General features: G+C 72.9%; 57 protein-coding genes and 1 pseudogene (2 of these 58 running past the window's edge). 41 read left to right on the top strand and 17 right to left on the bottom strand.

Annotated elements, in window-relative coordinates; all coding sequences use genetic code 11:
• The 5 genes from ACCP09_RS19095 to ACCP09_RS19075 all read left to right on the top strand — a co-directional run.
• Positions 1 to 352, top strand: the 3' portion of a protein-coding gene (locus ACCP09_RS19095) for a hypothetical protein (RefSeq protein WP_433748443.1). Its footprint begins 1,145 nt before the window's first position; the window shows 352 of its 1,497 coding nt (coding positions 1,146-1,497); its start codon lies off the left edge, out of view; it ends in the stop codon at positions 350 to 352.
• Positions 353 to 361: 9 nt separating this feature from the next.
• The gene (locus tag ACCP09_RS19090) at positions 362 to 1,672 is read left to right on the top strand and encodes a sensor histidine kinase (protein WP_433748440.1); all 1,311 of its coding nucleotides are present in this window, start codon (positions 362 to 364) and stop codon (positions 1,670 to 1,672) included.
• Complete coding sequence (locus ACCP09_RS19085) at positions 1,669 to 2,331, top strand: response regulator (RefSeq protein WP_027931188.1); 663 nt, start codon at positions 1,669 to 1,671, stop codon at positions 2,329 to 2,331. The genes ACCP09_RS19090 and ACCP09_RS19085 overlap by 4 nt, the downstream gene beginning before the upstream one ends.
• A gap of 83 nt (positions 2,332 to 2,414) precedes the next feature.
• Entirely contained in the window at positions 2,415 to 3,299 is an 885-nt protein-coding gene (locus ACCP09_RS19080) for an ABC transporter ATP-binding protein (protein WP_433748437.1), read from the top strand.
• Positions 3,299 to 4,390, top strand: a complete 1,092-nt coding sequence (locus tag ACCP09_RS19075; protein WP_431907774.1) for an ABC transporter permease — start codon at positions 3,299 to 3,301, stop codon at positions 4,388 to 4,390. The genes ACCP09_RS19080 and ACCP09_RS19075 overlap by 1 nt, the downstream gene beginning before the upstream one ends.
• A gap of 1 nt (position 4,391) precedes the next feature.
• Here ACCP09_RS19075 and ACCP09_RS19070 read toward each other — a convergent pair whose 3' ends face one another.
• Both ACCP09_RS19070 and ACCP09_RS19065 read right to left on the bottom strand, forming a co-directional pair.
• Positions 4,392 to 5,255 carry an exodeoxyribonuclease III gene (locus ACCP09_RS19070; RefSeq protein ID WP_431907777.1) on the bottom strand — a complete coding sequence of 288 codons (864 nt, stop codon included), beginning with the start codon at positions 5,253 to 5,255 and terminating at the stop codon, positions 4,392 to 4,394.
• A gap of 44 nt (positions 5,256 to 5,299) precedes the next feature.
• Entirely contained in the window at positions 5,300 to 6,757 is a 1,458-nt protein-coding gene (locus ACCP09_RS19065; protein WP_433748433.1) for a phospholipase D-like domain-containing protein, read from the bottom strand.
• Between the two features lie 49 nt (positions 6,758 to 6,806).
• Between ACCP09_RS19065 and ACCP09_RS19060 the strand changes: the two genes are divergently transcribed.
• Together ACCP09_RS19060 and ACCP09_RS19055 are read left to right on the top strand one after the other, a co-directional pair.
• The gene (locus tag ACCP09_RS19060; RefSeq protein ID WP_433748430.1) at positions 6,807 to 7,100 is read left to right on the top strand and encodes a hypothetical protein; all 294 of its coding nucleotides are present in this window, start codon (positions 6,807 to 6,809) and stop codon (positions 7,098 to 7,100) included.
• 136 nt (positions 7,101 to 7,236) lie between these two features.
• Positions 7,237 to 7,356 (top strand): annotated as a pseudogene (locus tag ACCP09_RS19055) (nitronate monooxygenase); the annotation flags it as partial.
• On the opposite strand, the gene ACCP09_RS19050 reads toward ACCP09_RS19055, so the two are convergent.
• Positions 7,322 to 8,260, bottom strand: a complete 939-nt coding sequence (locus ACCP09_RS19050) for a LysR family transcriptional regulator (protein WP_433748427.1) — start codon at positions 8,258 to 8,260, stop codon at positions 7,322 to 7,324. The pseudogene ACCP09_RS19055 and the gene ACCP09_RS19050 sit on opposite strands and share 35 nt — an antisense overlap.
• Positions 8,261 to 8,364: 104 nt before the next feature.
• Here ACCP09_RS19050 and ACCP09_RS19045 point away from each other — a divergent pair, with 104 nt between their 5' ends.
• The gene (locus ACCP09_RS19045; protein WP_400985251.1) at positions 8,365 to 9,468 is read left to right on the top strand and encodes an LLM class flavin-dependent oxidoreductase; all 1,104 of its coding nucleotides are present in this window, start codon (positions 8,365 to 8,367) and stop codon (positions 9,466 to 9,468) included.
• Complete coding sequence (locus ACCP09_RS19040; RefSeq protein ID WP_400985253.1) at positions 9,465 to 11,822, top strand: glycoside hydrolase family 3 protein; 2,358 nt, start codon at positions 9,465 to 9,467, stop codon at positions 11,820 to 11,822. The genes ACCP09_RS19045 and ACCP09_RS19040 overlap by 4 nt, the downstream gene beginning before the upstream one ends.
• A gap of 127 nt (positions 11,823 to 11,949) precedes the next feature.
• Here the strand turns inward: ACCP09_RS19040 and ACCP09_RS19035 are convergent, their stop codons facing one another.
• The 5 genes from ACCP09_RS19035 to ACCP09_RS19015 form a co-directional block, all read right to left on the bottom strand.
• Entirely contained in the window at positions 11,950 to 12,477 is a 528-nt protein-coding gene (locus ACCP09_RS19035; RefSeq protein ID WP_051362698.1) for a hypothetical protein, read from the bottom strand.
• Positions 12,478 to 12,655: 178 nt separating this feature from the next.
• Positions 12,656 to 13,432: a TIM barrel protein gene (locus ACCP09_RS19030; protein ID WP_400985256.1), complete on the bottom strand. Its 777-nt coding sequence runs from the start codon at positions 13,430 to 13,432 to the stop codon at positions 12,656 to 12,658.
• Positions 13,433 to 13,446: 14 nt separating this feature from the next.
• Positions 13,447 to 14,391, bottom strand: coding sequence for a sugar phosphate isomerase/epimerase family protein (locus ACCP09_RS19025; protein ID WP_037322563.1), 945 nt, complete (start codon positions 14,389 to 14,391; stop codon positions 13,447 to 13,449).
• A complete protein-coding gene (locus ACCP09_RS19020) occupies positions 14,388 to 15,326 on the bottom strand; it encodes a sugar phosphate isomerase/epimerase family protein (RefSeq protein WP_027931178.1) in 939 nt (312 codons plus the stop codon). The genes ACCP09_RS19025 and ACCP09_RS19020 overlap by 4 nt, the downstream gene beginning before the upstream one ends.
• Positions 15,327 to 15,369: 43 nt before the next feature.
• A complete protein-coding gene (locus ACCP09_RS19015; RefSeq protein WP_431907795.1) occupies positions 15,370 to 16,731 on the bottom strand; it encodes an MFS transporter in 1,362 nt (453 codons plus the stop codon).
• A 483-nt stretch (positions 16,732 to 17,214) separates the two neighbouring features.
• Here ACCP09_RS19015 and ACCP09_RS19010 point away from each other — a divergent pair, with 483 nt between their 5' ends.
• From ACCP09_RS19010 to ACCP09_RS18955, 12 genes are all read left to right on the top strand, one after another.
• Positions 17,215 to 18,603, top strand: coding sequence for an MFS transporter (locus ACCP09_RS19010; RefSeq protein ID WP_378335911.1), 1,389 nt, complete (start codon positions 17,215 to 17,217; stop codon positions 18,601 to 18,603).
• 1 nt (position 18,604) lies between these two features.
• On the top strand, positions 18,605 to 19,084 hold the full coding sequence (locus ACCP09_RS19005) for a flavin reductase family protein (RefSeq protein WP_378363686.1): 480 nt from the start codon (positions 18,605 to 18,607) through the stop codon (positions 19,082 to 19,084).
• A 44-nt stretch (positions 19,085 to 19,128) separates the two neighbouring features.
• Positions 19,129 to 19,794, top strand: a complete 666-nt coding sequence (locus ACCP09_RS19000) for a TetR/AcrR family transcriptional regulator (protein WP_231960589.1) — start codon at positions 19,129 to 19,131, stop codon at positions 19,792 to 19,794.
• Positions 19,795 to 19,873: 79 nt separating this feature from the next.
• Positions 19,874 to 20,863 carry a sugar phosphate isomerase/epimerase family protein gene (locus ACCP09_RS18995; protein WP_123683011.1) on the top strand — a complete coding sequence of 330 codons (990 nt, stop codon included), beginning with the start codon at positions 19,874 to 19,876 and terminating at the stop codon, positions 20,861 to 20,863.
• 11 nt (positions 20,864 to 20,874) lie between these two features.
• Positions 20,875 to 21,246: a C-glycoside deglycosidase beta subunit domain-containing protein gene (locus ACCP09_RS18990; protein WP_378363685.1), complete on the top strand. Its 372-nt coding sequence runs from the start codon at positions 20,875 to 20,877 to the stop codon at positions 21,244 to 21,246.
• Entirely contained in the window at positions 21,243 to 22,688 is a 1,446-nt protein-coding gene (locus ACCP09_RS18985; RefSeq protein ID WP_378363684.1) for a GMC oxidoreductase, read from the top strand. Before ACCP09_RS18990 ends, ACCP09_RS18985 begins: the two co-directional genes overlap by 4 nt.
• The gene (locus ACCP09_RS18980; RefSeq protein WP_378363683.1) at positions 22,688 to 23,029 is read left to right on the top strand and encodes a VOC family protein; all 342 of its coding nucleotides are present in this window, start codon (positions 22,688 to 22,690) and stop codon (positions 23,027 to 23,029) included. Before ACCP09_RS18985 ends, ACCP09_RS18980 begins: the two co-directional genes overlap by 1 nt.
• 58 nt (positions 23,030 to 23,087) lie before the next feature.
• Positions 23,088 to 23,327: an Atu4866 domain-containing protein gene (locus ACCP09_RS18975; protein WP_027931170.1), complete on the top strand. Its 240-nt coding sequence runs from the start codon at positions 23,088 to 23,090 to the stop codon at positions 23,325 to 23,327.
• Positions 23,328 to 23,354: 27 nt separating this feature from the next.
• Positions 23,355 to 23,855: a winged helix-turn-helix transcriptional regulator gene (locus tag ACCP09_RS18970; protein WP_378335915.1), complete on the top strand. Its 501-nt coding sequence runs from the start codon at positions 23,355 to 23,357 to the stop codon at positions 23,853 to 23,855.
• 57 nt (positions 23,856 to 23,912) lie between these two features.
• Positions 23,913 to 24,419 carry an SRPBCC family protein gene (locus ACCP09_RS18965; protein WP_017981612.1) on the top strand — a complete coding sequence of 169 codons (507 nt, stop codon included), beginning with the start codon at positions 23,913 to 23,915 and terminating at the stop codon, positions 24,417 to 24,419.
• Positions 24,419 to 25,495 carry an LLM class flavin-dependent oxidoreductase gene (locus ACCP09_RS18960; protein WP_378363682.1) on the top strand — a complete coding sequence of 359 codons (1,077 nt, stop codon included), beginning with the start codon at positions 24,419 to 24,421 and terminating at the stop codon, positions 25,493 to 25,495. Before ACCP09_RS18965 ends, ACCP09_RS18960 begins: the two co-directional genes overlap by 1 nt.
• A gap of 18 nt (positions 25,496 to 25,513) precedes the next feature.
• Positions 25,514 to 26,308 (top strand): alpha/beta fold hydrolase, encoded by a 795-nt coding sequence (locus tag ACCP09_RS18955; RefSeq protein WP_378363681.1) that lies wholly within the window; start codon positions 25,514 to 25,516, stop codon positions 26,306 to 26,308.
• Between the two features lie 99 nt (positions 26,309 to 26,407).
• Here ACCP09_RS18955 and ACCP09_RS18950 read toward each other — a convergent pair whose 3' ends face one another.
• Positions 26,408 to 27,610, bottom strand: coding sequence for a cytochrome P450 (locus ACCP09_RS18950; RefSeq protein ID WP_378363680.1), 1,203 nt, complete (start codon positions 27,608 to 27,610; stop codon positions 26,408 to 26,410).
• A gap of 89 nt (positions 27,611 to 27,699) precedes the next feature.
• Here ACCP09_RS18950 and ACCP09_RS18945 point away from each other — a divergent pair, with 89 nt between their 5' ends.
• Complete coding sequence (locus ACCP09_RS18945; protein WP_027931164.1) at positions 27,700 to 28,284, top strand: TetR/AcrR family transcriptional regulator; 585 nt, start codon at positions 27,700 to 27,702, stop codon at positions 28,282 to 28,284.
• 48 nt (positions 28,285 to 28,332) lie between these two features.
• Here ACCP09_RS18945 and ACCP09_RS18940 read toward each other — a convergent pair whose 3' ends face one another.
• From ACCP09_RS18940 to ACCP09_RS18925, 4 genes are all read right to left on the bottom strand, one after another.
• Entirely contained in the window at positions 28,333 to 28,656 is a 324-nt protein-coding gene (locus ACCP09_RS18940; RefSeq protein WP_123683002.1) for a hypothetical protein, read from the bottom strand.
• A gap of 175 nt (positions 28,657 to 28,831) precedes the next feature.
• Complete coding sequence (locus ACCP09_RS18935) at positions 28,832 to 29,836, bottom strand: hypothetical protein (RefSeq protein WP_378335920.1); 1,005 nt, start codon at positions 29,834 to 29,836, stop codon at positions 28,832 to 28,834.
• Positions 29,837 to 29,841: 5 nt separating this feature from the next.
• Entirely contained in the window at positions 29,842 to 30,168 is a 327-nt protein-coding gene (locus ACCP09_RS18930) for a hypothetical protein (protein ID WP_027931161.1), read from the bottom strand.
• 95 nt (positions 30,169 to 30,263) lie between these two features.
• Complete coding sequence (locus ACCP09_RS18925) at positions 30,264 to 31,235, bottom strand: helix-turn-helix transcriptional regulator (protein ID WP_400985452.1); 972 nt, start codon at positions 31,233 to 31,235, stop codon at positions 30,264 to 30,266.
• A 196-nt stretch (positions 31,236 to 31,431) separates the two neighbouring features.
• Here ACCP09_RS18925 and ACCP09_RS18920 point away from each other — a divergent pair, with 196 nt between their 5' ends.
• From ACCP09_RS18920 to ACCP09_RS18835, 18 genes are all read left to right on the top strand, one after another.
• Entirely contained in the window at positions 31,432 to 32,424 is a 993-nt protein-coding gene (locus ACCP09_RS18920; RefSeq protein WP_400985273.1) for a substrate-binding domain-containing protein, read from the top strand.
• 35 nt (positions 32,425 to 32,459) lie between these two features.
• Complete coding sequence (locus ACCP09_RS18915) at positions 32,460 to 33,962, top strand: sugar ABC transporter ATP-binding protein (protein WP_400985275.1); 1,503 nt, start codon at positions 32,460 to 32,462, stop codon at positions 33,960 to 33,962.
• A 16-nt stretch (positions 33,963 to 33,978) separates the two neighbouring features.
• Positions 33,979 to 34,983, top strand: coding sequence for an ABC transporter permease (locus ACCP09_RS18910; protein ID WP_378335923.1), 1,005 nt, complete (start codon positions 33,979 to 33,981; stop codon positions 34,981 to 34,983).
• Positions 34,983 to 36,011 carry a zinc-dependent alcohol dehydrogenase family protein gene (locus ACCP09_RS18905; protein WP_378335924.1) on the top strand — a complete coding sequence of 343 codons (1,029 nt, stop codon included), beginning with the start codon at positions 34,983 to 34,985 and terminating at the stop codon, positions 36,009 to 36,011. Before ACCP09_RS18910 ends, ACCP09_RS18905 begins: the two co-directional genes overlap by 1 nt.
• On the top strand, positions 36,008 to 36,901 hold the full coding sequence (locus ACCP09_RS18900) for a DUF4380 domain-containing protein (RefSeq protein WP_433748404.1): 894 nt from the start codon (positions 36,008 to 36,010) through the stop codon (positions 36,899 to 36,901). Before ACCP09_RS18905 ends, ACCP09_RS18900 begins: the two co-directional genes overlap by 4 nt.
• The gene (locus ACCP09_RS18895) at positions 36,901 to 37,641 is read left to right on the top strand and encodes an SDR family NAD(P)-dependent oxidoreductase (protein ID WP_378335926.1); all 741 of its coding nucleotides are present in this window, start codon (positions 36,901 to 36,903) and stop codon (positions 37,639 to 37,641) included. Before ACCP09_RS18900 ends, ACCP09_RS18895 begins: the two co-directional genes overlap by 1 nt.
• Positions 37,642 to 37,654: 13 nt before the next feature.
• On the top strand, positions 37,655 to 38,356 hold the full coding sequence (locus ACCP09_RS18890) for a FadR/GntR family transcriptional regulator (protein WP_027931153.1): 702 nt from the start codon (positions 37,655 to 37,657) through the stop codon (positions 38,354 to 38,356).
• Positions 38,353 to 39,498, top strand: a complete 1,146-nt coding sequence (gene dgoD / locus ACCP09_RS18885; RefSeq protein WP_027931152.1) for a galactonate dehydratase — start codon at positions 38,353 to 38,355, stop codon at positions 39,496 to 39,498. The genes ACCP09_RS18890 and dgoD overlap by 4 nt, the downstream gene beginning before the upstream one ends.
• Positions 39,498 to 40,361, top strand: a complete 864-nt coding sequence (locus ACCP09_RS18880) for an SMP-30/gluconolactonase/LRE family protein (RefSeq protein ID WP_433748399.1) — start codon at positions 39,498 to 39,500, stop codon at positions 40,359 to 40,361. The genes dgoD and ACCP09_RS18880 overlap by 1 nt, the downstream gene beginning before the upstream one ends.
• A 219-nt stretch (positions 40,362 to 40,580) precedes the next feature.
• The gene (locus ACCP09_RS18875; RefSeq protein ID WP_400985287.1) at positions 40,581 to 41,216 is read left to right on the top strand and encodes a TetR/AcrR family transcriptional regulator; all 636 of its coding nucleotides are present in this window, start codon (positions 40,581 to 40,583) and stop codon (positions 41,214 to 41,216) included.
• Positions 41,217 to 41,629: 413 nt separating this feature from the next.
• Positions 41,630 to 43,084 carry a flavin-containing monooxygenase gene (locus ACCP09_RS18870; protein ID WP_400985289.1) on the top strand — a complete coding sequence of 485 codons (1,455 nt, stop codon included), beginning with the start codon at positions 41,630 to 41,632 and terminating at the stop codon, positions 43,082 to 43,084.
• Positions 43,084 to 43,986 (top strand): metal-dependent hydrolase, encoded by a 903-nt coding sequence (locus ACCP09_RS18865; RefSeq protein WP_433748394.1) that lies wholly within the window; start codon positions 43,084 to 43,086, stop codon positions 43,984 to 43,986. Before ACCP09_RS18870 ends, ACCP09_RS18865 begins: the two co-directional genes overlap by 1 nt.
• The gene (locus ACCP09_RS18860; RefSeq protein WP_433748391.1) at positions 43,983 to 44,972 is read left to right on the top strand and encodes a PDR/VanB family oxidoreductase; all 990 of its coding nucleotides are present in this window, start codon (positions 43,983 to 43,985) and stop codon (positions 44,970 to 44,972) included. Before ACCP09_RS18865 ends, ACCP09_RS18860 begins: the two co-directional genes overlap by 4 nt.
• 8 nt (positions 44,973 to 44,980) lie before the next feature.
• Entirely contained in the window at positions 44,981 to 45,415 is a 435-nt protein-coding gene (locus ACCP09_RS18855) for a hypothetical protein (protein WP_433748389.1), read from the top strand.
• Positions 45,416 to 45,420: 5 nt separating this feature from the next.
• On the top strand, positions 45,421 to 46,308 hold the full coding sequence (locus tag ACCP09_RS18850) for a short-chain dehydrogenase/reductase (protein ID WP_433748386.1): 888 nt from the start codon (positions 45,421 to 45,423) through the stop codon (positions 46,306 to 46,308).
• Positions 46,309 to 47,170: 862 nt separating this feature from the next.
• Entirely contained in the window at positions 47,171 to 48,808 is a 1,638-nt protein-coding gene (locus tag ACCP09_RS18845) for an ABC-F family ATP-binding cassette domain-containing protein (RefSeq protein WP_433748383.1), read from the top strand.
• A 138-nt stretch (positions 48,809 to 48,946) separates the two neighbouring features.
• Positions 48,947 to 50,503 carry a penicillin-binding transpeptidase domain-containing protein gene (locus tag ACCP09_RS18840; protein WP_433748381.1) on the top strand — a complete coding sequence of 519 codons (1,557 nt, stop codon included), beginning with the start codon at positions 48,947 to 48,949 and terminating at the stop codon, positions 50,501 to 50,503.
• Between the two features lie 106 nt (positions 50,504 to 50,609).
• Positions 50,610 to 51,452 (top strand): phosphatidylinositol-specific phospholipase C/glycerophosphodiester phosphodiesterase family protein, encoded by an 843-nt coding sequence (locus ACCP09_RS18835; RefSeq protein ID WP_433748378.1) that lies wholly within the window; start codon positions 50,610 to 50,612, stop codon positions 51,450 to 51,452.
• Between the two features lie 244 nt (positions 51,453 to 51,696).
• Here ACCP09_RS18835 and ACCP09_RS18830 read toward each other — a convergent pair whose 3' ends face one another.
• On the bottom strand, positions 51,697 to 52,449 hold the full coding sequence (locus ACCP09_RS18830) for an NPP1 family protein (RefSeq protein WP_123682986.1): 753 nt from the start codon (positions 52,447 to 52,449) through the stop codon (positions 51,697 to 51,699).
• Between the two features lie 144 nt (positions 52,450 to 52,593).
• Here ACCP09_RS18830 and ACCP09_RS18825 point away from each other — a divergent pair, with 144 nt between their 5' ends.
• Positions 52,594 to 53,802 (top strand): YncE family protein, encoded by a 1,209-nt coding sequence (locus tag ACCP09_RS18825; protein WP_433748375.1) that lies wholly within the window; start codon positions 52,594 to 52,596, stop codon positions 53,800 to 53,802.
• A 4-nt stretch (positions 53,803 to 53,806) separates the two neighbouring features.
• Here ACCP09_RS18825 and ACCP09_RS18820 read toward each other — a convergent pair whose 3' ends face one another.
• From ACCP09_RS18820 to ACCP09_RS18810, 3 genes are all read right to left on the bottom strand, one after another.
• Positions 53,807 to 54,298 (bottom strand): MarR family winged helix-turn-helix transcriptional regulator, encoded by a 492-nt coding sequence (locus tag ACCP09_RS18820; protein ID WP_433748372.1) that lies wholly within the window; start codon positions 54,296 to 54,298, stop codon positions 53,807 to 53,809.
• Positions 54,299 to 54,425: 127 nt separating this feature from the next.
• Positions 54,426 to 55,388 (bottom strand): WxL protein peptidoglycan domain-containing protein, encoded by a 963-nt coding sequence (locus ACCP09_RS18815; protein ID WP_433748369.1) that lies wholly within the window; start codon positions 55,386 to 55,388, stop codon positions 54,426 to 54,428.
• A gap of 57 nt (positions 55,389 to 55,445) precedes the next feature.
• Positions 55,446 to 55,924 carry the 3' end of a fibronectin type III domain-containing protein gene (locus tag ACCP09_RS18810; RefSeq protein ID WP_433748366.1) on the bottom strand. Its footprint extends 1,075 nt past the window's final position, so 479 of the gene's 1,554 nt are visible here — the last part of the coding sequence; its start codon lies beyond the right edge, outside the window; the stop codon is at positions 55,446 to 55,448.

The raw sequence follows: 55,924 nt of genomic DNA, 5'->3' as shown, positions 1-55,924 counted from the left end.
CGGCACCTGGTACGTCAGCGACGAGGCCGCCGGCGCGGTGCTGCGGCTGCCGGAGGCGCTGCCCGTGGCCGCGGGACTCCAGGCGCCGCAGGGGATCGCCGTGCGGGGGAACGAGTTGTTCGTGGTCGAGGCCGGCGTGGGCCGTCTGACGGCGGTCGGCCTGGGCACGGGCGAGACCCGGGTCGAGGTCGAGGACCTGGCTGTCCTGCCGCCGGCAGGGGAACCGTTGTTCGCACACGGGATGCCGGGGTTGCCGGGCCGCTTCGCCGGCGTCGCGGCCGCACCGGACGGGACGCTGTACGTGGCCGCCAACGGCGAGGGCACCGTCGTGCGGGTGCCGTCCGGTAGGTAGTTTGGCCGGGTGGGGACAGCGGAGGAGGAGCCGGACTGGAGCCGGTGGCAGCGGCCCGGTCCGACCGCCCGGCAGCGGCGTCAGGACGTCCTGCTGGCGTTGCTGGTCCTGCTGACCTCGGCCGGGATGCTCGTGCTGATCAACAGCATGGGCGCCTACGCGTTCGGCAGTGCGCCGTCGCTCACCGAGCAGCTGGTGTGGACCGCGGCGCTCACCCTGCCGCTGGCGCTGCGCCGCCGGTTCCCGCTGGTCGTGCTCGCCGTGGTGGGCGTGGTGTTCATCGCCGCGCAGGTACGCCGCATCGGTGACGGGTTCATGCCGTCCGTCGCGTTGTTCCTGGCCATCTACAGCGCGGGCGCGTGGGCGCGCGACCGCCGGTGGGCGCGGTGGACGCGCATCGCCGTGATCGTCGCGATGTTCACCTGGCTCGCCGTGGGGCTCGTCTGGTTCCTCGTCGAGCCCAGCCCGTTCCCCGGCGCGCGCGGGCCCTTGGATCCGGTGCTGGCGACCGTGCTCTACCAGGTCGTGTTCAACCTGATGTTCTTCCTGGCGGCCTACTTCTTCGGCGACCTCGCGTGGCGTTCCGCGCGCGGCCGCGCGGAGCTGACCCGGCGCGCGGAACAGCTGCGGGCCTCGCAGGAGGAGAACGCCCGCGGCGCCATCGTCGCCGAGCGCATCCGCATCGCCCGTGACTTGCACGACGTCGTGGCCCACCACGTGTCCGTCATGGGCATCCAGGCGTCCGCGGCGCGCCGGGTGCTCGGCACCGACCGGGACCTGGCCGCCTCCGCGCTGCACACGGTCGAGGAGACCGCGCGCACCGCGATCAGCGAGCTGCGCGGGCTGCTCGGCGTGCTGCGCGCGGATCCGCGGGGCGAACCGGATCCTGCCGCCGGCCACCAGGCCTCGCCGGGGCTGGCGGAGCTGCCGCGGCTGGCCGCCGCGACCAGGGCGGCCGGGGTCGAGGTGCGGTACGGCGAGTACGGGCAGCCGCGCCCGGTCCCGGACAGCGTCGCGCTGACGGCGTACCGGGTCGCGCAGGAGGCGCTGACCAATGTGGTCAAGCACGCCGGCGCGCGCACCGCGGAGGTGCGGGTGCGGTTTCTCGACACCAGCCTGGAGGTCGAGGTCACCGACGACGGGCGGGGACGCGCCGCCATGACCGCGGGCGGCGGGTTCGGGCTGCGGGGCATGCGGGAGAGGGTCGCCGTGCACGGCGGCGAGTTCGAGGCCGGGCCGCGCCGCGACGGCGGTTTCCTGGTCCGCGCCAGCCTGCCCACCCGCGCCGCCGCTGACCGTGAGGAGCTGACGCGACCGTGACACTGCGGGTGGTGCTCGCCGACGACCAGGACCTGGTGCGTGCGGGCTTCCGGGTCATCCTCGGGACGGAGCCCGGCATCGAGGTCGTCGGCGAAGCCCGTGACGGGGCCGAGGCCGTCGCGGTCGTCGAGCGCACCGCCGCCGACGTGGTTCTGATGGACGTGCAGATGCCGGGGCTCGACGGCCTGGAGGCCACCCGCCGCATCCTCGGCGACCGGCCCGCCGAGGCCGGGGTCAAGGTGGTCATCCTGACCACGTTCGACCGGGAGGACTACCTGTTCGAGGCGTTGCGCGCGGGCGCGAGCGGGTTCCTGCTCAAGAACGCCTCGCCGGAGGACCTCATCGAGTCGGTCCGCGTGGTCGCCCGGGGCGACGCCCTGCTCTCCCCGGAGGTGACCCGGCGGGTGATCAGCCGGTTCGCCGCGCCCGCCCCGGTGACCGGGAACCGCCCGCCGGAGCTGACCGACCGCGAGTTCGAGGTCCTGGTGCTGATGGCGCGCGGCGCGAGCAACGGCGAGATCGCCGCCGAGCTGGTCCTCGGCGAGACCACCGTCAAGACGCACGTGTCGCGGATCCTGCGCAAGCTCGGCCTGCGGGACCGCACCTCCGCCGTGGTGTACGCCTACGAGCGCGGGATCGTCGCCCCCGGCGGCGGCTGAGCGGGGTCCTCCGCCAGGAGGACCCGCGGATTCGATCTCCGGCCGGACGCCCGGAACGCCACGTGCGCCTAGCGTTTCCGGACATGTTGACCGTGACCTCCCTGTCCCGGAGTTTCGGCGAGCACCGGGTCCTCGACGACGTGTCCTTCGAGGTCCGTCCGGGGCGCATGACCGGGTTCCTCGGCGCGAACGGGTCGGGCAAGACCACGACGATGCGGATCGTGCTGGGCGTCCTCGCCGCGCACGGCGGCACCGTCACCTGGCGCGGCCGCCCGATGACGCCCGCGCAGCGCAGGCGGTTCGGCTACATGCCCGAGGAACGCGGGCTGTACCCGAAGATGAGGGTCGGCGAGCAGATCACCTGGCTCGGCCGCATGCACGGGCTCGGCGAGGCCGCGGCCCGCGCCGCCACCGCCAAGCTCCTGGAGCAGCTGGAACTGGCCGACCGGGCGGGTGACCGGCTGGAGGAGCTGTCGCTGGGCAACCAGCAGCGGGCGCAGGTCGCCGCCGCCCTCGTGCACGACCCGGACATGCTCATCCTGGACGAGCCGTTCTCCGGGCTGGACCCGCTCGCCGTCGACATCGTGCTGGGCGTGCTGCGCGAACGGGCCGCGGCCGGGGTGCCGGTGCTGTTCTCCAGCCACCAGCTCTCGCTGGTCGAGCGGCTGTGCGACGACGTGGTGATCATCTCCGGCGGCACCATCAAGGCCGGCGGGACCCGCGAGGAGCTGCACGCGCGGTACGGGACGGCGCGGTTCGAGATCGTCGTCGGCGGTGACGCCGGCTGGGTGCGGGACGAGCCGGGCGTCGACGTCGTCGAGGTCGACGGCCCGCGGGCGGTGTTCGACCTGACCGGTGACGGGGGCGGTGAGCAGCGGGTGCTCGCGTCCGCGCTGCGGCGCGGGGAAGTGCGCAGTTTCGTGCCGGTCGTGCCCTCGCTCGAGGAGATCTTCAAGGAGGCCGTGTGATGACGTCCGTGACCGACCTGGGCGAGGACGCCTCGTTCTGGGCGCAGACCCGGCTGGTGGCCGCGCGCGAGATCGGAACCTTCCTGCGTTCCAAGGGGTTCTGGGTCGGGCTCGTGCTGATCGTGGCCGGCCTGTTCGCGGCCGCGGTGCTGCCGTCGGTGTTCGCCGGCGGCCCGCCGTCCGTCGCGGTCGTGGGACCGGCCGCGGCGCAGACGGTGTCCGGTGTGGACCTCGACGTCCGCGAGGTCGCCGACGTCGCCGCCGCCCGCGAACTGGTGCGCTCCGGGGACGTCGACGCCGCGATCCTGCCGGACGCCGGTGGGATCCGGGTGCTCGGGATGTCCAGCACACCCACCGAGGTGGTGCAGGCGCTGAGCACCGCCCCGCCGGTCGAGCTGCTCGAACCCGGTGCCGTGGGGCACGGCGCGCAGCAGTTGGTGATCATGGTGTTCGCGCTGGTGTTCTTCCTGATCGGCATGGGCGGTGTCGCCATCGCGCAGAGCACCGTCACCGAGAAGCAGACGCGCATCGTGGAGATCCTCGTGGTGACCGCGCCGGTGCGGGCGTTGCTGGCGGGGAAGGTGCTGGGGCACACCGCCCTGGCCGTGGGGCAGCTGGTCGTGCTCGCCGTCGCCGCGCCGATCGCGTTGTCCCTCGGCGGCCAGACGGCGCTCCTCGGGGTCGTCGCGCCCGCGCTGGGCTGGTTCGTGCCGTTCGTGTGCGCGGGTTTCGTGTTGCTGGCGGCGATGTGGGCGGTCGCCGGGTCGGTGGTGAGCAGGCAGGAGGACCTCGGATCCAGCATGGGCCTGGTGATGCTGCTGGTGCTGGGGCCCTACTTCGCGGTGATGTTCTTCTCCGGCAACGCTTCCGTGCTGGCGGTCCTGTCCTACCTGCCGTTCTCCGCCGCCGTCGCGATGCCGGTGCGCATGTTCACCGGCGAAGCCCAGACCTGGGAGGCGCTGCTCTCGCTGGGCGTGCTGTGCGCGTCGGTGGTGCTGGTCGTGCTGCTGGCCTCCCGGCTGTACTCGGGAGCGCTGCTGCAGATGGGCGGCAAGGTGGCGCTGCGCCGGGCGTGGCGCAGCGCGGCCTGACTCACTTCGACTGCGGCAGCGTGACCTTGCCCTTGCGTCCCCGTGGCGCGGACGGCGGCGGCACGACCGGGCCGATGTCGCCGTCGGGGGCTTCGTCCAGGTCGACGATCACCGGGGCGTGGTCGCTCGGCCCGGTGCCCTTGCGGGCGTGCCGGTCGACCCACGCCGCCGCCACCCGGCCGGCCACCGGGGCCGAGGCCAGCACCAGGTCGATGCGCATGCCGAGGTCCTGGTGGAACATGCCGGCCCGGTAGTCCCAGTAGGTGAAGACCCGTTCGTGCGGCCAGCGGTCGCGGACCACGTCCCGCAGGCCCAGGCCGGTGAGCGCGGCGAGGGCGGCGCGCTCCGGTTCCGTCACGTGGGTGTGGCCCTCGTACGCGGCGGGGTCGAAGACGTCGGCGTCGGCGGGCGCGATGTTCATGTCGCCGCACAGCATGGCGGCTTCCGGGCCGCCGGCGACGACCTCCCGCAACGCCGCCAGCCACGCCAGCTTGTACTGGTAGTGGTCGGAGCCGGGGGTGCGGCCGTTGGGCACGTACAGCGAGTGGATCCGGACGCCGCCGCAGGTCGCCGCCACCGCGCGCGCCTCGGGGTGCGGGAAGCCCGGCGCGCCCGCCAAACCGGTGACGACGTCGTCGAGGCCCACCCGGGACAGGATCGCGACACCGTTCCAGCGTGGTTCGCCGGCCAGGGCGGTCTCGTAGCCGCGGTTCGCGAGCTCGTCGCCGAGCAGGTCGCGGAAGGCTTCGTCGGACAGTTTGGTCTCCTGCAGGCACACCACGTCCGGCTGCCGCTGGTCCAGCCACGGCAGCAGCCTCGGCACCCGCTGTTTCACGGAGTTCACGTTCCAGGTCGCCACACGCACGCTGCCCACGCTAGTGCGGATACGTCCCCGGCGCCCGTCCCGGTTCAGCCGTCCACGAGCAGGCCGCGCAACGGCCCCTGCAGCCGTTCCGCGCGGCGGGACACCCCGGGCAGCAGCACCAGCCGGTGCGTTCGCGGCTCCCCGCGGCGTTCGCGCTCGGCCTGGTCCTCGGCGATCGGGCGCCACAGGTTGTCGACGAGGTCGGTGGGGTCGGCGTCCAGGTCCGCGGCCGGCCGTCTCAGGTGCTCGGCCCACAGACGCAGCCGGGTGGCGCGGATCAGGTCGCGGTCGTCGGTCGCGACGTTGACCTCGGTGTCGTTGAACAGCGAGTGCTCGTTGAGGTTCGCCGAGCCGATCGTCATCCACTCGTCGTCCACGATGCCGAGCTTCGCGTGCACGTACACCGGCGCGGAGGACTCGCCGTCGTGGCTGCTGATCGTGGTGGCCAGCAGGCGGTGGTTGCCGTCGTCGGCGTCCAGGAGACGGCCGAGCTGGCCGCGGGTGGTGTCCGCGCCGTTGCTCGGTTTGCGCGGCAGCAGCAGCACCACGCGGAACTTCTCGTCCGGCGGGTCGCACAGCTTGCCGATCAGGACCTCCGCGATCTCCGGCGACCACAGGAACTGGTTCTCCAGGTACACCAGCCGCCGCGCCGAGCGCAGCGCGCGCAGGTAGGCGTCGAGGATCGTGAACTCGCCCTCCGGCGCGAAGGCGTAGGTCTTGTCCGGGACTGTGCGCAGCAGTTGCACGTTGGTGGTGCCCGCGGGCTCCGGCGTCTTGGGCTCGGGCAGGTCCTCGCCGGCCACCTCGGTCCAGCGCTGCCGGAAGTGCTCCGCCACGTCCGCGACGACCGGCCCCGCCAGCCGGGTCATCAGGTCGTGCCAGCCGATCGGCCGGTCCGGCGGGTGCTCGCGGCTGTCGTGGCGGTCGCCTTCCAGCGCCGTGAAGTCCACCCCGCCCACGAAGGCGACCTCGTCGTCGACGACGACCAGTTTCTCGTGGTGGCAGTGCATCGTCCGTTCGCGGGCGTCCAGGACGCACCGGACGGCGGTGTTCTCGGTGAACTTCCGTTGCTCCGCACGGACCAGCCCGCGGGTGGGCTGGAAGGCGGGCACCGGTGGGCCTGCCCACAGGAGCAGGCGCACGTCCACGCCGCGCTGGGCGGTCGAGGCGAGGAGGTCGCGCAGAGTCGGGGCGTCCGGTTCGCGGGTCAGCCGGAAGTCCGGGCTGGCGTGCCAGTTGGCGATGTGCACGTGGGACTTGGCGCCGCGGATGGCGGCCGCGATGGCGGGCAACGCTTCTTCGCCGTCGACGAGCACCTCCAGCCGGTTGCCGTGCCGGGTGGCGGCCCGCCCGCCGAACCGGTCCTCGGTCCCGGTGGGTTCGAGCACCTCGCCCCAGCCGAGCCTGCGCAGGCGGCGTTCGTGGTGGGCGCAGAGCGCGTGCTCCAGCGCGTCGCCGAGCCGTTCGTCCACCTTGTCCAGGAGTGAGCGGAACGTCGTCATCCCTCAATGTCACTACAGATCCGGCGGGCTCGCCGGGCAAGATTGCCGGATGAACAGGGGACGCGAGGCGCTGCGCGGTTGGGAAGAAACGTGGTCCGCCGCGTTCGCGGCGCGTGGTCACCGGGTGGTGATCGAGGTCGAACCGGCGGTGGAGCCACCCGCGAGCGCGCTGTGGCACTGGTGGATCACCTTCCGCGCGGGCGACGCGGAACTGGACGCGATCGCGGCGCCCGAGCCGGAGGCACTGGCCTTCGAGGACCAGCGGGGCGCCTTCGAAGAGGTGATCCCGCTCAGCGAGGTGGCGGCCCACGTGCTCCGGTGGTTGACGGATGATGTCGGGTAGTGGGGGCGGACCCGCTGGGCTGCGATCGCCCGGCGCTCGTCGGGCGGTGCACGGCGTCTGGTGTGCGGCAGCGGTTTTGGGTGGAGGTGGTCCCGTTCGGCCGGATGGTGGCCCAGGTACTCCGGTGCGTGGCGGGTCGGCCGGCCTGGTGCAGGGCATCATCGACGACGTGCCCACCGTCGCCGAGCTGATCCAGCGCATCGTCACCGAGGCGTGCGAGCTCATCGCCGGGCGGCTGGCCGTGGTGCTGCGCTAGGCAGGGCGCGCCCGGCCTCGCTGAACACCTCCCGCATCCAGCGGTGCTCCGGGTCGTCGTCGTGCGCCGGGTGCCACCACAGCGCCTCCACGAGCGGCACCGGTTCGAACGGGCACGGCAGGACCCGCACACCGTCCAAACCGGACAGCCGGGCCGCGAGGTGGCCCTGGATCAGCCCGATCCGGTCCGTGCCCGCGACCAGGTGGGGGAGCGCGAGGAAGCTCTCCACGACGGCGGTCACCCGCGGTTCGATCCCGAGCGCCTGCAGCTGCCGTGCGACGGTGGTGAACGCGGTCGCGGACAGGTAGGTGAACACCCACGGCAGCTTCCGCAGGTCGTCCATCGTCAGCGCGTCGCCGACCTGCTCGTTCGCCGTCGCCACGACGCAGCACCAGGTGTCGGAGAACAGGTCCACGTGCGGGGCGCCGTGCAGGAACCCGTGCGGCAACAGCACCGCGTCCGCCCCGCGCAGGCTCTCCGGCGCCTGGTCGACGACCGGCGGTGAGGCGGGCTCGAACCGCAGCCGCATCCCGGGCGCGCGCTCGTCGAGGATCGCGCCGACCGCGCCGCCCAGCACGGCCATCACGTAGTCCGACCCGAGGATCCGGAACTCCCGGTCCGAGGTCGCCGGGTCGAAACCCGGGTGGCGGCTGAACGCCTGCCGGACCCCGGTCAGCGCCGCCTCCGCGCGCGGTCGCAGCTGCGCGGCCAGCGGCGTCAGCTCGTAGGCGTTGCCCTTGCGGACCAGCAGCTGGTCGCCGAAGTGCCGCCGCAACCGCGCCAGCGACGAGCTCAGCGCGGGCTGGCTGAGCCCGAGCCGGGCGGCTGCGCGCGTGACGCTCTTCTCCCGCAACAACATGTCGAGGGGGACGAGCAGGTTCAGGTCCAGGTTCGTGAGGTTCATCGTCTCCCTCTTCGCTCGCCGTTGACCCGGGGACGCGGAGCAGTCTACGCTAAAAATCCGAATCAAGATTCTGAATTTATTTTGACCGACCACTGGAGGTCGCTGTGCACTTCTCCGCGTTCCTGACCACCCGGTCCGCAGGCCCGGCGGACGACCGGCCCGTCATCGAGGCGATGGTCGACCACGCGGTGGAGGTCGAACGGCTCGGTTTCGACGCCGTCTTCCTGCCCGACCACCACTTCACCGGCTACGCGCCACCGGCCAGCGACCCGGTGGTGTTCGCCGCCTACCTCGCCGCGAAGCTGCCCCGGCTGCACTTCGGGTTCTCCGTGCAGACCATCCCGCTGCACCACCCGGTGCGCTTCGCCGAGCGGCTCAACCTCATCGATCAGCTCACCGACGGCAAGGTCCTCGTCGGCACCGGCAGCGGGACGACGCCCGAGGAGATGATCGGGCTCGGGATCAACTACAAGGACACCGCGCAGCTGTCGGTGTCCAATCTGGAGATCGTGGAACGGCTGTGGGCCAAGAAGATCTCCGACCCGCCGGTCGAGTTCGACAACGGGCACTACCGCGGCTCGGTCGTCTCGCGGATCGTGCCCGCCCCCTACTCCGCGGACGGCCCGCAGCTGATGTCGGTGGCCGCCCGCCCGTCCAGCACGCAGCGCGCCGCCGACAAGGCCCAGCCCGCGTTCATCCTCGCCTTCACCCCGCCGACCATCGACGACGGACGGCCGCTGGAGCACCTGCGCCGCTACTTCCAGGCCTACCGCGAAGCGCTCGAAGCGGCCGGGCACGACGAGGCCCGCGTCGCCCGCGCCTTGGAGTGGACCACGCACACCTACCAGCACGTGCACCTCGCCGAGACCGACGAGCAGGCCGAGGAGGAGCTGCAGCTGCTGATGGAGCAGTACCAGGAGGCGATCGAGCGCGAGCACGTCGCGAACGCGGCCGCCGAGCGGATCACCGGCGTGGCGCTGCCCCCGCCGCCGGACGCCCGCAAGCCCGGCTACCAGCGCACCTGGTGCCTGTGGGGCAGCCCGGAGACCGTCACCGAGCACCTGCGCGAGATCGCGGACATCGGGATCGGCAACGTGCTGGGCGGTTTCCTCGGCGGCCCGCTGACCCCGGAGCGCGTCGCGTTCGGCCGGCGGTCCCTGGAGCTGTTCGCAACGCGCGTCATGCCCCGCTTCCGGGCCGCGGCGTGACCGGCGCGCTGGACACGGCGCGCAAGGCGGCGCTGACGGCGGGGGAGACCGGGTACCGCACCCCGGCCGAACCCGCCGCCGGGCTGCGTCCGGTCCACCTGGTCGACGGTCCGCTCGGCCTGGTCAGCCCGACCTTCGACGAGCGCGAGACGTCGTTGCTGCTGCCCAGTGGCATCGCGCTGGGCGCCACCTGGGACCCGGACGTGGTGCGCTCGGTCGCGGCGGCGGAGGGCTCGGAGGCCCGCCGCCGCGGCTTCGACGCCGTGTACGCGCCCAACCTCAACCTGGCGCGCACCGGGCTGTCCGGGCGGACGTTCGAGATGCTGTCGGAGGATCCGCTGCTGGCGGGGGTGCTCGGCGCGGCGTTCGTCGAAGGCCTGCAGGGACAGGGCGTCGCCGCGGTGCCGAAGCACCTGGTGTGCAACGACACCGAGACCGAACGGCAGCGGATGAGCGCCGATGTCGACGACACCGCCCTGCGCGAGGTGTACCTGCGGCCGTTCGAGCACGCGGTCCGGGCCGGTGCGTGGGCGTTGATGACCGCGTACAACCGCCTCAACGGCGCACCCTGCGCCGCGCACGCTGAGCTGCTGGCGATCGTGAAGGAGGAGTGGGGTTTCGACGGGCTCGTGGTCTCCGACTACTTCGCCCTGCGCGAGACCCTCGGCCCCGCGCTCGCCGGGCTCGATCTGGAGATGCCCGGCCCGGCCATCCACTTCGGCGCGCGCCTGGCCGAGGCGGTGGAGCGCGGGGAGGTGCCGCGGGAGCGGCTGGACGACGCCGTGACGCGGCTGCTTCGCCTGGCCGCCCGGGTGGGTGCGCTGGAGGGGAGCAGCCGCCAGGTCACCGCGCCCGTGGTGCCGCCGGAACGTGCTCACCAGGTGCTGACCGACGCGGCCGTGGCGTCGTTCGTGTTGTGCCGCAACGACGACGTGCTTCCGCTGGAGCCGGGCGTCCGGCTGGCGGTGATCGGGCCGAACGCGGACCGGCCCTGCTACCAGGGCGCGACCTTCGGCCGGATCCGGCCCGCGGGCGGCGCCACCACGCCGCTGGATGCGCTGGGCAAGCGCTTTCCTGGCGGTGTGATGCACGAACGCGGGGTGGACAGCGTCCCCGCGGCGACGCTGGGCGCCTTCGACGTGTCCACTCCGGACGGGCGGCCGGGCGTGCTGCTGGAGCACTTCCGCGGCGGCGAGTCGGTGCTGTCCGAGGTGCGCGGAGACAGCGCGTTCATCTGGTTCGGCGAAGTGCCCGGCGCGGGGCCGACGACCGAGCCGGGGGTGCTGCGGCTGACCGCCGTGTTCACGCCTGAGGTCGCCGGGCGGTGGACGTTCGGCGCGGGCGGTTCGGGCGCGACGGTGCTGTCCGTCGACGGGGTGGTCCTGGCTTCGCGGCCGGCTCCCGCTCCGGGCGACGTGATGGGGCAGGTCGCCCGGGCGGAAACCACCGGCGCCGGGATCGAGCTGCGGGCCGGGGAGCCGGTGACCGTGGTCGCCGAGATGACCTCGGCGGGCAGCCGGGTGCAGGCGCTGACGGTGTCGTGCACCCCGCCGCCGGAACCGGGCGCGCTGGCCCGTGCCCGGCAGGCGGCGGCGGAGGCTGACGTGGTGGTCCTCGTGGTCGGGGACGAGCTGGAAACCTCGCGCGAGAGCCGGGATCTGGCGACCTCGGCGCTGCCGGAGGCACAGCAGGAGCTGATCCGCGAGGTGGGCCGCGTCAACCCGCGGACCGTGGTGGTCCTCAACGCGGGACGGCCGGTCGACGCGCCCTGGGCGGGCGATGTCGGCGCGGTGCTGCAGGGCTGGTTCGGCGGGCAGGGGTTCGCCGACGCGCTGGCCAGGGTCCTCGCGGGCGACGACGAACCCGGCGGCCGGATGCCGGTCACCGTCCCGCTGCGCGACGAGGACCGGTCCACGCACGGCGAGAAGCTGGACGCGGACCTGCGCCGGGACTACCGCGCCGCGGAGCCCACCGGGTACCGGCACCTGGCCCGCACCGGGAGGCGGGCGCGGTTCGCCTTCGGCTCCGGGCTCGGATACACGACGTTCCGCCTCGGCCCCGCCCGGCTGGACGGCGACCTGGTGCGGCTCGACGTGACCAACACCGGCCCGCGGCGCGGCCGGGAGGTGGTGCAGGTCTACGTCCGCGCGCCGGGCGAGGCGGACGCGCGGCTGGCGGGCTTCGCCGGGGTGCGGCTGGAGCCGGGGGAGACGGCCGAGGTGGCGGTCGCCCTGGAGGAGCGTGTGTGGCAGCGGTGGCGCGATGGCGGGTGGGTGGTGCCACCGGGTGGGCACGAGGTGCTCGTGGGCCGCTCGGCGGAGGAGATCACGCAGGCGCTGACCCGGAAATGGTGACGGTGGTGGTGGGGGATCGGCGTCCCCCACCACCGGCCGGTCAGCCGTCACGGCATCGGCCTGGCCGTGGGGCATGGGCAGCAGGGTGGACGCCGCACGGGTGGAACTCGCGATTGGTCTGGCTCCGTCAGCCGCCGAAGCTCATGTTCACGTCGCTGACGAACCAGGCCGTGCCCAGCTGCCGCAACGCGAGGTTGAGCTGGAACGACTCGCCACCGGTGGCGCCGATGAGCTGCAGGTCCCGCAGCGAGTGCCCGTTCACGAGCACGTCCGTGTCCGGCACCAGCGCCGTCTGACCCTGCGGCGTGATGTCGGCGACCGTGACCTGCGCCGGCAGGGTCACGACGTCCTTCCGCCACGCCTCGCGCAGGCCGTCGAGCGTCGAACCGGCCTGGGTGCACATCTCCGGGCTCACCCGCTGCGGCGGTTCCGTGCTCTCGTCGACCATCAGCTCACACGCCGCGTCGTACCGGTTCTCCAGCACCGCGGCCACCCAGGCCGCGGTGGCGGCGGCCGGCGTCGTGGCGGCCACCTCCGCCTCCAGTGAGGGCGTGGCCGGCGACGGCGGGACGAGCTGCGCCTGGCCGCCGTCGCCGCACGCCGTCAGGCCGAAGACCAGCGCGACTCCCGCCGCGACACCGAGCACCGTGCGCACGCCCGGCCCGCGGCCGGTTCTGTCATACCTGGAAATGGGACTTCTCCGCTCGAACTCCGGTTGGGGGGAGGCGAACGATACCGTGCCCCGAAGCCGGTCCTTTGTGGACCAGCACGGGTGGCGCAGGCGGCGCAAGTGGTGCGGCCGGATGGCGCAACGGCCGTCCGGCCGCACCACGTCAGAGCGCGGCGGCGATCTCCGTGATCGCCCGCAGCGAGTCCGCCGAACCGGTCGTCGGCACGTACTCCAGCCCGAACGGTCCCGCGTAGCCCAGCTGCCGCAGCTCCCGCAGCTGCGCGGCCCAGTCGACGGTGCCGCTGCCCGGCTCGCCGCGGTCCGGCAGGTCCGCGATCTGCACGTGCGACACGACGTCGATCGCGCCGTCCAGTTCCCGTGCGGGCGTCTCGCCCATCTGCAGCGAGTGGTAGGCGTCGTAGAGGAGGGCGAGCCCGGGCGAGCCGACCGCGCGCACCGCGGCGACGCACTCGGCCGTGGTGTCGAACAGGGTGCCCGGGTGGTCGACGCGGGTGTTCAGGTTCTCCAGCACGATCGTCACGCCGTGCTCGGCCGCGACGTCCGCGCCCGCCTTCAGCGCCTCGACGACGATGCCGTGCTGCACGGCCCGCTTCCGGTAGGGCAGGCCGACCCCGGAACCGGTCACGATCCGGGTGCAGCCAAGGCGGTTCGCCACCTCCGCGGCGGCGCGGACGTGCCCGACGAACGCCTCGTGCGTCGCGGGGTCGGCGAGGGTGAGCCGTCCCTCGACGAGCATCGTGTGCAGCGTCGAGCCGGTGTCGGAGAGCGCTTTCTCGACGCGGTCGAGGTCCTTGTCGCTGTGCGACCAGATCTCCACCACGCCGAAGCCGTGGTCGGCGGCGGCGCGGATGCGGTCGCCGGTGTCGTCGCCGGTTTCCCGGAACAGCAGTTCGACGTTGACGGACAGGGGCAGTGACACGGGATCTCCCTCGATCAGCGGTTGGGGTCGAACAGGCGGCGGGCGTACCAGCCGTTCAGCATGGCGCTGCGCGCCGGGTTGGGCGTCTGCTCGCTCTCGAACACCGCCCAGCCGGACCAGTCGCGCAGCTGGGCGGCGACGGCGGGGAAGTCGACCAGCCCGCCGCGCGTGCCGCATTCGTAGAACCAGCGGTCGATCTCCCGCGCGCCGCCTTCGGCGAGCATGCTCGCCTCCGCGTGCGGCGCCAGCCGTTCACCGGCCTCGTCGACGTAGCGGGTGTCCTTGAGGTGCAGGTGGTCCACGCGGTCGAGGTGCCCGGACAGCACGCGCACCGGGTCGAGGCCGGCGACGGTGAGCTCGGCGGTGTCCACGGTCAGGCCCACCAGTTCGGGGTCGGTGCCGTCCAGCAGCTCCGCCAGGACCTTCTCGTCCGCGGCCGCGGACAGGCAGTCCACGTGCAGCGACACCCGGACGCCGGACTCCGCCGCCATCGCGCCGACCGCGTTCCACCCGTCGGCCGCGTCGCCGAGACGACCGTCGGTCAGCGCGCCGTGCCCGGGCAGAGCCCGCACCACGAGCCTGCCGGCGCCGGCCTCGGCGAGGAACTCCGTGAACGGCCGCAGCGACTCCACGATCGCGGCGTGCTGACCGGGGTCCAGGATGGACCGGCCGCGGCTGAGCTCCTCGTCGACCGGCTCACCGGGATCGACGTAGTACGAGCACACCTGGACGCCGATTTCCCGCACCAGGCCGAGGAAGGCGGTGGTGGAACCGTAGGTCGCCGCGATGGAGGACGGGCGGCCCAGCGGATCCCACCGGCCGGTGCCCGCCCGCAGTTCGACACCGGTGAAGCCGCACGCGGCGATCACCTTGAGCGCACGGCGGTGCTGTTCGGGGCGGGTGAAGTCGTCGAAGTTGGGTTTCCACTGGTTGATGGCGTAGCCGAGGCGGACGGTCATGCGCAGATCTCCGAGAGGACGTTGCGGGCGTACCACATGGACAGGGCGGTGGCCTCGGCGTAGTCGCCACCGATGTTGGCCTTGTCGTGCTCGACAGTGATCCAGCCGGTGTAGCCGGTGTCCCGGATCGCCCGCATCAGCCGCGGGAAGTCGACCAGCCCGCCCTCGGTGCCCATCTCGTGGAACCAGCGGTCGGTCTGCGGCGCCATCAGCTCGGCGTCCGGGCTGTGCCGGTACGCCTCCGTGGTGTCGACCTGGCGGGTGTCCTTGAAGTGGAACCCGGAGCAGCGCTCGTGCAGGTCCAGGAACAACGCGACCGGGTCGAGCCCGGCGATGCAGTGCTGTGCGGTGTCGCAGAAGAAGCTCACGTACCGCGGATCCGACCAGTCGTAGAACTTGCGGATGTCGGACTCGGTGCGGATCGCGCAGAAGAACTCGTGGTGCGCGGTCGTCCGCACGCCGAACTCGGTCAGCGTCATCTCGCCGACCCGGCTCCAGCACTCCGCCGCGGCCTTGATCTTGTCGTCGGTGACCGGCGCGGCGGCGGTGTAGAGGCTCGCCGGCATCACGATGAGGTTCTCGATCTCCAGCGCCTGCCACATCCCCAGCATCCGGCGCGTGCTCTCGACGATCTCGTCGTGCGTCCCGCGCACGTGCGGATCGGCCAGGCGCGGGTCGTACATGATGCCGCGGAACAGGTTCACGATCTTGTCGATGCCGTGGTCGCGCAGGTAGTCCTGGTAGTTCGCGACCGAGCCGAACATGCCGGTCAGCGCGAAGACCTGGAAGTCGAACATGTCCAGGCCCTCGAACCCGACCGCGCTGATCTGCTTGACGAAGTCGTCCATGTGGCGGCGGGCGGTGTACTGCGTCACGGGCCCGCGCGGGCTGTCGGCCCGCCAGTGGTCCATGTAGCTCCAGCGGAGCGCGGTCATCGTCGATCAACTCCAGAAGGTCGGGACTGTCATTGAAACATAATTAGGATTTTGATTCTAGTAATCGGCGCGGCAGGCCGAGGGCGCACAGCAGCCCGGTTGCGAAACACGCCGCGGTGGTCGTGAAGACCGGTGCGTACGACCCGCTGGCCGCCCTGGCGACGAGGGCGCCGAGCACGGCGGCGCCGACGGTCACCCCGGTCTCCCGCACGAACGCCAGTCCCGCCGTGACGGCACCGACCACCCGCGGGCCGCCCGCGTCCTGCGCCACCACGACGACGATCTGCATGAACAGCCCGGTGCCGAGGCCCAGCAGCGCGAGCAGGGCCGCGACGACGGGCAGGGGCGCCGCGCCGGTCCACGCCAGTGCCGCGGCCGCGCCGCCGGACAAGGCGCACCCCGCGACGGGGAACGGGCGCCACGCGCCCCACCGGCGGACCGCGAACCCGGAGGCGTTGACCCCGGCGACGATCCCGGCGGTGACCGGCAGCAACAGGAGCCCCGACGTGGTCGCCGAGGTGCGGTACACCTCCTGCACCCACGTGGGCACGTAGGCCAGCACGCCGAACAGGCCGATCCCGCCGGCCAGCGCCAGCAGGCAGCACAACCGCACCGTGCGGTCGCGCAACAGCGCCACCGGGAGGACCGGGTTCGCGGCGCGTCGCTCCCAGCCGAGAGCGACCGCGCCGGCGACCGCGGTGAGCGCCGCTCCCGTTGTCGTGGCGGCGTTCCAGCCGGTTTCGGCGGCCGCGGTGGAGACCAGGACGAGTCCGGTGGCCACCGTGGCGAGCAGGACCGCGCCGAGCGTGTCGAACCGCGTGCGCCCGGCGTGCCCGCGGCCGGCCGGGACGGCAGTCCGGACGAGCACGGCCGCCGCGGCCCCGAGCGGCAGGTTGAGCCAGAAGACCCAGCGCCAGGACGTGACGTCGGTGAGCCAGCCGCCGAGCAGGGGACCGGCGACCGTGGCGATCGCGTACACCGCGCCGAGCGGCCCGAGGAACGCGGCGCGCTCGCGGGCGGGCACGGCGCCGGCCACCACGGCCTGCGGCAGCACCAGCAGGCCGGCGCCGCCGAGGCCCTGCGCCAGCCGCGCGGCGGCCAGGAACCCGACGTCACCGGCGAACCCGCAGGCGGCGGACGCGGCCACGAACACCGCGACCGACAGGGCCAGCACCCGCCGGTGGCCGAACCGGTCGCCGAGCGCGCCTGCGGCAGGCATCGCGGCGGTCAGGGCCAGCGCGTACGCGGTGACGACCCACGAGACGCGCGAGGGCGCGCCCAGTTCGGCGACGATGGCGGGCAGCGCGGTCGCGACGATCGTCTGGTCGAGCGCACCGAGCGCCGTGACGAGCACGAGGCAGCCGAACAACGCGCGACGCCTGGTGCGGGGTGGAGCGAGGGGCACGGGACTCCCTGGGATGGCTGGATGCGTTGAGGTGTGGGGTGGTCGCGCCCACGGGTGGCGGGTGCCCGTTGTGGGGGTGGGGCGCGGCGGCGTCCTCGGGTGGCCGGGTGCGGTGAGGTGGGTGAACGGGCGCCCTCCGCGAGGTGCGGCGGCGGCCGGGTGAGGTGGGCGAACAGCGCCCGGGGCTGGGCGAGACACACGGACGACTCCCTGGGAGCGACGGCGGCGACCGGGCGCGGGGAGGGGTCGGCTCCCCGACGGGCGGCTCGCGGGCGCACCCCACCGTCGCCGCGGATTATGCACCACCCGCACCGCGGTCCGGCGGGCTCGGCGCAGCATTTCCGCAGGTCAAGCCCGCGGCATCGCTTCCGTGGATAAGCAGAATCCGAACTATGAATTTCCTTTATCCTGGTGACGTGCCGCATCGTGGTCAGGGTCTTCCCCGGCGCCACGACGGCGCCGTGTGCGCAAAGGAGCGGCACTGTGGACATCACCAGCGACGTCACCCCGCGGGTGACGCCCGGACACGCGGTCCGGCTCGGATGGCGGGAGAAGCTCGGCTACGGAGCGGGCGACCTCGCCTCGAACCTCTCCTGGAACCTGGTCGGCGGCTTCCTGCTCTACTACTACACGGACGTGGCCGTGGTGCCGGTCGCCGCGCTCGGCACCCTGTTCCTCGTCGCCCGCCTGCTGGACGCGATCATCGACCCGGCGATCGGCGTGCTGGTCGACCGCACGCGCTCGCGCTGGGGCAAGGCGCGGCCGTACCTGATCTTCGCGTCGATCCCGTTCGGTGTGCTCGGCGTGCTCACCTTCACCGTTCCGGACATCGGCGACACCGGGAAGCTGATCTACGCCTTCCTCACCTACCTGACGCTCGGCCTGCTGTTCTCGCTGGTCAACGTCCCGTACAGCTCGCTGCTGCCGATGATGACGCGGGACTCGCAGGAACGCATGCAGATGGGCGGGCTGCGCGCGATCGGCAGCTCGGTCGGGTCGATCATCGTCACCGCGGGCACCACGCCGTTCGTGGCCCTGCTCGGCGGCGGGAACGAGCAACGCGGCTGGACGATCGCCACTCTCATCTTCAGCGTGCTGTCCGTCGGGTTCTTCGTGTTCACCTTCCTGACCTGCAAGGAGCGCTACGCCCTGCCCCCGGAGACCGACGCGCTCCGCCCCGGCGCGGCGCTGCGGACGTTGTGGGGCAACAAGGTCTGGAAGATCACGTTCGTCTACGGCGTGCTCAACTTCGTGCGCCTGGGCATGGTGCTCGCGGTGACCGTCTACTTCGCACTCGCGGTGCTGCACGCGCCGTGGGCGATCTCGGTCCTGCTGCCGCTGGTGTCCGGCGCGATGATCGTCGGCGGGTTCGTCGCCCCGGCCTACTACCGGCGCTTCGGCAAGCGGCGCGGCAACGTCCAGGCGCTGGCCGTCGGGTTCGTGTTCTGGGCGGCGATGATGCCGCTCGAAAGCAACTTCCCGGCGTTCCTCACCTGCTACATCATCGGCACGCTGGCGATCAACCTGTCGATGGTCTCGATGTTCACCATGGTCGCGGACACGGTCGAGTACCAGCAGTGGCGGTTCGGCACGCGCAACGAGGGGCTGCTCTCGTCGGGCATCAGCTTCGCCACCAAGGTCGGCTCGGCGGTCGGCGCGGCCGCCGTCGCCTACGGGCTGGGCGTCGCTGGGTACACCCCCGGCGAGGCGTCCGGCTCGGCGCTCACCGCGATCCGCGTGATGTTCTACGGCGCACCGCTGCTGCTGATCGCGTTGCAGGCGCTGACGATGCTGTTCTGGGACCTCGACGGCAAGCACGAGCAGATGGCCGCGGACATCGACCGCGCCACCCGCGCGAAGGAGGAGGACTGACGTGAACCCGTCCGACGGCGCCGAATTCCGGCGGGCGCTCGGCCACTACCCGACCGGCGTCTGCGTGGTCACCGCCGGCGCCGGGATCGCGATGGTGGTCGGCACCTTCACCTCGGTGTCGCTGGACCCGCCGCTCGTGGGTTTCCTGCCCGACCGGGCCAGCACGTCGTGGCCGCGGATCCGGGAGACCGGGCGGTTCTGCGCGAACGTGCTGGCGGCCGGGCAGGAGGAGCTGTGCCGGGACTTCGTGCACAAGGCGCCGGACCGGTTCGCCGTGCACGGCCTGCCCGGCCCGGCGCCGTACGGGCCGCGCCTGTCCGGCACGGTCCTGCGGGTCGGCTGCGACATCGAGGCCGTGCAGCCGGCCGGCGACCACGAGCTGGTGCTGGGCCGGGTGCGCGTGCTGGAGGTCGACCCGGCGGCGGGCGAGCCGATGGTGTTCCTGCGTGGCCGCTACGCCGCGGCGGCGGTGCCGGCGTGATCCCGGTGTCGCCCGCGGTGACCGGCGTGCCGTACGGTCGGCCCGTGGAGAGCGTGAACGCCCGGGTCCGGGAGCCCAAGCAGGAACGCAGCAGGCTGTCGTTCGACAAGGCGCTGGACGCGGTGGTCGCCTTGCTGGCCGAGCACCGCTCGGACTCCTTCACCCTCGCCGACGTCGCGCAGCGCGCCGGCGTGTCCACCGGGTCGATCTACGGCCGGGTGAGCAGCAAGGACGACCTGATCCGCACCGCGCACGCCCGCGAAATGGAACGGATCGCCGAGGAGCAGCGCGCCGCGTTCGCCGCCGAGCCGCCGTCGGGGGAGACGTTCGGCGAAGCGGTCGAGCGGGTCATCGGCACGGCCGCGGAGCTGTTGCGCCGCAACGCTGCCGTGCTCGGCCCGTTCATGCTGCTGGCCAACACCGACCCGCAGATCGCCGAGCTGGGTGGTGCGGCGCACGCGGAGCTGCGGGACGCGTTCGTCGCCGCGCTCGCCCAGCGCGAGGACGAGATCGGCCACCCCGATCCGCACCGCGCGCTGGAGTGGAGCTTCACCGTCGTGTACAGCGTGCTGGCCCGATGGCTCGCGCTGGGCAGCACGCAGCAGGCCTCCGGCGAGGGTGAGTGGTCGGACATCCTGGCCGACCTCGCGCGGATGGTGGTGGCGTTCCTGACGCAGCCGGAACCGGCGCCCAGGAAGCGCCGGCGCTAGCACATCCCGCGGATGGCGCTGGCTTTTCCGCGCCCGCAAAACTAGAATCATCATTCTGAATCTGAACCAGGAGGAACCGGTGACCGCTCCACCCGACCGCCCGCGCCGCGGCGTGAGCCTGTATTCCTTCCAGGAGGAGTACTTCCTGCGCACCATGTCCGTCGAGGACTGCGTCGCCGCCGCCGCGGCCATGGGCGCCACGGGGATCGAGATCATCCCCGAGCAGTCCATCCCCGGCTACCCGGTCGTGACCGACGAGTTCGCCGAGCGGTGGCACGGCTGGATGGCCGCCTACGGCACGACCCCGGTCGCCACCAACGCCTTCCTCGACACCAGACTCCATCCGGACCGCTGGCTCACCCTCGACGAGCAGGTCGCCTCGGTGCGCCGCGACATCGACATCGCCGTCCGGCTCGGCGCCGGCATCGTCAAGGCCACCATCAACTTCTCACCCGAGGTGATGGCCGCGGCCGCGCCGTACGCCGAGGACCGGGGCGTCCGGCTGCTGCTCGAAGTGCACGCGCCTTTCCACTTCTCCCACCCGTGGATCCTCGAGCACCTCGAAGTGATGCACCGCGCCGGGCCGCACGTGCTCGGGCTGATGCCGGACATGGGCGTGCACGTCCGGCGCTTCCCGCGCGTGGTCAGCGAACGCGCGCTGCGCGACGGCGCGGATCCCGCGCTGGTCGACTACATCGTGCGGACCTACGACGACCACGGCGACACCCACGCGCTGATGGACATCGTGAACTACCGCGGCGGCGGGCCGGTCGAGTTCGGGCTGGCGCGCCAGGCCACCCACTACATCTGGACCGAGCCCAAGGACATGCTGGAGCACCTGCCGTTCATCGGGCACGTGCAGGCGAAGTTCTACGAGATGACCGACGAGGGGTACGAGTACAGCATCCCCTACGACGAGATCGTGCCGGTGCTCGCCGGTGGCGGGTTCACCGGCTACCTGTCCAGCGAGTACGAGGGCAACCGGCACATCCAGGACGCCCACCCCGTCGACAGCGTCGAGCAGGTGCGCCGCCAGCAGGAGATGCTGGCGCGGCTGCTCGGCGAGTGAGGAGACCCCCGATGTTCGACCAGTACATCGTGTGCGGCCTGCGTGCCCGCGAACGGTCCGGCGGCGAGGTGGAGGTGCGGATGCCCTACTACCGCGGGCTGTTCCTGTCCATGGTGGAGGCCGTCGACCTGGTGCTCGACGGGGTCTCGGTGCCGCCCGAGCGCACTACGTTCACCGTGCACGGCAACACCTACACCTTCGCCGAGCTGCCCGGGATCACCGGCGACCGGTGGGAGATGGGGGAGCGGGCGGTGCTGGGTTTCGACACCGGTGAGCCGCTCGCGCCGGGAGAGCACGACGTGGAAGTGTCCGTGCGCCTGCGCATCTCCTACATGCCGGTGCCCGGCGGCGGGCGCGACCGCAAGCGGCTGGTGGCGGCGTGAGGGACTTCCCCGGCGCGGTGGACGTGGCGATCGTCGGGAGCGGACCGTGCGGCGCCGCGTACGCGCGGATCCTGTCCGAGCAGCGCCCGGACCTGCGGCTGGCCACGTTCGAGACCGGGCCGCTGCTGGCCGACCCGCCCGGCGGGCACGTCAAGAACATCGCCGATCCGGTTGCGCGGGAGCGGGCGCAGCGGCGGTCGGAGGGCCCGGGCGGTGCGCCGCGCGGACGGCCGGGGACGTTCCTCCTCGGCGGTGACGCGCTGCCCGCCGCGGCCATGTCCAGCAACGTCGGCGGGATGGGTGCGCACTGGACGGCCGCCTGCCCACGGCCGGGTGAGAGCGAGCGGATCGGGTTCCTGCCGGACCTGGACGATCTACTCGGCGAGGCGGAACGGCTGCTCGGGGTGTCCGCGCACGCCTTCGACGACGCGCCGTTCGCCGCGGAGGTCCGCAAACGGCTCTCGGCCGAGTTCGACCCCGGCCGCGGCGAGGACCGGCGGGTGCGGCCGATGCCGCTGGCCGTGCGGTGCGAGCCGGACGGGTCGCTGGTCTGGTCCGGGGCCGACGTCGTGTACGGCGAGGCGACCCGGCGCAACCAGCGGCACACGTTGTTCCCCGAGGCGCTGGTGACGCGTGTGCTCGTCGAGGACGGCCGGGTGGCGGGCGTGCTGGTGCGCGATCTGCGGGACGGCGGCGAGCACCAGGTCCGCGCCGCGCGGGTCGTGGTCGCGGCCGACGCGCTGCGCACGCCGCAACTGCTGTGGGCGTCCGGGGTGCGGCCGCCCGCGCTCGGCCGGTACCTCAACGACCAGCCGCAGGTGGTGTTCGCGGTGCGATTGCGCGACGTCGGGCCGGCGGACACCGATCCGCGGGGCCGGTCGCGGATCGTGCGGCAGAGCGGGGTGAGCTGGGTGCCGTTCACCGACGCCGAGCCGTTCCACGGCCAGGTGATGCAGCTCGACGCGTCCCCGGTGCCGCTGGCGCCGGACGACGTGCCGGCGCCCGGGTCGATCGTCGGGCTCGGCTGGTTCTGCGCCAAGGACGTGCGGGCCGAGGACCGGATCGTGTTCGACGACGCGGCACGCGACGGCTACGGCATGCCCGCGATGCGCATCGAATACGGGCTCACGCCGCGGGACGAAGCCGCGCTGGACGCCGCCCGCGCCGCCGTGCGCCGGGCCGCTTCGGCCCTGGGCGAACCGCTGGACGACGAGCCGATCACGCTCGCCGCCGGCGCCTCGCTGCACTACCAGGGCACCGTCCGGATGGGACTGGCCGATGACGGAACCTCGGTGTGCGACCGGGATTCGCGCGTGTGGGGGGTCGAGGGGCTGCACGTGGCGGGCAACGGCGTCATCCCGACGGCGACCGCCTGCAACCCGACGCTGACCTCGGTGGCGCTGGCCGTCGCCGGCGCCCGGCGCATCGCGGAGGAGATCTGATGGACGTGTCGAAGATCGCGACGGTGGTTCCGGTCGCCGACCTGGCCGGCGCCGTCACCACGTGGACGCGGCTGCTGGGCGCGGAGCCGACGTTCGTCGACGGCGACCGGTGGGCGCAGTTCGACGTGGCCGGGGCGCGGGTGGCGCTGGCCGGGACCGACAGCGTGACGTCGCACCCCGCACTGCTGCTGCGGGTCGCCGATGTGACGGCCGCCCGAGCCGAGGCCGCGGCGGCGGGCCTGAAGACCGGCGAGGTCGAAGACGGCCCGCACGAGCTGCGGTGTCTGGTGTGGACGGACGAGGGCGCCGAGGTCGTGCTGCACAGTGGCAAGGCGGGCTGATCCCGGGTGGGTGCGGTGCTCCCTCGTTGCCCGCCTGCGCGGGGAGCACCCTGGGGGCATGGAGAACCACGACTTCGTCGGCATGTGGGTCACCGCCGACGGCCACATCCGTCAGGAACTGCTGCCCGACGGCCGCTACGACGAGGCCCGCGGCAACCGGAAGAGCGCCTACACCGGCAGCTACACCGTGACCGGCAACCATATCGACTACGTGGACGACACCGGCTTCACCGCGACCGGCGACGTCCGCGACGGCGTGCTCTACCACGAGCACCTCGTCCTCTACCGGGAGAGCTGACCGGCGCGGCGGGGCTACCCTGACCGCATGAAGAGGACGTCGTTCGCGAACTGGCCGTGCTCCATCGCCCGGTCCCTGGACCTGCTCGGCGACGCGTGGACGTCCCTGGTGCTGCGCGAGGCCTTCTACGGCGTCCGCCGGTTCGACGACTTCCAGCAGTCGCTGGGCATCGCGCGCAACACGCTCACCGACCGGCTGCGGCGGCTCGTCGAGGAGGGGCTGCTGGAGCGGCGGCCCTACCAGGACGAGCCCCGCCGCCACGAGTACCTGCTCACCGAGAAGGGGCGCGACTTCTTCGGGGTGCTCGCCGCGCTGTCCAGGTGGGGCGACCGCTGGCTGGCCGGGGAGGAGGGCGCGCCGATCACCTTCCACCACGAGACGTGCGGCCACGACACCCACGCCGAGGTCGTCTGCGCGCGGTGCGGCGAGCCGCTGGGCGCGGACGACACCCGGATGCGGCTCGGGCCCGGGTTCCCGGAGCGGCTCAAAAGCAGGCCGGACGTCCGCGACAGGTTCTTGACAAGCTGAGTCTCATTACGCAACTGTAGTGGCCGGGCCCCGCGACGACGAGGAGGACGGCCGGCGATGGAGTGGACGGGCGCGCGCTACGCGGACACCCCGACGGTGGAGGTGCGGACCTGGGTCGACGCCCCGCCGGAGCGGGTCTGGGCGCTGGTCTCCGACATCGGCCTGATGCCCGCGATGAGCGACGAGCTGCAGTCGGTCGAATGGGTCGACGGCGCCACCGGTCCGGCCGTGGGCGCCCGGTTCGTCGGCCGCAGCAAGCACGAGGCGCTCGGGGAGTGGGCCACCACGTCGGAGATCGTCGAGTTCGAGCCGGGGCGGGTGTTCGCCTGGGCGGTCGGGGATCCCGCCGAGCCCAGCGCGACGTGGCGGTTCCGGGTGGAACCCCGCGACGGCGGCACGGAGCTGTCGCAGTGGATGCGGCTCGGCCCGGGGCGGTCCGGGCTGTCGCTGGCGATCGACCGGATGCCGGAGAAGGAACAGAAGATCGTGTTCGTGCGGATGCGCGAGTTCGAGCGCAACATGACCGCGACGCTGGAGTGCCTCAAGAAGCGCGCGGAAGCCTGATGCGCACGGCGACGACCGTCGAGGCCTCGAGCGGGTTCGGCGAGGTGAAGGACTTCGTGGTGGAGGCCGAGAAACTCGGTCTCGACGTCTGCTGGGTCGCCGAGGCGTGGGGCTCCGACGGGCCGTCCGCACTGGGGTACTTCGCGGCGCGCACCGAGCGGATGCTGCTGGGTTCGGGGATCATGCAGCTCGGCACCCGCACGCCGGTCGCGGTGGCGCAGACCGCGATCACACTGTCCAATCTGTCCGGTGGGCGGTTCCTGCTCGGGCTGGGCGCCTCCGGTCCGCAGGTGATCGAGGGCCTGCACGGGGTGCCGTTCGCGCGGCCGCTGGCGCGGATGCGGGAGACCGTCGAGATCGTGCGGCGGGTTCTCGCGGGTGGCAAGATTTCCTACTCCGGCAGCGAATTCCAGATCCCGTTGCCCGGCGGGGACGCGGTGCCGATGCGGCTGTCGATGCGCGCCGAGCACGAGATCCCGGTCTACCTGGCGACGTTGTCACCGGCGATGCTGCGGCTGACCGGCGAGATCGCGGACGGCTGGCTCGGCACGAGTTTCGTCCCGGAAGGCGCGGCGGAGGCGTATTTCGCGCACCTGGACGAAGGGCTGGCGCGCAGTGGCCGCACCCGGGCGGATCTGGACGTGTGCCAGGGCGCGGAGGTGGCGTTCGCGCCGGACGAGGACGCGCTGCGGGAGATGGTGGCCGGGCGGAAGAAGGAGCTGGCGTTCAGCCTCGGCGGGATGGGCTCGGCGTCGACGAACTTCTACAACCGGGCCTACAGCAGGCAGGGCTGGGCCGACGTCGCGGCCGAGGTGCGGAATCGTTGGCAGGCCGGGGATCGCGATGGCGCGGCCGCGCTGGTGACCGACGAGATGGTGCTCGGCACGACGCTGATCGGCACCGAGCCGATGGTGCGGGAGCGGCTGCGCGTGTGGCGGGACGCCGGTGTGGACACCGTGCGCCTGTACCCGGCGGGCGACACGCTGGACGCCCGTCTGGCGACGCTCGCCAGGGCGATCGAGCTGGTGCGGGAGCTTTCGCCCGCAGCGAAAGGGAGTGCACCGCCGGCGCCGTGACGTCTACCGTGGACGGACATGGAAACCTTGAGCGGCACGGCCGCTGGTGTCCCGTACATGGCGTTGCCGCCGGCCGGGGGTGGTCGCGCGCCGTTGATCGTGACCTGGCACATGCTGGACGCGCCGCGAACGGACGCGGCGTTCGCGGCCGCGTTGCCGATGCTCGGGGTGCCGGCGTGGCGGGTCCACCTGGCCATGCCGATGTGCGGCGCGCGGATGGTGGACGGCCGCCTGGACGCGGCGATCGAGCTCGCCCGGCGGGACGTTCTGCTGGCGTTTCTGGCGCCGTTCGTCCGCCAGGCGGCCGGGGAACTCCCGGCCGCCCTGAAGGAACTTCGCGAGCAACTGCCGGTCGACGATGGCCCGGTCAGTGTGCTCGGAGCCTCGCTCGGTGGAGCGGTGGCGCTCGAAGTGCTTGCGGCGCAACAGGTTCCGATTCGCTCGGCGGCGCTGGTGAACCCCGCCGTGCGGTTGCGGTCGGTGGTCCCGCTGACCGAGGGCCTCGCCGGACGCCCGTACCGGTGGACGGAGGAGGCGCACCGGGTGGCGGACTCGTTCGACTATGTCGCGCGGGCCGGGGAGCTGGCTCCGGTGCCGCTGCTGCTGGTGAGCGGCGAGCGGGACCACCCGGACCTGCGTGCGGACGCCGCTGCGCTGGTCGCCCGGCTGGCGGACGCGGAGCTGGTCGACGTGCCGGAGCTGGCGCACCCGCTGGCGGAGGAACCGGGGCTGGAGCCCGCGCCTCAGCTGCCGACAGCGAAGGCGGTCGACGAGGTGCTGACGAGCTGGTTCACCGGGCAGCTCGCCGGCTGAGAAGCCACGGCCCCTGCCCGCCAGCGCCGCGGCGGACCGCTCGGCCTGCCGGGCGCCCGGAGCGGAGTTGGCGGCCCGACACCTGGGTGGGCGCCCCGGTCAGTGGTCCCAGGTCAGCAGCATCCGCTCGGGGCCTCGGGTGGACAGCCCCTCCTTCCAGTCGATTCCGGCCTCGCCGTCGGCGAAGCGCAGGCCGGGCAGCCTGCGGAGCAGCGTGTCGAGCGCGACCTGCAGTTCCATGCGGGCCAGGGGCGCGCCCAGGCAGTGGTGCACGCCGTGGCCGAAGCCGATGTGCGAGGTGTCCTGGCGGCGCAGGTCGAGTTCGTCGGGGTCGGCGAAGACCCGTTCGTCCCGGTTCGCCGACGCCAGCGCGGGCAGCACGGCCTCGCCCGCGCGCACCAGCACCCCGCCCAGCTCGATGTCCTCCGTCGCGTACCGGGCGATGCCGGCGCCGAGCCCCAGCGGCACGAACCGCATCAGCTCCTCGACCGCCTTCGGCACCAGGCTCAGGTCGGCGCGCAGCACGGCCAGCTGGTCGGGGTGCGTCAGCAGCGTGTAGACGAAGTTGGGGATCTGCGACGCGGTGGTCTCGTGCCCGGCGACCAGCAACGCCATCGCGAGCATCACCAGTTCCTCTTCGGACAGCCGGTCCTCGTTGTCCCGCGCGGCGACCAGGCCGCTGAGGAGGTCGTCCCGCGGCTCGGCGCGGCGCTGGGCGATCAGGCCCTCCAGGTAGGCGCGCATCCTGCCGGTGCAGTCCACCACCTCCTCGGGGGTGAACTTCGTGGTGGACAGGAACGCGTCGGACCAGTGGCGGAAGTCCACGCGGTCCTCGTAGGGCACGCCGAGCAGCTCGCAGATCACGGTCACCGGCACCGGCAGCGCGAACGCCTCGACCAGGTCGGCGGGCGGCCCCTGGTCGATCATCGCGTCAACGAGCCCGTCGGCGATCTCCCGCACCCGCGGCCGCAACTGCTCGATCCGCCGCACCGTGAAGGCCTTCGTGACCAGCCGGCGCAGGCGGCTGTGGTCCGGCGGGTCCATGCTGAGGATGCCGCCGGGCTGCGAAGGCTGCGGCCGCATGCGGGGTTCGTCGTGCTGGAGGCTCGCGGCGCGGCTGAACCGCGGGTCGCCGAGCACGACCTTCACGTCCTCGTAGCGGGTGGCCAGCCAGCCCGGTTCGCCGTACGGCAGCCGGACCCGGGTGAGTGGCTCGTTCGCGCGCAGGTTCGCGAACATCGGCTCCACGTCCAGCCGCTCCGGCAGGCTGAACGGGTAGCTCCGGGGTTCCGCGGTGGTCATCAGCGACTCCTCGACGGGTGAATTTCGCCCGAATCATTCCGACATGTGGTGTTTTTCCAACACCTGTCGGAGACCATTAGACTGATCCGGTGTCCGCCCCGCAAGTACCCGATCGCCGTAGCCGCCGGTCACGGTCCGCGCTGGAGGCCGCGCTGCTGGAGCTGATCGCCGAGCGCGACCTGGGTCAGATCTCGGTCTCCGACCTGACCAAGCGGGCGGACGTCAACCGCTCCACGTTCTACGAGCACTACACCGACGTGCACGACCTCGCGGCGGCCGCGTGCACGGACATGTTCGACGAGCTGGTCGCCGCCGCGCACGTGCTGCTGCCGAACGAGGACCCCGCGCCGATCGACGCGCTGGCCAGGATCTTCGTGCACGTGGCGGAGCACGCGCGGCTGTACGGCGCGTTGCTCGCCGGCAGTGCCCGGGTGATCAACCACCTGCACCACCGCCTCGCGATCGCCATCCACGTGCACCTGACCGGCACCGGAGCCCCTACCCACGCCGACGACCCGGCGGAAATCCCGCACGACCCGGCGGCGGCGCTGCTGGCGGGCGCCCTGCTGGGGACCGTGATGGACTGGCTACGCCGCGGCTGCCCCGGCAAGCCGGAGGGCCTCGCGGCGGAGATCTGGCCGCACCTGGTGGCGGCGGGTTCGGTGGGGCGCTGATCCACTCGCCATCGGACTCCGGAGCCGCCGCGGTGGGACTGTCGCCGTCTAACGCTGGCTACGTGGTCCCCGCCTGCGGATGCCCGTCGCCAGCGCCGCGCCGCCGAACAGGAGGGCGCCCGCTGCGCCCGCGACCGCCGTCAACTGCCGCACTGTCCGGCCGCTGTCGCACACCGTGCTCAGCGCCGGACGTGCACCGGGGAAGTACTGGTCGTACGTCCCCTTCGCGGCGGCACCCGGGTCCTGGTCGGGTTCGTGCAGCGCGGTGCCGCAGGTGATCCCGGCCGCCGAGACCTCCGAGGTCGCCGCCCACACCGCCAAGCCTGCGCACAGCGCCGCCACGAGAACGAGACCGCCGATGATCGCCCGCACCCGCGGCAGTGTAATGCCCCGATCAGTTCGCGATCAGTCGCGATCAGGGCCACGAACCGGCTCGCCGGCGGGACGGCACGGCGACGCGGAACTGGGAGAAGCACTCACCGCGGGCGGTCGCCGGCAGGAAGCAGCTACCCCGGCGCCGGAACCAAGACGACCACACCGCGCCGGGCTATCCGGTCTCCAGCCGCTGCGCGATCGGGCCCCGGGCGGGAGCCGGCGCGTCCTTGGGCAGCTTCTCCACGGCGCGCGCGAACTCGTCCCAGTTCGCGGCCTCCTTGAGCCGGAACTGTGCCGGCTTGAAGTTCGGGCTCGTGACGTCCAGGCCGAGTTTCGGGTCCTTGAAGAAAACCCTGCCGTTCTCCTTGGTCATGTCCTCGAGCATCGCGGTGAAGTGGTTGGCGAGCCGGTCGCCCGCCTCGGCCAGGTTGTTCCGCGCCTCGCGCACGTCGGCCCGGAACTGGGCCATGATGCGCTGCGGGTCGGTCTCCTCCCAGGTCTTCGTCAGCTGCTTGATCTCGCCGACGACCTTCGCCACGTTCTCGACCCCGCTCACCACGTCCCCGGACTTGGCGGCGGAGATCAGCCCGGCGGTGCCGTAGAACATGTTCAGCGCGAACTCGACCTTCGCCGTCGTGCGGTCCTTCTGCGCGTCGGCGAGGGCCTTGGTGATGTTCGCCGCGAACTTCTCGGCGTTGTCCTCACCGGTGCGCACCAGCAGTGCGTACTGCTCGAGCACCTTGTCCAGGTACGCCGCGTAGGCGGACTGGTTCCCGACGAACGCCTTCAGGTCGTTGAGCCTGCTCGTCACCGCGCGGGCGGCCGACCCGGTCCACTCGGCGAGGTTGCCGGTCGCGGTGGTGAACTTCTCGTCCACGTCGTCGACGGTCACGTTCGCCGCGGCCAGTTCCCGGCGCGCCTCGTCGGCGGCCCCGGCCGCGCCGCCCTGGTAGCCGTGCAGTTCGCCGAGCAGGGAGTAGGCCTCCCAGACCACGTCCTTCTTCTTCGCCGCGTCGATCGACAGGTTCCGGACGTATTCCTCGGTCTGGGTGCCCACTCCTTCGATCACCGGTGGCGGCGACTGCTGGAGCAGGATCTTCGCACAGTCCTCGATGACCCCGGCCAGTCGCAGGAACTCGGCGAACAGCTGCTCCCGGTACTCCTCGTACGCGCCCAAGCCGGTCAGCCGTCCTGACCGTCGGCGCGGGCGTACAGCGCCTTGATCTTCAGCATCGCCTGCCCCGCGTACTCCAGTTCGTCCTTGACGTGCACCTGGCGGCGCTCGACGAGGTCGGTCATCCGCGCGATCACCCCTTCGAGTTTGCGCAGCGGCAGGTTCTCGGTGTCACCGCGCAACAGATCGTCCAACGTGGACCCGTCGGTGAACTGGACGTTCGCCCGGCACTTGTGCACCCGTCCCGCGACGTCCTGCGCCCAGCCGCCCGCCTCGGTGAGCGCCTTGCCCGCCGCCTCCAGGCTGCTCAGGTCGACCTCGTAGCCGTTGCTCAACCCGGCCTCCCCTCCCACGCTCCCCGCGACCGGGCGAGTGTGCCGCGTGGACGGGACAGCCGTACAGGTCCATTCCGGACAATGTCCGGTTGCGGTCACAACCACCCGCGGCGGACGGCGGCCACTCCGGCGGCGAACCGGCTGTCGACCTGCAGGACCTCCAGGATCGCGCCGACGTGGCGGCGGACCGTGCGCACCGCCGTGCCGGTCTGGCGGGCGATCGCCTCGTCGGTGAGGCCGGCCGCCAGCAGGTGCAGAACCTTGTGGCGGGCGGGGGTGAGCTCGACCGGGGCCGCCTCGCCGATGGCCGTGGTGTCCGGCGCGTGCCAGAGCGCGTCGAACCACTCGGCGAGGAGCCCGAGCAGAGCGGGGGACCGGATCAGCAGCGCGCCGTCGGCGCCTGTGCGGTCGATGGTGACCAGCGCGACGTGGTCGTCGACGTGCATCATCTTCACCGGCACCGACCGCCGGATGCGGGCCTGCTCACCGGCGCGGACGGACTGCTCGATGCTGTGCGAGCCCCAATCGTCCGAGGCGTGCTCGGTGTCGTAGAGCATCCGGAACTCCACCCCGGCGGCGATGGCGTCCGGCGGCGGCAGGAGCAGGCCCTCGGTGGTCGGGTTGTGGCCGGACCGGGCATTGAAGGTGGCGCGGAGAAGGCGGCGCGGGGAGCGGTAGAGCCCGGCCGCCAGCCGGGCCATCTCGGCCGGATCGCGGACCGCCTGGACGTCCTCGCCGTCGAGCGCGTCCTGCGACAGGCCGGTCGTCGGCGCGACCAGGTCGGCGAACCGCTCCCACGACTCCGCCAGGCCCGCCTGCAGCGCCGCCAGGTGCCGGTGCTGCCGGTCGATCAACCGGCGCAGCGCGATCACCGGATGCACCACGCGCACATACCGGTGGTCGCCCGTGCCTGCCATCGTGACGAGGCCGGCGTCGAGCAGCTCCCGGCCGGCGGGGTCGTCGAGGTCGAACCGGCCGGCCCCGGCTCCGGCCGGGATCTCGCCCGCGGCGTGCAGGCGTTCGTACGCCTCCGCGGCCGCCTCCGACACCAACCCAGCCAGCACCATCGCCACCACGGTTCCTCCTGACGCCCGGAAACGGGGACATCATCACCCGGAGGCCCGTCCGGTCCGCGCAGTGGGCACCGACCGCGAGAGCATTAATTAATAATTAATCTTGACGCGCGCCGTCGGACAAGCGAGACTCGTCCCGCAAGCGAGCGGGTCCGCGACAAGCCGGAACCCGGGTCAACGAAGGAGAGACATGGGCGCAACGAGGCGTCTCGGCCGCGCCGGGCTGGCGTTGCTCGTCGTGGCGGCGCTCGGCCTGGTCACCGCCTGCGCGGGCAAGGTGGGCGAGAACGGCCGGTTCGGCGTCGTCTACATGGACGCGCAGGGCTACTACGCCGGCGTGCGGGCCGGCATGCAGCAGGAGGCCGAGGCCCTCGGCCGCGTGCCACAGCTGCTGCAACTCAACGCGCAGGGCGACGCGTCGAAGGAGAGCACGTTCGTCGACCAGGTGAGCGCCGCGAAGGTGGACGCGCTCATCCTGTCCCCGGCCTCGGCGACCGCGTCGGTGCCTGCCATCCGCCTCGCGCACGCCAGCGGCATCCCGGTCATCTGCTACAACACCTGCATCGCCGACGAGAGCGCCCGCAAGTACGTCTCGGCGTACGTGCTGGGCGACCCGGTTCGCTTCGGCGCCCTGCTCGGCGACCAGGCCGCCGACCACTTCCTCGCCGCGGGCAAGACCGCGCCGAAGATCGCCGTCGTCAACTGCGAGTTCGTCGAGGTCTGCGTCCAGCGCAGGCTGGGCTTCGAGCAGGCGCTCAAGGCCAAGCTCCCGGCCGCGGCGATCGTGGCGAACCAGGAGGGCGCGACGATCGACGACGCGGTCGACGTGGCCGAGCGGATCCTCACCGCGCACCCGGACGTGGACGCCTTCTACGGCGAGGCGGGCGGCGCCACCATGGGCGCGGTTCGCGCCGTGCAGGCCCGCGGCAAGGTCGGCCAGACCGTCGTGTTCGGCAGCGACATGTCGACCGAAGCGGCGCAGGCGCTGGCCGGGAACACCGTCCTCAAGGGAGTCGTCGACATCTCCGGCATCGCGGTCGGCAAGCTCGCCGCGAGCGCCGCCGACCAGGTGCGCCGCGGCGAGCTGACCGAGTACACGGTCGTGCCCGCACCGATCGACCTCTACGCCTCGCCCGAAGACGGCCGCGCCTGGCTGAGCGCGCACCCGGACGGTGTTCCGTGACCGTCCACACCAGACCGCAGAGCGAAGGAGAAGCCGTGGCTGCCAACGTCATCGAGGTCGACGGCGTCACCAAGCACTACCCCGGCGTGCAGGCGCTCACCGACGCCGCCATGACCATCCGCGAGGGCGAGATCCGCGCCCTGCTCGGCCGCAACGGCGCGGGCAAATCGACGCTCATCCGCGTGCTGTCCGGGGTGGAGCGGGCGGACGCGGGCACCGTCACCGTCGCGGGCGAACGGCTCGGCGACGGCGGCGTGCGCCGCGCGGCCGAACTCGGCGTCAGCACCGTCCACCAGGAACTCAGCCTGGTCGCCGAGCTCAGCGTCGCGGAGAACCTCTACCTGGGCCGCTGGCCGCGTCGCGGCGGAGCGGTCGACTACGCCGCGATGCGCGCCGGTGCGCGGGCGGTGTTCGGCAGGCTCGGGCTGGACATCGACCCGGCCGCGCCGGTCGGCGAGCTGTCGCTGGCGCACCGGCAGCTCGTGGAGATCTGCCGCGCGGTGCGGGAACAGCCCCGGCTGCTGATCCTCGACGAGCCGACCAGCGCGCTCGCCGCGGGCGAGGTCGACATCGTGCTCGACACCGTCACCCGCATCGCCGACGAGGGCGTGGCCGTGCTCTACGTCAGCCACCGGCTCGAAGAGATCCGCCGCATCGCCCACAGCGCGACCGTGATGCGCGACGGCCGGGTCGTGGACACGGTCGACACTGCGAACACCGCCGACACCGGCACCGACCGGATCGTCCAGCTCATGCTCGGCGACTCCGCGACGGCCGCGCAACGCCCGCCCGCGCGGGAGGTCGACCGCACCGGCGTGCCGGCGCTGTCCGTGCGTGGCCTGTCCGTGCCGCCCAAGGTCCTCGACGTCTCGTTCGACGTGCACCCCGGCGAGATCCTCGGGCTCGGCGGGCTGCTCGGCTCCGGCCGCACCGAGGTGCTGCGCGCCATCGCCGGGTTCACCCCGGCCGCGGCGGGCACCATCGCCGTCGACGGCCGGGACGTCACCCGGCCCACCCCGGCGGTGATGAAGCGCCTCGGCGTCGGCATGACCCCGGAGGACCGCAAGGACGAAGGCGTCGTCCCGCTGCTCGGCGTCGACGAGAACCTCGTGATGTCGGAGTTCGGCACCGTGAAGTCCGGGCCGGCGATCCGGCCGGCGCGCGTCCGGCGGGCGGCGCGGCGGCTCATCGAGCGGCTGTCCATCGCCACGGCGGAGCCGGAGACCCCGATCGTCAACCTCAGCGGCGGCAACCAGCAGAAGGCCGTCATCGGCCGCTGGCTGCACGCAGGCAGCCGCATCCTGCTGCTCGACGAGCCGACCCGCGGCGTGGACGTGCAGGCCAAGGCCGAGATCTACCGCCTGGTGCGGGAGGTTGCCGACACCGGGGCCGCCGTCGTGTTCGTCTCCGGCGAGCTCGAGGAGCTGCCCCTGGTGTGCGACCGGGTGCTCGCGCTGCGCGCCGGGCGCGTCGCCGGCGAGCTGACCGGCGCGGGCCTGACCACCGATTCCGTGCTCTCCGCCGCGATGGCGGCCTGAGAAACAAGGGAAGACCATGACCGTTATCGACTCCCCGGCCGAGCAGCGTCGCAGCCGGGCGGGCCGCCGGTTCGGCGGGCGCTCGCTCAACGAGATCGGCCTGATCGCCGCGATCGTCGTGCTCTACATCGCGCTCGGCAGCAGCGCCGCCGGGTTCCTCAGCCTGGACAACCAGCTCGGCATGCTCCGCGACGCCGCGACCGTCGGCATCGCCGCGTGGGGCGTGACCCTGGTGATCATCGCGGGCGAGATCGACATCAGCATCGGCCCGGCCGTCGCGTTCTCCTCGGTGCTCGTCGCCAAGGGCGCGGCGGAATGGGGCCTCGGCGTCGCCGGCGGCATCCTGCTGACCCTGGTCGCCGGTCTCGCCTGGGGCGCGCTGGCCGGCTGGCTGCGCGCCCGGTTCGACGTGCCGTCGTTCATCGCCACCCTCGGCGTGTGGAGCGCGCTCGGTGGCCTCGGTCTCTACCTCACCGACGCGCTGCCGGTCGTGCTGCCCGACAGCGGGCTGATGACCGTGCTCGGCGGCTCGGTCCTGGGCATCCCGACCCCGGCGATCATCATGGTGGCGCTGTTCTTCGTCTTCGCCTACGTCGCTCGCTACACCGCCTACGGCCGCTCGGTCTACGCGGTGGGCGGCAACGCGCCCGCGGCGCGGATGGCGGGCATCAACCTCGCGAAGATCCGCATCCTGCTGTTCGCCACCACCGGCCTGCTGTCGGCGATCACCGGGATCCTGCTGGCCGCGCGGCTCGGCTCGGGCAACGGCGGCGCGGCCTCCGGACTGGAGTTCGACGTCATCGCCGCGGTCGTCATCGGCGGCACCGCGCTCGCAGGCGGGCGCGGATCGATGCTCGGCACGCTGCTGGGCGTCGTGTTCATCACCGTCATCGGCAACGGGCTGGTGCTGCTCGGAGTGGACTCGTTCCTGCAGAACGTGGTGCGGGGCGTGATCATCGTGGTGGCCGTGCTGGTGAACGTGATCATCACCAAGCGGGCGCGCGCGACGAGGGAGAGCTGATGAGCGAGCAGATGACGGGCGTCTACCTGCCCGGGAACTCCACCGCGGTGCTGCGCGACGTGCCGGTGCCGGAGCCGGGCCACGGCCAGGTGCTGGTCGAGGTCGGCGCGTCCGGGATCTGCGGGTCCGACATCGGCTACATCTACCACGAGCACAAGGGCCACCGCGGCGTCGACGGCCCCGCCTACCGCGGCGTCGTCGCCGGTCACGAGCCGTCCGGCCGGATCGTCGCCGCGGGTCCCGGCTGCCGCCGGTTCGGCGTGGACGACCGGGTGATCGTCTACCACATCGCCGGGTGCGGGGTGTGCGACAACTGCCGTCGCGGCTACCTGATCAGCTGCACCGGCGCGCAACGCCAGGCCTACGGGTGGCAGCGCGACGGCGGGCACGCCCACTACGTGCTGGTCGAGGAGTCGACGTGCGTGCCGCTGCCCGACGAGCTGTCCTACGTGGACGGTGCACTGATCGCCTGTGGCTTCGGCACCGCCTACGAGGGCCTGCGGCGCATCCGCGTCAACGGCGACGGCGACCTGCTCGTCGTCGGGCTCGGCCCGGTCGGGCTCGCGGCCGGCATGATCGGCAAGGGCATGGGCGCGCGCCGGATCGTCGGCGTGGAGCCGTCCCCGCAGCGGCGCGAGTGGGCCGCCGGACTGGACGTGTTCGACGAGGTGGTGACCCCGGACGCGGAGGTCGAGCCGGTCTTCGCCACCACGATCGACTGCTCGGGTTCGCGCGCCGGCCGCGCCACCGCGATCGCCGGTGCGGCCGAGTGGGGCCGGGTGTCGCTCGTCGGCGAGGGCGGCACGCTGGAGACCGAGGTGTCGGACGCGTTGCTGCACAAGCAGTTGACGCTCTACGCCTCCTGGGTCACGTCGGTGCCCGCGATGAGCGAGCTGGCCGTCAACCTCGCGCGCTGGGGGCTGCGGCCGGAACGGGTCGTCAGTGACCGGTTCCCGCTCGGTGAAGCCGACAAGGCCTACGCGCTGGCCGCGGGCGCCAGCGCGGGCAAGGTGGTCCTGCTGCCGTGATCGACCGCGACGGCGAGGTGCTCTGGCTGGACAACGGTCTGGTGCGCCTCGGCCTGCTGCCCGCGCTCGGCGGGCGGCTGCTGTCCCTGTCCACTCCGGACGGACGCGAAGTGCTGTGGCGCAACGACAAGCTGCTCACCGACCGGCTGGAGCTGCGCCAGGAGCACCGGCCGCACGGGGGCAGCCTCGGCGACTGGGTGAACTACGGCGGCGACAAGACCTGGCCTGCGCCGCAGGGCTGGGAGCGGGCGGACCAGTGGGCCGGGCCGCCCGACCCGGTGCTCGACTCCGGGCGCTATGCGGTGACAGCCGAGCAGACCGGGGGCACCGCCGTGGTCACCCTGACCAGCGGCGACGACCCGCGCACCGGCCTGCGGCTGACCCGGCGCTTCGAGCTGGGCGGCCGCAGCGGCTACCGGATGACGCTCACCGCGCGCAACACCAGCGCGCGCACGGTGCGGTGGGCGCTGTGGAACGTGACGCAGCTGGGGCCGGGCGAGGTGCGCGTGGACGGCCCGGCCGAGGTCACCGAGCTGCTCGCGGGAACCGCTTTCCCGGAGTGGCAGGAGGTGCCGGGTGGGGTACGGGTGCCTGGCCAGGACGTGGTCGGCAAGCTCGGCTTCCCGGCCGCCACCGGGCGGATCACGCACACCGCGGACGGCCTGACCTGGACGCAGACGTTCGCGGTGGACGAGGACGCCGAGTACCCGGACCGGGGGTCGCGCGTCGAGGTGTGGCTGGAGTGCCCGCAGCCGCGCCCGCTGGCCGCGCTCGGCGACCTGGACCCGCCTGCGCGGATCGTCGAGTGCGAGGTGCTCGGCCCGCTGACCACGCTCGCGCCCGGCGAGGCGACGACGTTGACGATCGACTGCACGATCGAGGGGGAGTGATGCGGGGAAAGGTCGCGGTGGTCACGGGTGCCGCGCAGGGAATCGGGGCGGCGACCGCGATCCGGCTCGCCGCCGACGGCGCGGCGGTGGCGCTGCTCGACGTCGCCGACGCCACGGACGTCGCCCGGCGGATCACCGACGCCGGCGGCCGGGCACTCGCGCTGACCTGCGACGTCAGCTCCGAGGCGGACTGGGCGGACGCCGTCGCGCGCTGCCGGGAAGAGCTGGGCCCGGTCGACGTGCTGGTCAGCAACGCCTACACGGTCGACGTGCGGCCGGCGCACGAAACCACGCTGGCGTCCTGGGAGCGGCAGCTGTCGGTCAACCTCACCGGCACGTTCCTCGGGTTCCGCGCCTGCCTGGACGACCTGTCGCGGGACGCCCGCGGCGCGGTGGTGCTGACCTCGTCGGTGCACGCGCTGGTCGGCCTGCCCGGGCGGCCCGCGTACGCGGCGACCAAGGCCGCGCTGACCGGGCTCGCGCGGCAGCTCGCCGTCGAGTACGGCACGGTGCTGCGGGTCAACTGCGTGCTGCCCGGACCGGTCCTGACCGCGGCGTGGGACGGCATCGGCGAGGACGACCGGCGGCGCAGTGCCGAGGAAACCGCCGTGAAAAGGTTGGGCACTCCGGCGGAGGTCGCGGCGGCGATAGCGTTCCTGGCCGGTGACGACGCCTCGTTCGTCACCGGCGCGGCGCTGACCGTCGACGGCGGCTGGAGCGTCTACAAGAGGTCTTCGTGAGGAGGTACGGGGGATGACCGCCTACAGCGGCCGGGGCGTGCACGGGCAGACCGTGGCCACGCTCGGCGCGCGCATCGTCGCCGGGGAGATCGCCGAAGGCGCCGTGATCGACCTCGCCGAGCTGGGGCGCGACCTCGACGTCAGCATGACCGTGCTGCGTGAAGCGCTGAAGGTGCTGGCGGCCAAGGGACTGGTCGAGGCGCGACAGAAGCGGGGGACGTCGGTGCGGGCGCGCGTGCACTGGAACCTGCTGGACAGCGACGTGATCCGGTGGCGCAGCGAAGCCGGCGACACCGCGGCCGTGCTGCGCGACCTGGCGGAGGTGCGGGCCGTGGTCGAGCCGGCGGCGGCGTCGATGGCGGCGCTGCGGCGCGACGAGGACGACCTCGCCGAGCTGGACGCGGCGCTGGCGGACATGCGCACCGCGGTCGGCCCGGCCGCGCAGGTCGCCGCGGACCTGCGCTGGCACCGCGCGCTGCTGCGGGCCACGCACAACGAAATGCTGTCCCGGATGGACGTGTTCATCGAGCCCGCGCTGCGGTTGCGCGACGCGCTCGTGCACGAGGCGCACGACGACGACCCGGCGCCCAGCCACGCGGTCGTCGTGGACGCCGTGCGCCGGGGCGCGCCGGAGGAGGCCGCGGCCGCGGTGAGCGCGCTGCTGGACAAGGCGTCCTCCGACGTCGCCGGGATCATCGGGGAGAAGGACGCGTGAAGATCGTTTCGGTGGAGACGTTCCTGGTGCCGCCGCGCTGGCTGTTCTGCCGCGTGGCCACTGACGACGGTCTCGTCGGCTGGGGCGAGCCCGTCGTGGAGGGGCGCGCGGAAACCGTGCGGGCGGCCGTCGACGAGCTGTCCGACCTGCTGCTGGGCCGCGACCCGCGCCGCGTCGAGGACCTGTGGCAGGTGATGACCAAGGCCGCGTTCTACCGCGGCGGGCCGGTGTTGTCGAGCGCGGTGGCCGGGATCGACCAGGCGCTGTGGGACATCCTCGGCAAGTCGCTCGGGGTGCCGGTGCACCAGCTGCTGGGCGGCGCGGTGCGGGACGAGGTGCGGGTCTACGGCTGGATCGGCGGCGACGAGCCGTCCGCGGTCGCCGAGGCCGCCGCGGCGCAGGCCGAGGCCGGGCTGACCGCGGTGAAGATGAACGCCTCTGGGCGGATCGGGCGGATGCCGAACCGGGCCGAGGTCGACGAGGTGGTCTCGCGGCTGGCGGCGGTGCGGGAGGTGCTCGGCGATTCCCGGGACGTGGCGGTGGACTTCCACGGGCGGTTCGGGGTCGCGGCGGCGCGGCGCGTGATTCCGGAGCTGGCGCCGTTGCACCCGCTGTTCGTCGAGGAGCCGGTGCTGCCGGAGTACGCGCACCGGCTCGGCGACGTGGTGTCGGCGAGCGCGGTGCCGGTGGCCTGCGGGGAGCGGTTGTACTCGCGGTCGGAGTTCCTGCCGGTGCTGCAGGCGGGTGTCGCGGTGGTGCAGCCGGATCTGTCGCACGCGGGCGGGATCTCCGAGGTGCGGCGGATCGCCTCGCTGGCGGAGACGTTCGACGCGCTGGTCGCCCCGCACTGCCCGCTCGGGCCGCTGTCGCTGGCGGCGAGCCTGCAGGTCGCGTTCGCCACGCCGAACTTCCTGATCCAGGAGCAGAGCATCGGCATCCACTACAACGCCGGGGCCGAGCCGCTGGACTACGTGGCCGACGTGCGGCCGTTCGCGTTCCACGACGGCGCGATCCGGCGGTGGGATGCGCCCGGGCTGGGGGTCGAGATCGACGAGGACGCGGTGCGCAAGGCCGATGCCGTGGGTCACCGGTGGCGGCCGCCGGTGTGGCGGCACCCCGACGGATCGTTCGCGGAGTGGTGATGAGTCCGGAGTGGACGGTGTTGTCGGCCGAGCGGTTCGCGCTCGGTGAGGGTCTGCGGTCGGTGGCCGGTGGCCTGGTGATGACGGACATCCTCAGTGGACGGTTGCTGTCCGTGGACACCGGCGAGGTGCTGGTGTCCCTGGACGAGCCGATGGGTGCGGTCGCGCCGCTGGCCGGGGGTGGGTGGATCGCCGCGGCCGGGCGGGGGATAGCGGTGCTGGACGGCGGGGTGCGGTGGCTGGCCCGGCCGGTGGATGCGTCGATGCGGATGAACGACGGCGTGGCGGACTCGTCGGGACGCTTCTGGGCGGGCGCGATGGCGTGGGACGCGCGGCCGGGGGCGGGCCGGTTGTTCCGGGTCGATCCGGACGGTTCGGTGCACACGGTGCTCGAGGATCTGACCGTGCCGAACGGCCCGGCGTTCTCCGGCGACACGATGTACCTGGCCGACAGCGCGGCCGGGGTCATCCACCGGTACGAGGTGTCCGAGGCGGGGGAGCTCGGCCCTGGTGAGCTGTTCGCGCGCGTCGAGGAGGGCAGCCCGGACGGGATGACGGTCGACGCGGAGGGCTACGTGTGGTCGGCGATCTGGGGAGCGTCCCGCGTGGTGCGCTTCGCGCCGGACGGGTCGGTCGACCGGGTGCTCCCGGTGCCTGCCCGCCAGCCGACGAGTGTCTGCCTGACGGGTGGCCGGCTGATCGTCACGTCGGCGACGCACGGGCTGGCGGAGCCTGGCCCATTGGACGGCGCGGTGCTGGCGACCCCGTGCCCGGTGGCCGCTGCGCCCGCGTGTCAGGCCCGGCTTGCCCACGGTTCGGCTGGGCAAGGCCATCACGCCGGAGGACGTCCGCTCGCCGGATGACTGAGTGGGTGCGGTGGCGGGGCGAACCACCCCACCCCGCCGCCCGCCTGTCACGACGAGCCGGCACGTCCGGCGCCGTCGGCGGGTGCGGCCGGGCAGTGCTGGACCTGCGGCGGCGTGCCGCGGGAGTCGCCGCCTGTTGGGCCGTGTGCGCCGCCGCTGGGGGGAGCCGGGCGTGGGCTGCCCCGGCCGCGCGGGCGCGCGTGACAGGATGGCCGCATGGTTGCCGGATCCGCGGGTCGTCCCTGGCGGGGTGTCGACGCCGACGAGCGGCAGGCCCGCCGGCGGGAGCGGCTCGTCTCGGCGGCCTTCGACATCATGGGCACCGACGGCGCCGCCGCGGTGACCATGCGCGGTGTCTGCCGCGCCGCCAAGCTGACCGAGCGTTACTTCTACGAGAGCTTCGCCCGGCGCGAGGACTTGCTGGTCGCCGTGCTGGAGGACGTTGCCGGGCAGGCGCGTGAGGTGCTGCTCGCGGCCCTCGCGGAGGCGCCGGACGACACCGCCGCCATGGTCCGCCACGCCGTCGCCGAGTTCACCGCCTTCGTCACCGGCGACCCGCGCCGCGGGCGCATCCTCTTCGTCGAGTCGCTGGCCGCGCCGGAGCTGTCCACCCGGGGCGGCGAGCTGGTCGGCGAGTTCACCGCCACCATCGCCCAGGCCCTGCGCAGCCCCGCACTGGCCGGCGAGGACGCCGACGACCGCGACGTCGACCTCAACGCCCAGGCGGTTTTCGGCGCGCTGGCCTACCTGTTCCAGGGCTGGCTCGCCGGGCGGCTGGACGTTTCGCGGGACCGGTTCGTCGCCCACGCGGTCCAGGTGATCGAGCACCTCGCGCGGGCGCAGTCCGCCTGACCTGTCCCACTCACGGGTGTATTTGGCCTGGCGCGTGTCACCCCGGGGGCGATTCCGCTTGTCCTGCCCCGTCGCGCGTGCCATCACGCCCGACCGGCCCCATCCCCACAGGCGCACTCGCCTGACCTGCCCCACCCACGGGCGCATTCGACCTGACGCGTGCCACCCCGCGGGCGGTTCCGCTTGTCCTGCCCCGTCGCGCGTGCCATCACGCCCGACCGGCCCCACCCCCACAGGCGCACCCGCCTGACCTGCCCCGACCCGCGGCCGCACTCGGCCCGACCTGCCCACCCCACGGGCGCATTCCCGCCTGACCTGCCCCAACCCTCTTCCAAAACTGACATCGACCGATGTTGACATCACTCGATGTCTCTTTTACCGTCGGCGGAGTACCAGGCAGCGAGGAGGCTTCCATGGGTGAGCGGGTCCGGGTGGCGATCATCGGCGCCGGGTTCGGGGGGCTGGGCACCGCGATCGGTCTCAAGCGCGCCGGCATCGACGACTTCGTCGTCCTCGAACGGGCGGCCGACGTCGGCGGCACCTGGCACGCCAACACCTACCCGGGCGCGCAGTGCGACATCCCGTCCATCCTGTACTCGTTCTCATTCGCGCCGAACCCGCGCTGGAGCCGCCTCTACCCCTACCAGCCGGAGATCCGCGACTACCTGCGCCGCTGCGCCGAAGACTTCGGCATCACGCCCCACCTGCGCCTGTGCCACGAGGTCCGCGAAGCGAGCTGGCGGGACGGCGCCTGGCACCTCACCACCAACCGGGGCGATTGGGAAGCGCAGGTGCTCGTCGGCGCGATCGGCCCCTTCAGCGAACCCGCGGTGCCGGACCTGCCGGGCCTGAACCGCTTTCGGGGCGCCACCTTCCATACGTCCACCTGGGACCACGGCCAGAACCTCCGCGGCCGCCGCGTCGCGGTCGTCGGCACCGGCGCGTCCGCGGTGCAGATCATCCCGAAGCTGCAGCCGCAGGTCGCGCGCCTCACCGTCTTCCAGCGCACCCCGACCTGGATCATGCCGCACCCGGACCGCCCGGTGACCGGTCTGCCGCGCCGTCTCCTCGGCCAGGTCCCCGGCGCACTGAGCCTCGCCCGCACCGGGTTCGACCTGGTGCAGGAAGCCCTCGTGCCGGGCCTGGTGCACCAGCCGCTGCTGCTCAAGGGCATGGAGGCCGTCGCCCGCGCCCACCTGCGCCGCCAGGTCCGCGACCCGCGGCTGCGCGCCAAGCTCACCCCGTCCTACGCGTTCGGCTGCAAGCGCCCCACCTTCTCCAACGCCTACTACCCGGCGCTGGCCCAGCCCAACACCGACGTCGTCACGGAGCCGATCAAGGAGGTGACCGAACACGGCATCGTCACCGGCGACGGCGCCGAGCACCCGGCCGACACGATCGTCTTCGGCACCGGCTTCCGGATGACCGACCACCCCGGCTTCACCCGGCTGCGCGGCCGGGACGGCCGCACCCTGGCCGAGGTCTGGAACGGCAGCCCGCGCGCCTACCTGGGCACCACCGTCGCCGGCTTCCCCAACTTCTTCCTGCTGCTCGGGCCGAACTCGGTCGTCTACACCTCCCAGGTCGTCACGATCGAGGCCCAGGTCGCCTACATCCTCGACTGCCTGCGCCAGATGGACCGAAGAGGACTGTCCACACTGGAGGTGAAAGCGACGGCGCAACAGGACTACGTGCGGCGCGTCGACCACGGCCTGCGCAACTCCGTGTGGAACACCGGTGGCTGCCGCAGCTACTACCTCGACTCCGCGGGCCGCAACTTCACCTTCTTCCCCGGCTTCAACCGCACCTTCCGCGCCACCACCCGGCGGGTCGACCTCGCCGACTACCACCTGGAGAGGACGGCGTGATGTTCCGCATCGGCAAACCCCGCATCGACCCCCGCGGCGCCCGGCGCTACACCGGTGAGGCCTACGCGATCGCCGCGCGCGACGTGCACTTCTCCTGGGACGACGTGCCACTGCACTACATCCCCGGCGAGCCCATGGCGACGCACCTGATCAACGTGATGCACCTGGTGCTCCCCGAGGGCGAACGGGCCATGTCGGCGGCGCTGGCCGAGGCGCTGCCGCTGATCGACGACCCGCGGCTGCGCGAGGAGGTCACCGGTTTCGTCGGGCAGGAAGCCGTGCACGCCTCGTCCCACGAAGGAGCCCGGGGCCACCTCGCCAAACTCGGCCTGCCCGTCGAACCGGTCGCCCGCAAGATGGACTGGCTGGTCGACCGGGTCCTCGGCGACCACGGCCTGTCCGGCAAGGCCAAGCACGCTTGGCTGTGCGAGCGGCTCGGCCTGTTCGCCGCGATGGAGCACTACACGGCGGTGGTGGGGGAGTGGCTGCTCGGCGCCGACCACCTGGAGCGCGCCGGCATGCACCCGGTCATGCTGGACCTGATTCGCTGGCACGGCGCCGAGGAGGTCGAGCACCGCAACGTCGCCTTCGACGCGTTCATGCACGTCGACGGCGGCTACGTCCGCCGCGTGCGCACCGCGCTGATCGCCAGTTTCACCCTCGCCGTGCTGTTCGTCGGCACCGGCCGCTACCTCTACAACGCCGATCCCACCCAGGACAAGGGCGGGCCGTGGTGGCGCGAACTGATCAGCGCCACCCGCCGCGGCGTGACGCCCAAGCTGTCGATCTTCCTCACCGAGATCCCGAAGTACCTGCGGCCCGGCTTCCACCCGTCGCAGATGGGCAGCATGGACGAGGCCGTCCGCTACCTGGCCCAGTCGCCGGCCGCCAACGCCGCATGACCACCGCGGGCATGCGCCTGGCCGCGGCGGCCAGCGGCGCGTACCGGCGGGTGTTCGCCGCCGGGCCGGTCGCGCCGCTGCTGTCGCGGCCGAATCCGGTGCGCCGCACCGGTTACGACCTCGACGTCGTGGTCCGGCGGGTGCGGCAGGAGGCCGAGGACGTCGTCAGCCTGACGCTGGCGGGCGACGACCTGCCGGCTTGGCAGCCGGGCGCGCACCTGGACGTGTTCCTGCCGTCGGGACTCCAGCGCGCGTATTCGTTGTGCGGAGATCCCGCCGAATCGACCTACCGCATCGCGGTGCGGCGTCTCGGTGCCGGCTCGCGGGAGATGCACGCGCTGCGGGAAGGTGATGGGCTCCGGGTACGCGGGCCGCGCAATGCGTTTTCCCTGGTGGGCAACGCTCCGTCGTACCTGTTCGTCGCCGCGGGCATCGGCATCACGCCGATCCTGCCGATGGCCCGTGCCCGCCCCGGGCGTCTGGTCTATTTGGGACGATCGCGGGCGACCATGCCGTTCCTGTCCGAACTGGACGGCGCCGAGGTCCGCCCCGACGACGAGTGCGGCCCGCCCGACCTGCGGGAGATCCTGTCCCTCGCCGAGCCGGGCGCCGCGGTCTACCTGTGTGGTCCGCCGCCGTTGACGGCCCCGGCACAGCGGATCCTGCGCGAACTCAACCCCACGGCGTCCCTGCACACCGAGCGCTTCAGCCCGCCGGTCGTGGAGGGCGGGCGGCCGTTCGAGGTCCACCTGCGGCGCAGCGGGAAAACCGTCGACGTGGGCGCGGAAGAAAGCGCTCTCAGCGCGATCGGGCGGGTGCTGGACGTGCCGTACTCGTGCCGACAGGGGTTCTGCGGCACGTGCAAGGTCCGCGTGCTCGACGGCGAGGTGGAGCACCGCGACCGCCTGCTCACCCCGTCCGAACGCGGCGACGCGATGCTCGTCTGCGTCTCCCGGGCCACCGGCCGTCTCGTTCTCGATCTCTGAGGAGTGTCATGACTGTCGTCGACCACGACGTGACCATCGGCGTCACGGCCGCTGCGCAGGTGGCGCGGGGCGTGAGCGGGCCGTGGAACTACCCGGTCCGCACGCCGTTCGGCTCGATCGCGGCCGCGCTGGCCGCGAGCGGGTCCACCCTGACCTCGGTCGCCGACCTGGGGGAAGTGGTCGAGCACACCAATCGCAGCCGGTGCGGGCGCGGCGCGGCGGTCTTCTCCCTCCGCGGCGGCGAGGCGATCGCGCGGCGCGTCCGGTCCAGCGCCGTGTCGGCCTTCGTCGCGCTGCCGCTGGGCGGCACCTGGGCGTCCGGCTTCGGGCGGGTGCATTGGGCGGACGGGCTGCGGGAGTCCGCCTACACCCGCGCGACCACCGTGCCGCGGTTCCCGTCGCTGGTGCGGATGCTGATCGCGCTCCGGCACGGGTGGCGGTGACCGTGGTGCTCGCGACACTGCGCGACCTCGGGCTGCCGCTCCCCGGCGGGCGGGCCTACCGCGTCGCGGGACGGACGGTGCTGATCACCGGCGGCGGCGCCGGCATCGGGCGGGCGCTCGCGCGGGTCCTGCACGCGCGGGGCGCGGTGGTCGCGCTCGTCGACCGCGACGGGGCCGCGCTGGAGGCGGCCGCGGAGGAACTGGGGGATCGGGTGCTCACCGCGGTCGCCGACGTGCGTGACCGGGACGGGATCGCGTCGGCGGTGCGGGGTCTGGCCGGGCGCGCGGGCGGGCTGGACGTGGTCGTCGCCAACGCCGGGGTCACCCCGCCGCCCGCGACGCTGCGCCAGATCGAGCCGGGCGAGTTCGACCGGGTGCTGGCGGTCAACGTCACCGGCGCGTTCAACACCGTCCGGCCCGCGCTGGACCACCTGATCGCCCGGCGCGGGCACGTGGTGGTGGTGTCCTCGGCGGCGGCCTTCGTGCCCGGCCCGGGCGGCGCGGCGTACATGGTGAGCAAGGCGGCGGTCGAACAGCTGGGCCGCGCGTTGCGGCTGGAGCTGGCCGGGCACGGCGTGACGGCCGGGGTCGCCTACTTCGGGGTCGTCGACACGCAACTGGCGCGCACCACCCTCGACGACGACCCGATCGGACAGGCGCTGGAGAAACGCCTGCCACCGCCGCTGCGCCGCCGCATCACGGCGGTGGAGGCGGCCACGGTGCTGGCCGACGCGATCGCCCGCCGCGCCGGGCGGACGCTCGCCCCCGCGGCGTGGCAGCCGTGGGCGCTGCTGCGCGGGGTGGTGAACGTGGCCGCGGACGCGTACCTGGCCGCCGACCGGAGGACGCAGGCGCTGATCCGCGAGCTGGAGGAGCGGGGCAAGGCGGGGTGATGGCAGGTGGTGCGGGGCATCGTCGGCCGCGACGGCGCGTGGCGGGCTGTCGTGCCGCATTGCGCGATCGCGGCCGGCTTCCCCGCGTGCCGCGCGATGGCGGCGGGTTTCCTGCGGCACCCTGCCAGTCGGCTTCGCGCCGGACGGCACGATCCCGGCTGGCTTCCCGGCGCGATGGCGGCAGTTTCGTGCGGCGCTTCCCGGTCGGTTTCCAGGGCATGGTGGGATCGCGGCTTCGTACGCCACCTGCCGGGGCGGTGAGGGCCGCATGACCTCGTGGCAATCCCGGTGCTGGCGCAGGCCATGTCCCGCACCGTCCGGCCCGTTATCGCCCACGCGCCGATCACCCCGCTCACCCTGCGGGGCGCTCGGTGGGCCATCGATCGCGCGGTCGCGGGCACCGGCCGCCTCCGGGCCGGCACCACCTGGCGTCGCCTCGAACTTCCTGCCTGCGCCGAGTTGGTGCGCCCCGCCGATCCGGCCGCGGTTACCGTGCTCACTTCCACGGCGACGGCTTCATCGCCGGCTCCGCTCGCGCCGGCCCGCCCGGGACCCGCCGACGCGCTGCTCTCGACCGCCTGCGTCGACCGGGTCATCCGGCTCTGCGGCAACGGACCGGAACCGTCGCCGGTGCGGGCCGACCTGCGGGGGCTGCCGCCCACGCTCGTCGTCGCCGGGGAGCGTGACCTGCGCCGCGGGGCTGGTGTCGGAGGTCCACCCGCCCGCCGGCTCGCCGGCCGCGCGCACGAGCTGGCGCGTGAACCGGCCGCCACGGTCGCCCCGGTGTCCGTCGCGATCACCCGGCAGATGCTGTTCCGACCTGCCGGACCACCTGCCCCGGCGCTGAAGTTAGGGTTGGCCGGTGAGTGCGACCCTCCAGGCCAAGGACCTGACCGCGGGGCACGGGCACCGCACCCTCTTCTCCGGTCTCGACCTGGTGGTCGCGCCGGGTGACGTCGTCGGGCTGGTCGGCGTGAACGGCGCGGGCAAGTCCACGCTGCTGCGGATCCTCGCCGGGGTGGACAAGCCCGAGTCGGGCGAGGTCCGGCTCACCCCGCCGGCGGCGACCGTCGGGTACCTGCCGCAGGAGCCGGAACGCAGGCCGGGCGAGTCGGTGCGCGAGTTCCTGGCACGGCGCACCTCGGTCGCGGCGGCGCAGGCTGAGCTGGACGCGGCCACCGAGGCCCTGACCGCGGGCGCCGACGGAGCCGACGACCGCTACGCCGTCGCCCTCGACCGGTGGCTGGCGCTGGGCGGCGCGGACCTCGACCACCGCGCCGAGGAGGTCGCGGTCGAGCTGGGCCTGTCGGTGGACCTCGACCAGCCCATGACGTCGCTGTCCGGCGGGCAGGCCGCCCGCGCCGGGCTCGCGTCGCTGCTGCTCAGCCGCTACGACGTGTTCCTGCTGGACGAGCCGACCAACGACCTCGACCTGGACGGGCTGGCGCGGCTCGAACGGTTCGTCACCGGGCTGCGCGCGGCGACCGTGCTGGTCAGCCACGACCGCGAGTTCCTCGCCCGCACCGTCGACCAGGTGCTGGAACTGGACCTGCCGCAGCAGCAGGTGCGGCTCTACGGCGGCGGGTACGAGTCGTACCTGGAGGAGCGCGCCGTGGCGCGGCGGCACGCGCGCGAGAACTACGAGGAGTACGCGGCGACGCGCGCTTCGCTGGAGGAGCGGGCGCGCACGCAGCGGGCCTGGATGGAGAAGGGCGTCCGCAACGCCCGCCGCAAGGCCGGGGACAACGACAAGGCCGGCCGCAAGTTCCGCGCGGAGGCCACCGAGAAGCAGGCCGCGAAGGCCCGCCAGACCGACCGGATGATCGACCGGCTGGAGGTCGTCGAGGAGCCGCGCAAGGAGTGGGAGCTGCGGATGGAGATCGCCGCGGCCCCGCGAGCGGGCGCGGTCGTGGCGACGCTGCGGGGAGCCGTGGTCCGGCGTGACGCGTTCACCCTCGGACCGGTGGACCTGCAGATCGACTGGGCGGACCGGGTGGCGATCACCGGCGCGAACGGGGCCGGGAAGTCGACGCTGCTGGCCGCGCTGCTCGGGCGGGTGCCGCTCGACGCCGGGTCGGCGTCGCTGGGGTCCGGGGTGGAGGTCGGCGAGGTCGACCAGGCGCGCCGGCTGTTCCTCGGCGACCTGCCGCTGGCCGAGGCGTTCGCGCGGGAGGTCCCGTCCCTCGCCGACGCCGACGTCCGGACGCTGCTCGCGAAGTTCGGCCTGGCGGCCGCGCACGTGCTCCGCCCCTCGCCGACGCTGTCCCCGGGCGAACGGACCCGCGCGGCGCTCGCGCTGCTGCAGGCGCGCGGGGTGAACCTGCTGGTCCTGGACGAGCCGACCAACCACCTCGACCTGCCTGCCATCGAGCAGCTGGAGTCCGCTTTGGACAGCTACCGGGGCACGCTGCTGCTGGTGACCCACGACCGGCGCATGCTGGAGGCGGTGCACGTGACCCGGCGTCTGGAGGTCGTGGACGGCAAGGTCACCGAGACCTGAGCCATGAGTTTCTCCGCACCCGCGACGAGCTGACGCGGCCGGGGAGTGGGCTTACGCTGCGGCGATATCGGTTCACGTATCGCCGCAGGTGTGGCGTGGTCTTGGACAGGCGTACCACTCTGGTGCTGGGGTGGCGCCATGAGAACGAAGAAGTGGCTGCTGCCCTGCGGCGTGCTCGCGGTGGTCGCGATCGTCACGGCAGCGATCGTGGTCCTGCGTGGTGGCCCGGACAGCACACCCGCCGGGGACGATGTCGCGGCTGCCGTCGGGCAGTACCTGCGCACGTGGTCCGACGGCGACGACCGGCAGGCCGGTGCGCTGACCGATGATCCTCGTGGCGCCGGCGCGGCGCTCGCCGCCTCCCGGTCGGGTCTCGGGGCCTCCGCGGTCACGGCGACGCTCCAGGGCGTCAGCGGTGATTCCGCGCGCGTCCGTGTCAAGTGGACCCTGGGGCAGGGCCGGGTGTGGACCTACGACAACGTGCTGACCGTCGTCGCGGGCGACGGCGCGCCGCGCGTGCACTTCACCCCGGCGGCGATCCACCCGGAGCTCGGCGAGGGTGACCGGCTGGCCGTCCGCGCCGCCGCCACCGGGGTCGCCCTGGTGGACCGGGACGGCAAGCCGTTGCTGCGGTGGGGCGCCGGCGGCCCGGAGGCTGTCGAACCGTCGCTCGCGCCGTTGATCCTGCCCGGGCTCGGGCGCCTGCTCGCGGACGGCGGCACCGCCTGGGCCGTGTCGCGGGTCGACCGGCAGGGCCGGGAAGAAGTGCTCCACCGCGCCGGGCAGCCGCCCGCCGCGCCGGTGAAAACCACGTTGAGCAGCACCGTGCAGCAGGCGGCGCAGGCGGCGGTGGACGGTGCGCCGGGGCCCGCGATGCTGGTCGTGATGCAGCCGTCCACCGGGGACATCCTGGCCGTGGCGCAGAACGCGCAGGTCACCGACGGCAACCCGCTGACCGGCCTGTACGCCCCGGGTTCCACGTTCAAGATCGCCACCGTGACAGCGGCGCTGGAACGGGGACTCGCTCGCGCGGACGAGCAACTGCCGTGCCCGGCGACCGTCCGGATCGGGCAGCGGACCATCCCCAACGAGGACCTGTTCGCCTTCCCCTCGCTGCCGTTGCACTCGGCGTTCGCGCACTCGTGCAACACGACCTTCGCGCAGCTGGCTTCGCGGCTGCCCGCGGACGGGCTGGCCGAGGCGGCCGGGCGGCTGGGCCTGAACGCCGACTTCACCATCCCGGGCATCACCACCGAGGCGGGCAAGGTGGTTCCCGCGACCGGCTCGGCCGATCAGGTCGAGTCGGCGATCGGCCAGGGCTCGGTGCAGGCCAGCCCGTTCGGGCTCGCGTTGATGGCGGCGACTGTCGCCTCGGGCGAATCGGTGACGCCGCAACTGGTTCGCGACCGCCCCACGACGGTCAACGAGGGTTACACCGCTCCGCCCCGGGAGGTGGTCGCCGAGCTGCGGACGATGATGCGGGAGGTCGTCACCGGCGGGACCGCGACCGGCCTGCGGGCGAGCGGAACCGTGCACGGCAAGACGGGCACGGCGCAGTACGGCGACGGCAGCCAGGCGAACGGCTGGTTCGTGGGCTACCAGGGGGACGTCGCGTTCTCGGCGCTGACGCTCGCGACCAACTCGTCGAAGCCGGCCGTCGCACTGTCCGCGGCGTTCCTGAACCGCCTGCCTTGACCGCCGTGCGGCCGGAAAGATCCGCTTCGCGCCCTGTTCACCCTGGCGACCGGCCCCATCCACCGGCGGTGGCTAGACAGGGTCGGTGCCGGAGAAGGGAAAACTGATGAAACGACTGCTGTTGCTGTTCTTCGCCGTGGTGGTGGCCGGGGGCGCGCTGCCGGCGGCCGCGGCGCCGCGGGTGCAGCCGCTCGAGCACGCCCACGCCCACAACGACTACGAGCACGACCGCCCGCTGGCGGACGCCCTCGACCACGGCTTCACCTCGGTCGAGGCCGACGTGTGGCTGGTGGACGGCGAGCTGCGGGTGGCGCACGACCTGGTCGACGCGCGGCCCGGCCGCACCCTGACCAGCCTGTACCTGAAGCCGCTCGCCGAGCGGGTGCACGCGGGCGGCGGCCGGGTCTACCCGCGGTGGCGCGAGTCGTTCCAGCTGCTGATCGACATCAAGAGCGACGGCCCGTCGACGTACCAGGCGGTGGACGCGGCGCTGCGCGAGTTCCGGTTCATGCTCACGCAGTGGACCAACGGGCACGAGCGGAGCGGCGCGGTCGAGGTGGTCATCAGCGGCAACCGGCCGCGTGCGGACATGCTGGCGCAGCGCAGCCGGCTGGCGGGCTACGACGGACGGCTGGCCGACCTGGGCACCGGCACGCCGGCCGGTTTCATGCCGCTGGTGAGCGACAACTGGACCAACGCCTTCACGTGGCAGGGCGTGGGCCCGATGCCGGCGGCGGAGCGCGCGAAGCTGCACGGGATCGTCGCGCAGGCGCACGAGGCCGGCTACCGAATCCGCTTCTGGGCGACGCCCGACACGGCGGGCGCCGCGCGGGAGGCGATCTGGCGGGAGCTGCTGGCGGCCGGGGTGGACCACCTCAACACCGACGACCTGGCCGGGCTGCGGGATTTCCTGTTGGCGAACGACCCGGCCGAACGCGCCGCGGCTTGATCTGAGCTGTTTCACCGTCGGGAAGGTGATAGCTGAGTGCGGGCGGCGGTTTCGTCTAGCCGCGGCCAGTGCTGCCGTGAATGGCCCGGGCGGCGCAGCCGGATTTCCAGGTGGGTGGGGCGGGGCGGGGCGTCCCATCATCGCCGCGTGGGAACCTTACCGCCCACTGCGACCCGTCCGAGCGCCACGCGGCTTGATCCGGTTGGTGAGGGTGGCTCGAGCCACCCTCACCAACCGCCAGGAACTACGCCGCCGGGTCGAACGGGATCCCCGCCGGCTTGGCCTTGGCCAGGTTGCTCGCGAAAGCGCTGTCCTTGATCGCGAAGCTCGCGGACCCGAAGTCGGCCGTCATCAGGCGGTCGCGGAGGCCCGCCGGGTAGTTGTCCCAGCTCACCAGGTCCGGGTACTGCCACGTGCCGTAGTGGTTTTCCGGCGTCTCGGTCATCCCCGCGAGCCGGAAGCAGTGCGTGCTCGCGCCGTCCTTGTGGTACACGACCTTCGCGTGCGTGCCCTCCCAGCCGACCTGCGCGCGCGGGTAGGTGGAGTACTCGCCGTGCGCGGACACCGACACGTACTCCGCCTGGCCGTTGCTCACCCAGACCACCACGTGCTCGATGTCGTGCCGGTGCCCGCAGCAGTCGATGCCCGGCACCGCCTGGTCCTTCTCGAAATACAGGTCGTAGACGTAGGCGCACCAGCCGTTGTCGCACTTCGACCGCGAGTACGAGTTGGTGTTGTCCAAATCGGACTGGTCGTGGCAGTTGCCGTTCAGGGCGCCGGAGTTGTTGAGACCCGGGTTGAGTGTGCCGTCCGGACCGATGGCGGGTGTCGGGTAGCACCCGTCGCCGTCGTAGTCGAACGCGGGCTGCCACTTGCCGTCCTCGGCGGCATAGCTCGCGGGAAGCGCTTTCGGCGGCTCGGCCCACGCGGCGGCGGGCAGCAGGACGGTGCACAGGGTCGCGATCACGGTGACGACGGCGGCTCTTCTCGCGCGCATGGCTGACCTTTCCCTCGGCGATCTCGTGGGAAAGTACCGGGAATTGATCCACAGCCGGGGGTCCCGTGCGTGAACAAGTGCTTACGGACCGCTCCCAAGGTGCGCTACTCTCCAGTAGGTAGCCGCTTCCAACGGAGGAAGACCATGCGTGCTCGCGCGTTCCTGCTCGGTGCCCTCATGCTCGCCGCTGCGCCGACGGCCGCCACCGCCGAGCCGGGCCTGCGGGAGGTCCTGCTCGTCGGCAACAACTGGGCGGGCACGGCCGATGTCCTCGCCTCGACCGGGGACTTCCACCGCATCGGGCGGATCGACGTCGTCCCGGACAAGGACGAGCGGCTGCGCGAGATCTACCTCAACCCGGTCCGGCTCGCGTTCTTCCTGGGCATCCGCAAGACCGTGGGGGAGGGGCACGACCAGTTCGTCGACGACATGTACTCGACGCCCGACGGCTCGGCGATCGTGGTGTCCCGCCCCAGTTTCGCCGACGTGGTCTCGATCGACACCGGCACCGGCGCGATCAACTGGCGCTTCCCGGTCTCCGGTTTCCGCGCCGACCACATGGCCGTCTCGCCGGACGGGCTGCGGGTCGCGGTGTCGGCGTCCACCAGCAACCGGGTGCACGTGCTGGACATCCGCACCGGCGCGGAACTCGGCTCGTTCGCCACCGGGGACAAGCCTCACGAAAACGTTTTCTCCGCCGACGGCCGGTACCTGTGGAACATGTCGATCGGCGAGGTCAACAACGACCTCGACGCCCCGTTCCTGGACCCGCTGAAGGGCGATCGCCGCATCACCGTGGTCGACGCCACGACGTTCCAGCAGGTGCGGATCATCGACATGCGGCCGCGGCTGGACGCCTTCGGGGCCGACCACTCCGACGCCGTGCGCCCGGTCGCGTTCAGCCCGGACGAGTCGGTGCTCTACTTCCAGGTGTCGTTCTTCAACGGCTTCTTCGAGTACGACGTGCCAGGCGACCGGATCACGCGCGTGAAGACGCTGCCGGAGAACCCGGCGACCAGCGACGACCGCACCACGTTCGTCAACGACTCGCGCCACCACGGCCTGTCGATGAACCCGGCGGGCACGAAGCTGTGCGTGGCGGGCACGATGGACGACTACGCGACGGTGGTCGATCGCGCCACCCTGCGGGAGGGCCCGCTGGTGACGGCGAGCAAGCCGTACTGGGCCACGGTCAGCGGCGACGGCGCCGCGTGCGTCATCTCCGAGAGCGGGACCGACCAGGTGACCGCGATCGACTTCGCGACCGGGCAGAAGATCACGTCCGTGCCGGTGGGCGACCACCCGCAGCGGGTGCGGCTGGCCCACCTCCCGGCGGGATGGACCGGGCTCTGACCGGTCAGGTCTTCTTGCGGCGCGCGGTGGCCGAGCGCGGGGGAGCGGCGCGCATCCGCTCGCGCACCCCGCTCAGGATGCCGCTCAGCGTGGTGAGGTCCCGCCGGGACAGCCCCTCGAACAGCATCGTGCGCACCACGTCGACGTGGCCGGGCAGGACGCGGTTCACCATGTCCCGGCCGGCGTCGGTGATCGTCACCGTCACGCTGCGCTCGTCGTCCTGGGACTGGCGGCGTGTGACCAGCCCGGCCTTGTCCAGCAGTCCGGCCTGGTAGGTCAGCCCGCTGCGGCTGTAGACGACCCCGTCGGCCAGGTCGGTCATCCGCTGGCTGCCGCCGGGGGAGTTCGCGAGCCGGGCGAGGATCTGGAACTGCACCCAGCTCAGCGGCCCGCTCGCGCGCAGCTGCTGCTCCACCGCGTGCTGCAGGAGGCTGCTCACCTCCATCAGCGCGAAGTACGCGTCCAGCTGCTCGGAGTCGAGTGCGTCGTGGCTCACGCCCTGAATTCTACTTGCTTCGACTTCGAAGCGCGCTGGCTCCTGCGGCACACCCGCGCGGACCAGCGCGCCCACGCCTTTGAAGCCGGCGCCCGCGACCCGCACCAGCGCCTGGCCCGGCCCGGGCTCAGGCGGCGGGCACCGGATCGGCGGGCTCCTCCCGGGGAGCCGGCCCGCGGTTCCTGGTCCGGCGCCGGACCAGGAACACGACCACCGCGAGTCCACACAGGACGACCACCAGCGGCACCCACGGGACGGCCCACCCGTGCGTGGTGACCGCCACGGCGGGCAGCACCGCCGTCGAACCGGCCGCGTCGGTCAGCAGCGGGGTGAGCGTGACGCTGCCGGTCAGCCACACCGCGGGCACCACGCCGTGCACCGGCACCGAGACCGGCCACTTCTCGCCGGGCAGCAGGGACGGCGTGTCGGCGACCGGATCCGCCGCGCGGGCCAAGCTGCCGAACGGTCCCGACACCGACGCCGACTGCCGCACCGCGACGATCGCGTTCCCCGTGTTGTGGACCGTGTAGGTCAGCACCGCGTCGCCACCCGAGTAATCCACCCGGACGTCCTCGGCTGAGACACCGGGCGTCAGCGCGCCCCCGACGCGCAGCCGGATCCGGATGCCCACCCGGCGCTCCACGCCGTCCTGGACCAGCGACGTCACGATGCCGCCCATCCGGTCACCCGGCGTCGCGCCGGCGGGCACCGCCAGCGTGAACGGCACTTCGCTCGACTGTCCGGGTTGGACGGTGACGCTGCCGGCCGCCGGGGACACCCACGCGCCGACACCCGTCGACGCGGTGTCCCGGGCGACGAGGTCGAGCTTGCCCTGCGTGGTGGTGAACGCGTCGGCGGCGTAGACGGCCAGATCGAGCGGCCCGCTGCCGTTGTTGGTGACGACCAGGCCGTCCGTGAGCTGCTCGCCCGGGTCCAGGGTGTAGTTGTAGTTCACCCGGTCCGAGCCGAACTCGCCGTCGGCTGTCGCCACCGACCAGGGCACGTCGTCCTGCGCCGCGGCGGGAACCGCGCCCGTCAGCACGGCGAACAGCGCGGCCGCCGCCGCGGCGGCCGCTCGAAGGGTCAGCATGAAACAGTCCTAACCGGAGAGGGCGGGCGCTCGGAAAGCGCCCGCCCGGCGGGAAACTCAGCTCAGCGCGGTGACGGTGGCCTTGCCGTCCCTCGGCTCCTGGCCGACCCAGTCGGGCCTGCCGGGCTTGCCGTTGCCGTGACCCCGGTCGCCGGTGGTGTGGATGACCACCTTGTCGACGAGCGAGCCGACCGGCCGCGCGGGCGTCGCGCCGCTGTCCGGCCCGCACCACGACACCCGGCCCAGCTCCACCGCGGCGTTCGGCGCCGCGCAGGTGCCGCTGCGCACGTTCTCGACCACGAGCTTGTCGTCGCGCACCTGCACCTTCACGTAGGTGCGGACGTGCTCCTGGTTCTCCACCGAGTTGGCCCAGTGGTTGTCCGGGTTCAGCGGGTCCGGGCCGTAGCCCGGGTCCTTGCCGGGGTCCGGGTCGGTCAGGTCGTAGTACTTCGAGCCGGACGCCGAGTTCGCCGTCACGTAGATGACGCCGCCAGGGCCCTGGACCACCTGCGTCGCGCCCGGCTGCTCGGCCGGGT

Source organism: Amycolatopsis sp. 3B14 (assembly GCF_050958625.1).
GTDB lineage: Bacteria > Actinomycetota > Actinomycetes > Mycobacteriales > Pseudonocardiaceae > Amycolatopsis_E > Amycolatopsis_E thermoflava.
Note: the sequence above shows the minus strand (reverse complement) of the source record. Positions and strands in the feature narration are given on the sequence as shown.

Coding starts and splice junctions, on each gene's coding strand:
- ACCP09_RS19080 (WP_433748437.1), top strand. CDS start 2,415: ATGTTGACCGTGACCTCCCTGTCCCGGAGTTTCGGCGAGCACCGGGTC.
- ACCP09_RS19075 (WP_431907774.1), top strand. CDS start 3,299: ATGACGTCCGTGACCGACCTGGGCGAGGACGCCTCGTTCTGGGCGCAG.
- ACCP09_RS19065 (WP_433748433.1), bottom strand. CDS start 6,757: ATGACGACGTTCCGCTCACTCCTGGACAAGGTGGACGAACGGCTCGGC.
- ACCP09_RS19060 (WP_433748430.1), top strand. CDS start 6,807: ATGAACAGGGGACGCGAGGCGCTGCGCGGTTGGGAAGAAACGTGGTCC.
- ACCP09_RS19050 (WP_433748427.1), bottom strand. CDS start 8,260: ATGAACCTCACGAACCTGGACCTGAACCTGCTCGTCCCCCTCGACATG.
- ACCP09_RS19025 (WP_037322563.1), bottom strand. CDS start 14,391: ATGACCGTCCGCCTCGGCTACGCCATCAACCAGTGGAAACCCAACTTC.
- ACCP09_RS19020 (WP_027931178.1), bottom strand. CDS start 15,326: ATGACCGCGCTCCGCTGGAGCTACATGGACCACTGGCGGGCCGACAGC.
- ACCP09_RS18990 (WP_378363685.1), top strand. CDS start 20,875: ATGTTCGACCAGTACATCGTGTGCGGCCTGCGTGCCCGCGAACGGTCC.
- ACCP09_RS18980 (WP_378363683.1), top strand. CDS start 22,688: ATGGACGTGTCGAAGATCGCGACGGTGGTTCCGGTCGCCGACCTGGCC.
- ACCP09_RS18975 (WP_027931170.1), top strand. CDS start 23,088: ATGGAGAACCACGACTTCGTCGGCATGTGGGTCACCGCCGACGGCCAC.
- ACCP09_RS18970 (WP_378335915.1), top strand. CDS start 23,355: ATGAAGAGGACGTCGTTCGCGAACTGGCCGTGCTCCATCGCCCGGTCC.
- ACCP09_RS18965 (WP_017981612.1), top strand. CDS start 23,913: ATGGAGTGGACGGGCGCGCGCTACGCGGACACCCCGACGGTGGAGGTG.
- ACCP09_RS18960 (WP_378363682.1), top strand. CDS start 24,419: ATGCGCACGGCGACGACCGTCGAGGCCTCGAGCGGGTTCGGCGAGGTG.
- ACCP09_RS18955 (WP_378363681.1), top strand. CDS start 25,514: ATGGAAACCTTGAGCGGCACGGCCGCTGGTGTCCCGTACATGGCGTTG.
- ACCP09_RS18950 (WP_378363680.1), bottom strand. CDS start 27,610: ATGACCACCGCGGAACCCCGGAGCTACCCGTTCAGCCTGCCGGAGCGG.
- ACCP09_RS18925 (WP_400985452.1), bottom strand. CDS start 31,235: ATGGTGCTGGCTGGGTTGGTGTCGGAGGCGGCCGCGGAGGCGTACGAA.
- ACCP09_RS18920 (WP_400985273.1), top strand. CDS start 31,432: ATGGGCGCAACGAGGCGTCTCGGCCGCGCCGGGCTGGCGTTGCTCGTC.
- ACCP09_RS18910 (WP_378335923.1), top strand. CDS start 33,979: ATGACCGTTATCGACTCCCCGGCCGAGCAGCGTCGCAGCCGGGCGGGC.
- ACCP09_RS18905 (WP_378335924.1), top strand. CDS start 34,983: ATGAGCGAGCAGATGACGGGCGTCTACCTGCCCGGGAACTCCACCGCG.
- ACCP09_RS18895 (WP_378335926.1), top strand. CDS start 36,901: ATGCGGGGAAAGGTCGCGGTGGTCACGGGTGCCGCGCAGGGAATCGGG.
- ACCP09_RS18890 (WP_027931153.1), top strand. CDS start 37,655: ATGACCGCCTACAGCGGCCGGGGCGTGCACGGGCAGACCGTGGCCACG.
- ACCP09_RS18880 (WP_433748399.1), top strand. CDS start 39,498: ATGAGTCCGGAGTGGACGGTGTTGTCGGCCGAGCGGTTCGCGCTCGGT.
- ACCP09_RS18875 (WP_400985287.1), top strand. CDS start 40,581: ATGGTTGCCGGATCCGCGGGTCGTCCCTGGCGGGGTGTCGACGCCGAC.
- ACCP09_RS18870 (WP_400985289.1), top strand. CDS start 41,630: ATGGGTGAGCGGGTCCGGGTGGCGATCATCGGCGCCGGGTTCGGGGGG.
- ACCP09_RS18865 (WP_433748394.1), top strand. CDS start 43,084: ATGTTCCGCATCGGCAAACCCCGCATCGACCCCCGCGGCGCCCGGCGC.
- ACCP09_RS18860 (WP_433748391.1), top strand. CDS start 43,983: ATGACCACCGCGGGCATGCGCCTGGCCGCGGCGGCCAGCGGCGCGTAC.
- ACCP09_RS18855 (WP_433748389.1), top strand. CDS start 44,981: ATGACTGTCGTCGACCACGACGTGACCATCGGCGTCACGGCCGCTGCG.
- ACCP09_RS18840 (WP_433748381.1), top strand. CDS start 48,947: ATGAGAACGAAGAAGTGGCTGCTGCCCTGCGGCGTGCTCGCGGTGGTC.
- ACCP09_RS18835 (WP_433748378.1), top strand. CDS start 50,610: ATGAAACGACTGCTGTTGCTGTTCTTCGCCGTGGTGGTGGCCGGGGGC.
- ACCP09_RS18830 (WP_123682986.1), bottom strand. CDS start 52,449: ATGCGCGCGAGAAGAGCCGCCGTCGTCACCGTGATCGCGACCCTGTGC.
- ACCP09_RS18825 (WP_433748375.1), top strand. CDS start 52,594: ATGCGTGCTCGCGCGTTCCTGCTCGGTGCCCTCATGCTCGCCGCTGCG.
- ACCP09_RS18815 (WP_433748369.1), bottom strand. CDS start 55,388: ATGCTGACCCTTCGAGCGGCCGCCGCGGCGGCGGCCGCGCTGTTCGCC.